46 protein-coding genes and 1 tRNA gene (2 of these 47 cut by a window edge) are annotated in these 57,671 nt (G+C 66.3%); 30 read left to right on the top strand and 17 right to left on the bottom strand.

Features of this window, described 5'->3' with window-relative positions; translation table 11 throughout:
- A protein-coding gene (locus IFT67_RS10605) for a DUF4167 domain-containing protein (protein ID WP_192238288.1) crosses the window boundary here: on the top strand, window positions 1–1,023 show its 3' portion. Its footprint begins 210 nt before the window's first position; only the last 1,023 of its 1,233 coding nucleotides appear in the window; its start codon lies beyond the left edge, outside the window; it ends in the stop codon at window positions 1,021–1,023.
- Between the two features lie 187 nt (window positions 1,024–1,210).
- Here IFT67_RS10605 and IFT67_RS10600 read toward each other — a convergent pair whose 3' ends face one another.
- Window positions 1,211–1,555 carry a hypothetical protein gene (locus IFT67_RS10600; protein ID WP_244647318.1) on the bottom strand — a complete coding sequence of 115 codons (345 nt, stop codon included), beginning with the start codon at window positions 1,553–1,555 and terminating at the stop codon, window positions 1,211–1,213.
- Window positions 1,556–1,602: 47 nt separating this feature from the next.
- On the opposite strand from IFT67_RS10600, the gene IFT67_RS10595 reads away from it, so the two are divergent.
- Window positions 1,603–2,028 (top strand): CBS domain-containing protein, encoded by a 426-nt coding sequence (locus IFT67_RS10595; RefSeq protein WP_192238287.1) that lies wholly within the window; start codon window positions 1,603–1,605, stop codon window positions 2,026–2,028.
- A 113-nt stretch (window positions 2,029–2,141) separates the two neighbouring features.
- Here IFT67_RS10595 and IFT67_RS10590 read toward each other — a convergent pair whose 3' ends face one another.
- The 4 genes from IFT67_RS10590 to xseA all read right to left on the bottom strand — a co-directional run bounded on the left by IFT67_RS10590 (window position 2,142) and on the right by xseA (window position 4,968).
- Window positions 2,142–2,357 (bottom strand): hypothetical protein, encoded by a 216-nt coding sequence (locus tag IFT67_RS10590; protein WP_192238286.1) that lies wholly within the window; start codon window positions 2,355–2,357, stop codon window positions 2,142–2,144.
- Window positions 2,358–2,494: 137 nt separating this feature from the next.
- Window positions 2,495–3,334 carry a M23 family metallopeptidase gene (locus IFT67_RS10585; protein WP_192238285.1) on the bottom strand — a complete coding sequence of 280 codons (840 nt, stop codon included), beginning with the start codon at window positions 3,332–3,334 and terminating at the stop codon, window positions 2,495–2,497.
- A complete protein-coding gene (locus tag IFT67_RS10580; RefSeq protein WP_136188720.1) occupies window positions 3,331–3,531 on the bottom strand; it encodes a DUF2093 domain-containing protein in 201 nt (66 codons plus the stop codon). Before IFT67_RS10580 ends, IFT67_RS10585 begins: the two co-directional genes overlap by 4 nt.
- Window positions 3,532–3,543: 12 nt before the next feature.
- A complete protein-coding gene (xseA, locus tag IFT67_RS10575) occupies window positions 3,544–4,968 on the bottom strand; it encodes an exodeoxyribonuclease VII large subunit (RefSeq protein WP_192238284.1) in 1,425 nt (474 codons plus the stop codon).
- Between xseA and purD the strand changes: the two genes are divergently transcribed.
- From purD to IFT67_RS10560, 3 genes are all read left to right on the top strand, one after another.
- Window positions 4,967–6,229 (top strand): phosphoribosylamine--glycine ligase, encoded by a 1,263-nt coding sequence (purD, locus tag IFT67_RS10570; RefSeq protein ID WP_192238283.1) that lies wholly within the window; start codon window positions 4,967–4,969, stop codon window positions 6,227–6,229. The genes xseA and purD overlap by 2 nt on opposite strands.
- A gap of 193 nt (window positions 6,230–6,422) precedes the next feature.
- Window positions 6,423–7,193 carry a helix-hairpin-helix domain-containing protein gene (locus IFT67_RS10565; protein WP_192238282.1) on the top strand — a complete coding sequence of 257 codons (771 nt, stop codon included), beginning with the start codon at window positions 6,423–6,425 and terminating at the stop codon, window positions 7,191–7,193.
- Window positions 7,194–7,362: 169 nt separating this feature from the next.
- Window positions 7,363–8,466 (top strand): MlaA family lipoprotein, encoded by a 1,104-nt coding sequence (locus tag IFT67_RS10560; protein ID WP_244647317.1) that lies wholly within the window; start codon window positions 7,363–7,365, stop codon window positions 8,464–8,466.
- Between the two features lie 397 nt (window positions 8,467–8,863).
- On the opposite strand, the gene IFT67_RS10555 is transcribed toward IFT67_RS10560, so the two are convergent.
- Window positions 8,864–10,165, bottom strand: a complete 1,302-nt coding sequence (locus tag IFT67_RS10555) for a hemolysin family protein (RefSeq protein WP_192238281.1) — start codon at window positions 10,163–10,165, stop codon at window positions 8,864–8,866.
- Window positions 10,166–10,360: 195 nt separating this feature from the next.
- Between IFT67_RS10555 and IFT67_RS10550 the strand changes: the two genes are divergently transcribed.
- Window positions 10,361–11,035, top strand: a complete 675-nt coding sequence (locus IFT67_RS10550) for a YiaD family glycine zipper/OmpA-like lipoprotein (protein ID WP_120300741.1) — start codon at window positions 10,361–10,363, stop codon at window positions 11,033–11,035.
- 155 nt (window positions 11,036–11,190) lie between these two features.
- Here the strand turns inward: IFT67_RS10550 and IFT67_RS10545 are convergent, their stop codons facing one another.
- The 7 genes from IFT67_RS10545 to IFT67_RS10515 form a co-directional block, all read right to left on the bottom strand.
- Window positions 11,191–11,538 carry a tRNA-binding protein gene (locus IFT67_RS10545; RefSeq protein ID WP_192238280.1) on the bottom strand — a complete coding sequence of 116 codons (348 nt, stop codon included), beginning with the start codon at window positions 11,536–11,538 and terminating at the stop codon, window positions 11,191–11,193.
- Complete coding sequence (locus tag IFT67_RS10540; RefSeq protein ID WP_056054264.1) at window positions 11,525–12,199, bottom strand: glutathione S-transferase family protein; 675 nt, start codon at window positions 12,197–12,199, stop codon at window positions 11,525–11,527. The genes IFT67_RS10545 and IFT67_RS10540 overlap by 14 nt, the downstream gene beginning before the upstream one ends.
- Before the next feature lie 239 nt (window positions 12,200–12,438).
- Window positions 12,439–16,953 carry a glutamate synthase large subunit gene (gene gltB, locus IFT67_RS10535; protein WP_192238279.1) on the bottom strand — a complete coding sequence of 1,505 codons (4,515 nt, stop codon included), beginning with the start codon at window positions 16,951–16,953 and terminating at the stop codon, window positions 12,439–12,441.
- Between the two features lie 2 nt (window positions 16,954–16,955).
- Complete coding sequence (locus IFT67_RS10530) at window positions 16,956–17,576, bottom strand: DUF2059 domain-containing protein (RefSeq protein WP_192238278.1); 621 nt, start codon at window positions 17,574–17,576, stop codon at window positions 16,956–16,958.
- Entirely contained in the window at window positions 17,534–18,976 is a 1,443-nt protein-coding gene (locus IFT67_RS10525; RefSeq protein ID WP_192238277.1) for an NAD(P)-dependent oxidoreductase, read from the bottom strand. The genes IFT67_RS10530 and IFT67_RS10525 overlap by 43 nt, the downstream gene beginning before the upstream one ends.
- Window positions 18,977–19,127: 151 nt before the next feature.
- On the bottom strand, window positions 19,128–19,937 hold the full coding sequence (locus tag IFT67_RS10520; protein WP_192238276.1) for an undecaprenyl-diphosphate phosphatase: 810 nt from the start codon (window positions 19,935–19,937) through the stop codon (window positions 19,128–19,130).
- A 68-nt stretch (window positions 19,938–20,005) separates the two neighbouring features.
- Complete coding sequence (locus IFT67_RS10515; RefSeq protein ID WP_192238275.1) at window positions 20,006–20,959, bottom strand: complex I NDUFA9 subunit family protein; 954 nt, start codon at window positions 20,957–20,959, stop codon at window positions 20,006–20,008.
- Window positions 20,960–21,071: 112 nt separating this feature from the next.
- Here IFT67_RS10515 and IFT67_RS10510 point away from each other — a divergent pair.
- From IFT67_RS10510 to IFT67_RS10495, 4 genes are all read left to right on the top strand, one after another.
- Window positions 21,072–21,158, top strand: a tRNA-Leu gene (locus IFT67_RS10510).
- Window positions 21,159–21,619: 461 nt separating this feature from the next.
- The gene (locus IFT67_RS10505; RefSeq protein ID WP_192238274.1) at window positions 21,620–22,381 is read left to right on the top strand and encodes a hypothetical protein; all 762 of its coding nucleotides are present in this window, start codon (window positions 21,620–21,622) and stop codon (window positions 22,379–22,381) included.
- A complete protein-coding gene (locus IFT67_RS10500; protein ID WP_192238273.1) occupies window positions 22,378–22,689 on the top strand; it encodes a hypothetical protein in 312 nt (103 codons plus the stop codon). The genes IFT67_RS10505 and IFT67_RS10500 overlap by 4 nt, the downstream gene beginning before the upstream one ends.
- A gap of 952 nt (window positions 22,690–23,641) precedes the next feature.
- Window positions 23,642–26,608 carry a TonB-dependent receptor plug domain-containing protein gene (locus tag IFT67_RS10495; RefSeq protein ID WP_197983027.1) on the top strand — a complete coding sequence of 989 codons (2,967 nt, stop codon included), beginning with the start codon at window positions 23,642–23,644 and terminating at the stop codon, window positions 26,606–26,608.
- A gap of 58 nt (window positions 26,609–26,666) precedes the next feature.
- Here IFT67_RS10495 and clpB read toward each other — a convergent pair whose 3' ends face one another.
- On the bottom strand, window positions 26,667–29,246 hold the full coding sequence (gene clpB, locus IFT67_RS10490; protein ID WP_192238272.1) for an ATP-dependent chaperone ClpB: 2,580 nt from the start codon (window positions 29,244–29,246) through the stop codon (window positions 26,667–26,669).
- Window positions 29,247–29,427: 181 nt separating this feature from the next.
- Between clpB and IFT67_RS10485 the strand changes: the two genes are divergently transcribed.
- Window positions 29,428–29,841 (top strand): acyl-CoA thioesterase, encoded by a 414-nt coding sequence (locus IFT67_RS10485; RefSeq protein WP_056064733.1) that lies wholly within the window; start codon window positions 29,428–29,430, stop codon window positions 29,839–29,841.
- 21 nt (window positions 29,842–29,862) lie between these two features.
- Here the strand turns inward: IFT67_RS10485 and IFT67_RS10480 are convergent, their stop codons facing one another.
- The gene (locus IFT67_RS10480; protein WP_107963485.1) at window positions 29,863–30,021 is read right to left on the bottom strand and encodes a DUF1674 domain-containing protein; all 159 of its coding nucleotides are present in this window, start codon (window positions 30,019–30,021) and stop codon (window positions 29,863–29,865) included.
- A gap of 105 nt (window positions 30,022–30,126) precedes the next feature.
- On the opposite strand from IFT67_RS10480, the gene IFT67_RS10475 reads away from it, so the two are divergent.
- From IFT67_RS10475 to IFT67_RS10450, 6 genes are all read left to right on the top strand, one after another.
- Window positions 30,127–31,404 carry an RsmB/NOP family class I SAM-dependent RNA methyltransferase gene (locus tag IFT67_RS10475; RefSeq protein WP_192238271.1) on the top strand — a complete coding sequence of 426 codons (1,278 nt, stop codon included), beginning with the start codon at window positions 30,127–30,129 and terminating at the stop codon, window positions 31,402–31,404.
- Between the two features lie 170 nt (window positions 31,405–31,574).
- A complete protein-coding gene (rpe, locus tag IFT67_RS10470; protein WP_192238270.1) occupies window positions 31,575–32,231 on the top strand; it encodes a ribulose-phosphate 3-epimerase in 657 nt (218 codons plus the stop codon).
- 17 nt (window positions 32,232–32,248) lie between these two features.
- Complete coding sequence (locus tag IFT67_RS10465; RefSeq protein ID WP_342450604.1) at window positions 32,249–33,964, top strand: heparinase II/III family protein; 1,716 nt, start codon at window positions 32,249–32,251, stop codon at window positions 33,962–33,964.
- Between the two features lie 251 nt (window positions 33,965–34,215).
- Window positions 34,216–35,778 carry a bifunctional phosphoribosylaminoimidazolecarboxamide formyltransferase/IMP cyclohydrolase gene (gene purH, locus IFT67_RS10460; RefSeq protein WP_192238269.1) on the top strand — a complete coding sequence of 521 codons (1,563 nt, stop codon included), beginning with the start codon at window positions 34,216–34,218 and terminating at the stop codon, window positions 35,776–35,778.
- 273 nt (window positions 35,779–36,051) lie between these two features.
- Window positions 36,052–36,390 carry a P-II family nitrogen regulator gene (locus IFT67_RS10455; protein WP_056053652.1) on the top strand — a complete coding sequence of 113 codons (339 nt, stop codon included), beginning with the start codon at window positions 36,052–36,054 and terminating at the stop codon, window positions 36,388–36,390.
- Window positions 36,391–36,401: 11 nt separating this feature from the next.
- Window positions 36,402–37,766 carry an ammonium transporter gene (locus IFT67_RS10450; protein WP_192238268.1) on the top strand — a complete coding sequence of 455 codons (1,365 nt, stop codon included), beginning with the start codon at window positions 36,402–36,404 and terminating at the stop codon, window positions 37,764–37,766.
- 129 nt (window positions 37,767–37,895) lie between these two features.
- On the opposite strand, the gene IFT67_RS10445 is transcribed toward IFT67_RS10450, so the two are convergent.
- Window positions 37,896–39,290, bottom strand: a complete 1,395-nt coding sequence (locus tag IFT67_RS10445) for a helix-turn-helix domain-containing protein (RefSeq protein WP_192238267.1) — start codon at window positions 39,288–39,290, stop codon at window positions 37,896–37,898.
- Window positions 39,291–39,390: 100 nt separating this feature from the next.
- Here IFT67_RS10445 and IFT67_RS10440 point away from each other — a divergent pair, with 100 nt between their 5' ends.
- The 10 genes from IFT67_RS10440 to IFT67_RS10395 all read left to right on the top strand — a co-directional run bounded on the left by IFT67_RS10440 (window position 39,391) and on the right by IFT67_RS10395 (window position 51,868).
- The gene (locus IFT67_RS10440) at window positions 39,391–40,917 is read left to right on the top strand and encodes an acyl-CoA carboxylase subunit beta (RefSeq protein WP_133020235.1); all 1,527 of its coding nucleotides are present in this window, start codon (window positions 39,391–39,393) and stop codon (window positions 40,915–40,917) included.
- Window positions 40,918–40,974: 57 nt separating this feature from the next.
- The gene (locus IFT67_RS10435) at window positions 40,975–41,277 is read left to right on the top strand and encodes a hypothetical protein (protein WP_192238266.1); all 303 of its coding nucleotides are present in this window, start codon (window positions 40,975–40,977) and stop codon (window positions 41,275–41,277) included.
- Between the two features lie 2 nt (window positions 41,278–41,279).
- Window positions 41,280–41,486, top strand: coding sequence for a hypothetical protein (locus tag IFT67_RS10430; RefSeq protein ID WP_107963493.1), 207 nt, complete (start codon window positions 41,280–41,282; stop codon window positions 41,484–41,486).
- Window positions 41,483–41,986 carry a hypothetical protein gene (locus tag IFT67_RS10425; protein WP_192238265.1) on the top strand — a complete coding sequence of 168 codons (504 nt, stop codon included), beginning with the start codon at window positions 41,483–41,485 and terminating at the stop codon, window positions 41,984–41,986. The genes IFT67_RS10430 and IFT67_RS10425 overlap by 4 nt, the downstream gene beginning before the upstream one ends.
- Window positions 41,983–42,408: a methylmalonyl-CoA epimerase gene (gene mce / locus IFT67_RS10420; protein ID WP_192238264.1), complete on the top strand. Its 426-nt coding sequence runs from the start codon at window positions 41,983–41,985 to the stop codon at window positions 42,406–42,408. The genes IFT67_RS10425 and mce overlap by 4 nt, the downstream gene beginning before the upstream one ends.
- Window positions 42,409–42,418: 10 nt before the next feature.
- Window positions 42,419–43,204: an enoyl-CoA hydratase-related protein gene (locus IFT67_RS10415; RefSeq protein ID WP_192238263.1), complete on the top strand. Its 786-nt coding sequence runs from the start codon at window positions 42,419–42,421 to the stop codon at window positions 43,202–43,204.
- 150 nt (window positions 43,205–43,354) lie between these two features.
- Window positions 43,355–45,631: a methylmalonyl-CoA mutase gene (scpA, locus tag IFT67_RS10410; protein ID WP_192238262.1), complete on the top strand. Its 2,277-nt coding sequence runs from the start codon at window positions 43,355–43,357 to the stop codon at window positions 45,629–45,631.
- Window positions 45,628–46,683, top strand: a complete 1,056-nt coding sequence (gene bioB / locus IFT67_RS10405; protein WP_192238261.1) for a biotin synthase BioB — start codon at window positions 45,628–45,630, stop codon at window positions 46,681–46,683. Before scpA ends, bioB begins: the two co-directional genes overlap by 4 nt.
- 113 nt (window positions 46,684–46,796) lie before the next feature.
- Window positions 46,797–48,941: an acetyl-CoA carboxylase biotin carboxylase subunit gene (locus IFT67_RS10400; RefSeq protein WP_192238260.1), complete on the top strand. Its 2,145-nt coding sequence runs from the start codon at window positions 46,797–46,799 to the stop codon at window positions 48,939–48,941.
- Window positions 48,942–49,462: 521 nt separating this feature from the next.
- Window positions 49,463–51,868: a DUF3772 domain-containing protein gene (locus tag IFT67_RS10395; protein WP_192238259.1), complete on the top strand. Its 2,406-nt coding sequence runs from the start codon at window positions 49,463–49,465 to the stop codon at window positions 51,866–51,868.
- On the opposite strand, the gene IFT67_RS10390 is transcribed toward IFT67_RS10395, so the two are convergent.
- Complete coding sequence (locus IFT67_RS10390; RefSeq protein ID WP_192238258.1) at window positions 51,853–52,881, bottom strand: spore coat protein U domain-containing protein; 1,029 nt, start codon at window positions 52,879–52,881, stop codon at window positions 51,853–51,855. The genes IFT67_RS10395 and IFT67_RS10390 overlap by 16 nt on opposite strands.
- A gap of 167 nt (window positions 52,882–53,048) precedes the next feature.
- Here IFT67_RS10390 and IFT67_RS10385 point away from each other — a divergent pair, with 167 nt between their 5' ends.
- The 3 genes from IFT67_RS10385 to IFT67_RS10375 all read left to right on the top strand — a co-directional run.
- Window positions 53,049–54,383 carry a sugar porter family MFS transporter gene (locus IFT67_RS10385; protein WP_192238257.1) on the top strand — a complete coding sequence of 445 codons (1,335 nt, stop codon included), beginning with the start codon at window positions 53,049–53,051 and terminating at the stop codon, window positions 54,381–54,383.
- Window positions 54,384–54,485: 102 nt separating this feature from the next.
- Window positions 54,486–57,083, top strand: coding sequence for a porin family protein (locus IFT67_RS10380; protein WP_192238256.1), 2,598 nt, complete (start codon window positions 54,486–54,488; stop codon window positions 57,081–57,083).
- 115 nt (window positions 57,084–57,198) lie between these two features.
- Window positions 57,199–57,671: the 5' end (the start) of a M16 family metallopeptidase gene (locus IFT67_RS10375; protein ID WP_446740813.1), read on the top strand. It continues 2,347 nt past the right edge of the window; only the first 473 of its 2,820 coding nucleotides appear in the window; it begins with the start codon at window positions 57,199–57,201; its stop codon lies off the right edge, out of view.

Below are 57,671 nucleotides of genomic sequence, written 5' to 3'. Positions count from 1 at the left end.
GACCGCGTCAACATCGAATATTACCTCCAGTTCGCGGACCATTATTTCCGCGTCCTGAGCGAAACCCGCGCCCGCTTCGAAGAGAGCCAGCCGCAGGCGCAGCAGCAGCCACGCCGCCAGCAGCCGTTCGATCTCGACGGCGACGACGATTACGGCGACGAGGGCGAACCGATCCGCTCCGGCGAGCAGCAGGGTACGCCCGAGCAGGCTCGTGGTGAGCAGAATGGCGGCCAGCAGAACGGCCAGTACCAGAACGCGCCCCGTCAGAGCCGTGAGAACCAGGCTCGCGACAACCAGAACCGCGAGGACCGCCCTCAGCGTGAAGATCGACCGCAGCGCGAAGAGCGTCCGCGGTACGAGAACAATCGTTATGAAGGCCAGCGTAACGAGGCGCAGCCGCGCAATGAGGGCCAGCGCGAAGACCGCGTCCGTGGCGACAACCCGCGCAACCAGCGCAACGCCCCGCGTGATGCTCAGCCGCGCGACGACCGCAACGGCGAGGAGCAGGGCCAGACTCGCGAAGCGCAGGCTCGCGAGAATCAGGCTCGTGAGAACCAGCCCCGCGACGAGCAGGTCCGCGAACCCCGCAGCGATTACCGCGATGCGCCGCAGCGTGAGACGATCCGCCGCACGCCCCGCGTGAGCGCACCGGTCGCCAACGCCAACCAGGATTCGGAAGCCGATGCGGTCCGTTCGGTAACCGACACCACCGAGCAGGCCACTCAGCCAGCCGAAGCCGTCGAGACGACGATGCCCGTCGCCGCTACCGAGGAGCAGCCCCGCCGCCGCGGTCGCCCGCGTCGCGATCGCAGCCTCGACGCACCGGTTGCGCAGGACGAAGGCGCGCCGACGGCGTTCGACGCGGATCGCCTGCCGCCATCGCTCGGCATTTCGGCAACCGTCGCGCCGACGCCAGCGCCAACCCCGGCCACCGAAGCGGCTCCGGCCGCCGACGTCGCCGTCGAGGAAAAGCCCCGCCGCCGCCGTGTTCGCGCGGTGCCGGACGAAGTCCAGGCAGGCTGATTCCATCGCCCCGGATCACTCCGGGATGTCGAAGGCTTGAGAAAGGTCGGTACTGCGTCGAGCGGTACCGACCTTTTTTATGTTCGGATCAGGCGAGAGGCAGGTACCGGTCCCGGCCAGAGCAGGGGTACGGGCAGGAGCAGGGGCAGGGGGCCAGTATCAGGTCATGCGATCGCTCGCCGTCCGCTCACTCGATCCGCGCGACATCCTCGTCATGCCCGCTTCCCGAACTCAGGAACGCGAGCCCCATCAGCAGTCCGGCCATCATCACCGATCCGCCGACTCCGCCGATCACCGTCAACATCGTCACCAGATGCAGCGGCCCCTGGAGGTGCGCCATCGCCACGATCACCGCCGCGACGCAGATCGCCGCGGCCAGCACCATCCACGCCATGATCCCGCGAAACCGTGCCCAGGCGAACGCGGCATACTGTGGATCGTCGAGGCCGACTGGTAAGCGGTCCGACGGTTCTGGCGGCGGTCCGGGCGTAGGCGCGCGATCGGTCATCGCTTCCCATTGCCGCGCAAACATGGTTTCCTCAACCCACGCGCACCAGACGCAAGTGAGGAGAGGCGAAGATGACGATCGCGGCGATCCTGAAGGACAAGGGCGACATACAGTCGCTGGCACCGGACTCTACGGTGGCCGAGGCGGTGGCGCTGCTTGCGGAGAAGCGGATCGGCGCAGCGCCGGTGCTCGATGGCGGCCGCGTCGTCGGTATCTTCTCGGAGCGCGATGTCATCCATTGCTTGCAGTCCGATGGTGCAGCGGCGCTGGAACGGCGGATCGGTGACGTGATGACCACCGCAGTGAAGTCGATCGGCCCCAACGAGTCGGCGATCGGCGCGTTGTCACTGATGACTCAGCGGCGGATCCGGCACCTTCCGGTGATCGAGGGCGACGTGCTGGTCGGGTTCGTGTCGATCGGCGACCTCGTCAAATACCGCATCGACCGGATCGAAGCCGACGCCGCGGCGATGCGCGAATACATCCAGTCCGCGTGACCGGAGGAATTGGTCCCGGGCTTGTTCGCCGCGCAGCGGGTCTTTCTGGGCACGCCGGCGGCATGACGGAAGTGGTAAGCAGTCGCATCCGATGAAGTCGGCATCGGAGAACATCACGCGGCATAACGACCGTTACCGAGTCGTCGCGCCTCGCCAAGGCCGGCCGGCACGTCGAGTACGGGGCGGAGATAGCGTATCAGGCCGCGCCGGCCACTGTGCCGCAGGATCGAGGCTCGACGGATCAATTCCGATCGCCAACCGTCACTTGGACCGACGACGTCGCCGAGCGTCAGGCGACGCGAGCAGCGATGGCGGATGGCATCGAGCACACGACGCGCTCGAGGGCGGTGAACTTGGCTCGTGGTAAAGCATCGCGCAGAATCGAAACGAGCTGGTTGCGTATTACTGCGCGCGTGAGGCGCGTTGCGCACGCTGGATACGCTCGCCGGGTAGAACCAGCCGCGCGTTATCGCATCGGTTCTGCGACCAGCATCGGATCGAGCTTGGCGTCGCTCCAGCGGAGCGCCCAGTGAAGATGGGGACCAGTCGCGCGGCCGGTCATGCCGACTGCACCGATCGGCTGACCTTTTGTCACATGATCGCCGAGCTTCACGTCGATCCGCGAGAGGTGCAGGAATGCGCTATTCAGGCCCATGCCATGGTCGAGCATCAGGAGGTTGCCCTCCAGCGTGAAGGGGTGATCGGCGGCGAGGATGACGACGCCGTCGGCCGGGGCGGTGACGATCGCACCGGTGGGTTTCGCTATGTCGGTGCCCGAATGATAGCTGCCGGGTTCGCCCTTGTAGATGCGCTGCGATCCGAACAACCCGGAGATGCGACCGGTGGCGGGCCATGCGAAAACTTGGCGCCAGCCCTGGGCGTCAGTGGTGCGCGCGCGCGCGGCGACGATCTGGGCGAGTTCGGGGGGGCGAAGTTTCGCGAAGACCGGGTCGGGCGCGGGAAATTTGGGGAGCGTGTCGAGGCGCTCGATCCGCCACGCCCGCGGCGCGATCGTCAAAGGCTGGGATATGGTGCGGCCGTCGGCAAGCGTGGCCGTCAGTGTCGCTTGCGACCCCGCATCGCGGTCGAAGCCGGCGATGAAGCGGCCGTCGGGGGAGAGCGCGATCGGCTTGCCGTTGAGCGCGAGCGTGCGCGTACCGGCGGGAGCGGTGCCGAGGATCAGTCCGCCTTGGCTGAGCGTGCCGGTCCAACGGAAGGCGGACTGGAGCGCGGTATTCGAGGGCGGTGCTTGCTGGGCGGCGGCTCTGGATGCAGCCAGCAGGACGAGCACCGCCGTGCGGATCATCGTGGGGCCATCGCTTCGCTGGCAGCCGTCGCGGTGGAATAGGCTTCCTGGCGCGCGACGCTCCAGTAGCGCAAGTCTTCGAGCGCGATGCGGTGGCCGGTGGCGGCGCAGGCGACGTGGTCGCCTGGGCTGAGCACGCGGAAACCGTTGGCCATATAGTGCAGGCGCGCGGCGCGGTCGGAGTTGGACATCAGCATGGCAGGTCTTCTCTACAGCAGGGTCGGCTGGCGCGGCGCCGGATCAGGCGCGGGCTTGGCCTTGGGGGCAGCATAGGTTTTGGCGGCGGGGCGCTCAAGGCCAGTGTCCGTCACCGCGTCCACCACGCCGTCGCGGAAGTGGAGCGTCAGCGTCCTTGCATCGCGCGCCGACGTCGCCGACGCGAGCGTCTCGCCGCCGGGCCGCGCGGTGACGCGCGCATAGCCGCGGTCGAGGATCGCGTCGGGGTTGAGCGACTGGACGAGGCGCCACGTCGCATCGAGCTGCGCACGTTTCGCTTCGAGCTTGCGCTCCAGCGTGGCAGGTCGGAGTGCGGCACCCGAGCGGTCCAGGCTACCGCGCGCGAGGGTAAGCCTACGCTCGAGCCCGCGATCCAACCGCTGGCTAAAGTCGTCGGCACGCTGGCGTTGCGGCCCGAGCAACTGGTCGCGCTTAGGCAGCAACCGCGCGAGCGCATCGAGCCGCTCACGCCCACGCTCGACATGACGCCGCGCACACCGCTCGGTCCGGTTGCGGTGGCTGTCGATCGTCAGCCGCAGGTCGGCGAGTACCGGCACCGCGATCTCGGCGGCGGCTGTCGGCGTCGGTGCGCGCAGGTCGGCGGCGAAATCGCACAAGGTGGTGTCGGTCTCATGCCCGACTGCGGAGATGATCGGGATCGTGCAGCCGGCGACGGCGCGGACCACGACCTCCTCGTTGAACGACCAGAGATCCTCGACCGAGCCACCGCCGCGCGCGACGATCACCAGGTCGGGGCGCGGCACCGGGCCGCCGGGGACGATCGCGTCGAACCCGCGCACCGCGGCGGCGATCTCGGCGGCGGAACCCTCGCCCTGCACCTTGACCGGCCAGACGATGACGTGCGTCGGGCAGCGATCCTCGAGGCGGTGGAGAATATCGCGGATCACCGCGCCGGTGCCCGATGTGACGACGCCGATCACCTTCGGCATGAACGGCAGGCGCTTTTTCCGCGTGCCGTCGAAGAGCCCCTCGCCCGCCAGCTTAGCCTTCAGTTTCTCCAGCAGCGCCATCAGCGCGCCGGCGCCCGCCAGTTCCATCCGCTCGATGACGATCTGGTATTTCGAGCGGCCGGGATAGGTGGTGAGCTTGCCGGTCGCGATCACCTCGATGCCGTCCTGCGGCACGAAGGCGAGGCTCGACGCATTGCCCTTCCAGATCACACCGTCGATCACCGCCTGATCGTCCTTGAGCGACATGTAGCAATGCCCGGAGGCGACGCGCTTCCAGCCCGAAATCTCGCCGCGCAGCCGGACATGACCGAATTCGCCCTCGACCATCCGCTTCAGCTTTAACGCGAGTTCGCCGACCGACATGGCGAGTGCGTTGTCGCCGGCGACCGGCTCGGCTACCAGCCGCCCCATGTCGCTGGACACATCATCGGAAAAGGGATCGGGCATGAACGTCCTGCTGCTGGGCTCGGGGGGGCGCGAACATGCGCTCGCGTGGAAGCTGGTGCAATCTCGCGGCCTCGATACGCTGTATGCCGCGCCGGGCAACCCCGGGATTGCGCGTGTTGCGACGCTCGTGCCGCTCGATGCGACGGATCATCGCGCGGTGGTCGCGTTCGTGCGCGAGCATGAGGTCGGACTGGTCGTCATCGGGCCCGAGGCGCCGCTGGTCGACGGACTGGCGGACTCGCTGCGCGCTGCGGACGTTCCGGTGTTGGGGCCTTCGAAGGCGGCGGCGCAACTTGAGGGGTCGAAGGGCTTCACCAAGGACCTGTGCCTTCGCGCCGGCATTCCGACCGCGGGCTATGTCCGTGTGAAGAGCCGCGAAGAGGCGGATATCGCGCTCGCCCGCACCTTCTCGCTGCCGGTCGTCATCAAGGCGGACGGCTTGGCTGCGGGGAAGGGCGTGGTCATCGCGTTCAGCACGGCCGAAGCCGATGCCGCGCTCGACGCGCTGTTTGCGGACGGCGAAGCCGAGGCGGTGATCGAGGAGTTCCTCGAGGGCGAGGAGGCGAGTCTCTTCGCACTGACCGACGGCGTTTCGCTGATGCCGTTCGGCTCGGCGCAGGATCACAAGCGCGTCGGCGAGGGCGATACCGGGCCGAACACCGGCGGGATGGGCGCGTACAGCCCTGCGCTCGTGCTGACGCCCGCGCTGGAGAAGCGCGCGATCGACGAGATCGTCGCGCCGACGGTCGCGACGATGGCGGCGGAGGGCATGCCGTTCTCGGGCGTGCTGTACGCAGGGCTGATGCTGACGCCGCAGGGGCCCAAGCTGATCGAGTATAACGCGCGGTTCGGGGATCCCGAGACGCAGGTGCTGATGATGCGCTTCGAGGGCGACCTGCTCGCGACGATGCTGGCCACAGCGGAAGGACGGCTTGGCGATATGCCCGCGGCGCAGTTCAGCGACGAGACCGCGCTGACGGTGGTGATGGCGGCAGAGGGGTATCCGGGGACTCACAAGGCCGGCGGATCGATCGTCGGGCTGGATTCCGCGCGGGCTGCGGGCGGTACGGTGTTCCACGCAGGCACGCGGCTTGAGGACGGTGGGCTGGTCGCATCGGGCGGGCGCGTACTGGCAGTGACGGCGACCGGCGACGACGTCGCGACGGCGCAGGCCAACGCCTACCGCGCGGTCGAGGCGATCGATTTCGCGGAAGGCTTCTACCGCCGCGACATCGGCTGGCGCGAGATCGCGCGCGGATGATTCGTCTCGATCCTCCCCCGCAGGGGGAGGTGGCTGGCGCTTGCCAGACGGAGGGGGAAGTAAGCAAAACCCCTGTTCCGTTTCCTCCCCCTCCGTCACCTTCGGCGACACCTCCCCCTTGCGGGGGAGGATCGTCATACGAGCCAGCCGATTAGGTCTCGCCGCCCTTCGCGCGTGACGCTACGGTATGGCAATGAACGAAACTTCCGCGACCTCCGCCTCGGGCCTGAGCCTGCTGCCCGACGGCATCGCCACGCTGACGGCGATTCACTTCACGATCATCGCCGTCGTCGCGATCCTCGTCGTGATCGGGCTGATCTGGGGCATCCGGGCCAAGCGCAGCCGCACCAAGGCCGCGCACGACGTGATCGCCAATGCCGAGGAGGCCGGCGTTCCGCCCGAGCCGGTCTCGGCAAAACCACCCGAGCCGATTGCGGCGAAACCAGAGATCGAGCCACGCAAGGCCGAGCAATCCCAGGTGCAGACGCAGGCGCCGATCGCGCTGGTTGCGCCGCCCCCGTCTGCACCCGTGCGCAGTGCGCCCGAACCTACGCCGGTCTTGCGCGACGACGATGCGCCGCAAACGCACGATCGTCTGGCTGACGAACCGACCGCCGCCGCGTCGCCCTCGGTGGCAACCCCGGCAATTGAAACTGCCGCACCCGCACCCGTAGCGCCACCCAAACAGGCGCCGATCGCACCCGCAGCACCGGCGCAGTCCTATGCGGACGGCCCCGTCACGCAATTGAAGGGGCTCGGGCCGAAGGTTGCGGCACAGCTTGGCGCGCTCGGCGTCGCGACCGTCGGCGAGATGGCGGCGCTGTCGGACAGCGAGGCGCAGCGCATCGACGCGCAGCTCGGCAACTTCACCGGCCGGATGGGCCGCGACCGCTGGATCGAGCAGGCGCGGTTGCTGGCGGCTGGCGACAAGGCCGGCTTCGAAGCGGTGTTCGGCAAGCTCTGAGCGAGGCCTTCGCGCGAGACGACCCACGCCGGGATCGCGCGCGATCGGTTAACTGCGATCCGCACGCGCGGATGACGATTGGCTCTATGCTCCACGCGCGCCGACGGGCATGTCAGGCGCGTCGCATCTCGATGTAGGAGAGCGGCCGATAACAGGGCGATGAGTGCACATGCTGGTAACGATGAGCGCAATGCTGTTGACGGCTGCCCCCGTTTACGTGGCAGCCGTACCAATCGCGTTGCCCGGCGACGCCGCGCGCGTGGTGCTGCCCGGCGCGGTGCTGTCGCTATTTTCCAACGACTTCCCGGACGCCGCGTCGATGGCGGTGTCGCCGCTTGCCCTCACCGCGTCGCTTCCGGCGATCGAGATTTTCGCCCAAGGGCTGCCGACGCAGGATATTCCGCCGGTCGGCCCCACCCCGTTGGGGACGCCGCCTGCCGACCGGGCGCATAACGACATCGTCGTTACCGGCCGCAAGGAGAGCGCGGGCGATCCGCTGCGCGCGGTCAACGCCGAGTCGTTCGCGGTGACGCAGAAGGTCGACGACGCGGTGATCGGTCCGGTCGCGCGGACCTACAAGAAGACCGTGCCGAGCCCCATTCGGCGCGGCATCCACAATTTCCTCTACAATCTGCGCGAGCCGATCGTCTTCCTCAACTTCCTGCTCCAGTTCAAGCCCGGCAAGGCAGCCGAGACGGTCGGGCGGTTCGCGATCAACACGACGATCGGCGTGGCCGGCGTGCTCGACATGGCCAAGAAGAAGCCGTTCCACCTGCCGCGACGGTCGAACGGGTTCGCCAACACGCTTGGCTATTACGGGGTCAAGAACGGCCCGTTCCTGTTCCTGCCGCTGGTTGGACCGACGACGATCCGCGACCTGCTGGGCGGTGCGGTCGATCGCCTGATCCTGCCTGTCGCCATCGGCAAGCCGTTCACCAGCACGGCGTACGCGATCCCCGCGGGTATCCTGGGCGCGCTCGATCATCGGTCGGAATTCGACCAAACGCTGAAGGACCTGCACGACAACTCGCCCGATCCGTATGCAGCGACGCGCGCCTTCTATCTCAACCGGCGACAGGCGGAGATCGACCATCTCCACGGGCGGGTCGAGGGCGATCCGGCGGGGATGTCAGGGCCGCCGCCGAGCGTGGTACCGTTCGTGCCGAGTGACCTGGAGCCTGGGGCGAGGCCGGTTTCGGAGGTGCCTGAAAAGACTCCGGTGGTCGAGACGCCGGCGGTTGATGCGAAGCCGGCGGCCGAAACCGGTCAGTAAAGGGGACGGAGCCGAACGCTCCCGTCGTCCTCTCCCGTTCGTGCTGAGTAGAGACCGAGTAGCTCCGTCAGGAGCGTATCGAGGGCTCGTATCGAAGCATGGGTTCCGCGTGCCAACCTGTCCTTCGATACGCCGCTTCGACAAGCTCAGCGGCTACTCAGGACGAACGGATTGTGGGGTCAGCGGGTCCTCGGCGCGTGTGGCACGAGTACCTGAGTGAAGAGCGACTACCCACCCTACCCTATCACCACCCCGAAGGCCGGGGCCCAGTTGGGGGTTGTTGAAAACTAGCGACTGCGCTCCGTTACCGCGACCTTGCCAACCGGGCCCCGGCCTCCGCCGGGGTGGTGCAGAACGGAGGCGCCGTGTTCTAACTTACCCGCGCCGCGCTAGACCCTCAGACTTCGCTCACCAACAACTTGTCGATGCGGCGGCCGTCGAGGTCGACGATCTCGAACTTCCAGCCCTGTTCGACGAAGCTTTCGCCCTCGCCCGGCAGATGGCGGAACACCGACAGCGCGAGGCCCGCGACGGTCGCGTAGTCGCGGTCCTCGGGTAGGTCGATACCAAGCCGGTCGGCGAGCGAGTCCGCCGCCATCGTGCCTGCCACCAGCAACGAGCCGTCGTCGCGCACCACGACCGAAGGCGCATCGTCCGGATCGGAGTCCGACTTGAACTCACCGGCGATCGCCGCGAGCAGATCGGCCGGCGTGACGATGCCTTCGAAATGGCCGTATTCGTCGTGGATCAGCGCCATCGGCACTTCGGCTTCGCGCAGCGCCAGCAGCGCGTCCATCGCGTCGATCTGGTCGATCACCACCGGGGCTTTGCGCATCAGCGCGCGCAGGTCGATCGGCTCGCCGCGGAACAGCGCGGCGGCGATGTCGCGCGCCTGGACGACGCCCTTGACCGTATCGATCGAGCCTTCGCCGACCGGCAGGCGGGTGTGCTGCGAAGCGAGCAGCGTCTCGCGGATCTCGTCGGGGCCCCAGTCGCAGTCGAGCCAGTCGATCTCCGTGCGCGGCGTCATCACTTCGCGCACCGGGCGGTCGGCGAGGCGGACGACGCCGGAGATGATCGACCGCTCATGCTCCTCGATGATCCCCGACTTCGACGCCTCGGCGACGATCATGTGGAGTTCTTCGGCGGTGACGTGCTCTTCCGATTCGCGGTTCAGGCGGAGCGCGCGGAAGATCAGCGCGCTGGTCGAATCGAGTACCCAGACGATCGGCGCGGTGCCGATCGCGAGCCAGCGCATGACGGGCGCCATGAACGAGGCGATCGCCTCGGGCGCGCGCAGTGCGAACTGCTTGGGAACGAGCTCGCCGATGATCAGCGACGCATAGGTGGTGAGGCCGATGACGATCGCGAACCCGGCGGTCTGTGCGGTCGAGGCGGACAGGCCCCACGCCTGCAACCGCGCGGCGGTCGGCATGCCGAGGCTGGAGCCCGAATACGCACCTGCGAGGATGCCGATCAGCGTGATGCCGATCTGGACGGTCGAGAGGAACTTGCCGGGGTCGGCGGCGAGCACGAGCGCGGCGCGCGCGCCCTTCTTGCCCGAGCGCGCCATAGCCTCGAGCCGCGCTTTCCGCGCGGAGACGATCGCGAGTTCGCTCATCGCGAACACGCCGTTCAACGCGACGAGCGCGAGGATGATCGCGACGTCGATCCAGGGGAAGGGGGGAAGCGGTGCCATTGGCTCACTCGCTCTTTGCAGGACAACGGTCCGTCGCACAACCGTCCTTACGTACTGGCTTGCGCATACTCGACATCGGAACGCGAAGATGGTCAGGCTCGGTTCAGTGCGCAGGCGGAACAATCGTCGCGACACCGGGTTATCGGGCGTATCGGGCACGAAGCCGTCATTCGTCATGTCTCAGGGAGATTATCTATGAAAACCAAGATGTTCGCAGGCGCTGCAATCGCGGCATTGATCGCCACCAGCGGTTGCACCACCGATCCGGAGACCGGTCGCCAGACGATTTCCAAGACCGCGCTGGGCGGCATCGGCGGCGCGCTGGGCGGCTATCTGCTCGGCGACGTGGTCGGTGGACGGCACGACCGGACCGAGAAGCTGCTCGGCGCGGGCATCGGCGGTCTCGCGGGTGCGGGCATCGGCGCATATATGGACAAGCAGGAGCGCGACCTGCGCGCGCGCACTGCCGGCACCGACGTGCAGGTGATCCGCCAAGGTGACGACCTGGTGCTGAACATCCCGTCGGGCATCACCTTCGCGTATGACAGCGCCAACGTGCAGCCGCAGTTCCAGCGCACCCTCGACCAGGTCGCGGATACGTTGTCGCAGTACAACCAGACCTATATCGACGTGTACGGGCATACCGATTCGACCGGTAGCGACGCGTACAACCAGACGCTGTCGGAGCGCCGCGCGCGGTCGGTCGCGGATTATCTGGCGGGTCACGGCGTGCAGACTGCGCGTATCGGCACGCGCGGCTACGGCGAAACGCAGCCGATCGCGTCGAACGACACCGATGCCGGGCGCGCCGCAAACCGTCGCGTCGAGGTGAAGATCGTGCCGATCACGCAGAACGACCTGCGTCAGTAAGCGGGCTTGGGGGGCTGCGGGCGCTGTTGGTCCGTCGCCCCGCCCCAACCATCGTCATCCCCGCGTAGGCGGGGATCCATATTTTCGGCGGTCAGCGGTTCTAGCCGACAGGCTAGCCAGTATGGGTCCCCGCCTCCGCGGGGATGACGGGATGGTTAGAACAGTCGCCCGCCGTTCGGGACCGGTCCGGTCGGCGAGATCAGCACGACCTTCCCGTCCGCATCGGGGAAGCCGAGCGTCAGGACTTCGGACATCATCGGGCCGATCTGACGCGGCGGGAAGTTGACCACCGCGGCGACCTGGCGGCCGACCAGCGTCTCCGGCGTATAATGCTCGGTGATCTGCGCGGACGAGCGCTTCACGCCGATCTCGTCGCCGAAATCGATCCGCAGCTTGATCGCGGGCTTGCGCGCTTCGGGGAATTGTTCGGCCTCGACGATCGTGCCGACGCGGATGTCGACCTTCTCGAAGTCCGGATACGCGATGACGTCAGAAATCGACATTGTCGTAGTGCGCCGGGGGTGAGATCAGCTCCATCCGTTCGGACAGCAGCGGGCGGAAGCTCGGGCGGCTCTTGAAGCCGCGATACCACCGCGCGGTCTGGTCGTGGCCCTTCCAGTCGATCCCGCCGAGATAATCGGTGACGGATATCTGCGCGGCCGCCGCCAGATCGGCGAGGCTCATTGTCGCGCCGCCGAGCCAATTCCGGTGGTCGAGCAGGTAGTCCATATAATCGAGATGCCCGACCGCGGCCTTCATCGCCTCGCGCAAGCCCTTCGCGTCGGGCGCGGTGCGGTGCGCGAGGCGCTTGACCATGCGTTCGTGGAGCAGCGGCCCGGTGACGTCGCGGTAGAAATGCGTGTCGAACCAGGTGACCAGCCGGCGGATCTCGGCGCGGTTGGTCGCGGTGCCGTTGATCATCGCCGCCTTCTCGACGGTTTCCTCGAAGAATTCGCAGATCGCCATCGAATCGATCAGCGGCGCGACACCGCGCGACGCGTCGACCATCACCGGGGTCTGGCCGGCGGGGTTCATGTCCATGAACTCATCACGGCGGTCCCAGGGCGATTCGCGCACCAGTTCGTAGCCGACCCCCTTCTCGCCCAGCAGCAGGCGCACCTTTCGCGAGAAGGGACACAGGGGAAATTGATAAAGCTGCCACATGCCATCCGTTTAGGCGGTGGGGGGCGGGTGTGTCACTAGCGCGGGTTGGCGTCGCGTAAGAAGATTTGGTTCACGCGGAGACGCGGAGACGCGGAGGTGTTGCGTTCGCAGCGAGCGAAGCGCCTTCACCACCGATCACAATAGGAGAGATGCAGAGGGAATTTAGCTCCGCGTCTCCGCGTGAACCCCTCTAACTTACACCACCCCAGCGGGCGCCGGGGTGGTGGGAGGGCTTGGGCTTATTCCGCCGCAACCAGTTCCGCGCTGTCGTCCAGTGGGTGCGACAAGCGCGTCAGCATTTCCTTCGGCACGATCTGCCAGAAATGTGGAGCCACGCGGTCCCAGTCCTCCAGCAGGCCCTTCGACCATTTGCTGTCCGTATGGTCCGCATGATCCCGGACCAAGTCGAGTAGCACGTCGGCCCAGTGGAGCGACTTCACGCGATCCCAGGTGATGTTCTCCGGGTTGGCGCGCTTCGCGAAGACGCCGTCGGGGTCGTAGACGAACGCCATCCCGCCGGTCATCCCGGCGCCGAAGTTCGCGCCGACCGCGCCGAGCACTACGGCGATGCCGTTGGTCATGTACTCGCACCCGTTCGCGCCGCAGCCTTCGACGACCACGATCGCGCCCGAGTTGCGGACCGCGAAGCGCTCGCCCGCCTGCCCCGCCGCGAACAGCCGGCCGGAGGTCGCGCCGTAGAGCACGGTGTTACCGATGATCGTGTTGTCCTGCGACGCCAAGGGCGAACTCACCGCCGGGCGAACGATGATCGTGCCGCCCGAAAGCCCCTTGCCGACGTAATCGTTCGAATCGCCGAACACCTCGAGCGTGATGCCCTTGCACAGGAACGCACCGAGCGACTGGCCTGCCGACCCACGCAGACGGATCGTCACGTGGTTGTCCGCCAGTGTCGACATCCCGAACTTCCGCGTGATCTCCGACGACAGCCGCGTGCCGACCGCGCGGTGCGTGTTGCGCACCGAATAGGTCAGCTGCATCTTCTCGCCGCGCGAGAACACCGCGGACGCGTCCTTGATGATCTGCGCGTCGAGGCTGTCGGGCACTTCATTGCGGAAGGTCGAGAGCGAGAACCGGCGCTGCGAATCGTCGGCATCGACCTTCGCCAGGATTGGGTTGAGATCGAGATCGTCGAGATGCTCCGCCCCGCGGCTGACCTGCCGCAGCAATTCGGTGCGGCCGATCACGTCATCGAGGCTTTTCACGCCGAGCCGCGCGAGGATGTCGCGGACTTCCTCGGCGATGAAGGTCATCAGGTTGATCACCTTCTCGGGCGTGCCGACGAACTTCTGCCGAAGCGCGTCGTTCTGCGTGCAGATGCCGACCGGGCACGTGTTCGAGTGGCATTGCCGCACCATGATGCAGCCCATCGCGACCAGCGACAGCGTGCCGATCCCGAACTCCTCCGCGCCAAGGATCGCGGCGATCACGATGTCGCGACCGGTCTTCAGCCCGCCATCGGTCCGCAGCCGCACGCGACCGCGCAAGCCGTTGAGCGTCAGCACCTGGTTGACCTCCGACAGGCCCATCTCCCACGGCGTGCCGGCATATTTGATCGAGGTCTGGGGCGACGCGCCGGTGCCGCCGACATGGCCGGCGATCAGGATCACGTCGGCATGCGCCTTCGCCACACCCGCCGCGACCGTGCCGATACCCGCCGACGAGACGAGTTTCACGCAGACGCGAGCACGCGGGTTGATCTGCTTGAGATCGTAGATGAGCTGGGCGAGATCCTCGATCGAGTAGATGTCGTGATGCGGCGGCGGCGAAATTAGCGTCACGCCGGGCGTCGCATGGCGCAGCTTGGCGATGAACTCGGTGACCTTGAAGCCGGGCAGCTGGCCGCCTTCGCCGGGCTTGGCGCCCTGCGCGACCTTGACCTCGATCTCCTCGCACGCGTTCAGATATTCCGCCGTCACGCCGAACCGGCCGGACGCGACCTGCTTGATCGACGAGTTGGCGTTGTCGCCGTTCGCGTACGGCACGAAGCGCGACTTGTCCTCCCCGCCCTCGCCCGACACGGCCTTAGCGCCGATCCGGTTCATCGCGATCGCCAACGTCTCGTGCGCCTCCGGTGACAGCGCGCCGAGCGACATGCCGGGCGTCACGAAACGCTTGCGGATTTCGGTGATCGCCTCGACCTGGTCGACCGGCACGCCCTCCGCGGGGAAGTTGAACTGAAGCAGATCGCGCAGATACACCGGCGGCAGGTCGGACACGCCGCGCGAAAACTGCAGATAGCTCGTATAGCTGTCGGTCGCGACCGCGGTCTGCAGCAGGTGCATCAGCTGGGCAGAATAGGCGTGCGTCTCACCGGTGTGGCGTTGGCGATAGAAGCCGCCGATCGGCAGCGTGGCGACCGCCGGATCGAATGCCGCTTCGTGGCGATCGGTCGCGTTGACGTGGAGCGAGGCATAGCCCTCGCCGCTGATCTTGGCGGGCATGCCGGGGAACAGGTCGTTCACCAGGCTGCGCGAGAGGCCGACCGCCTCGAAATTATAGCCGCCGCGGTAGGACGAGATGACCGCGATGCCCATCTTCGACATGATCTTGAGCAGCCCCTCCTCGACCGCGACGCGGTGGCGGCGGAGGCATTCGGCGAGGTCGAGATCGCCGAACAGCCCGCGCGACTGGCGATCGACGATCGCGGCTTCGGCGAGATACGCGTTCACGGTGGTCGCGCCGACGCCGATCAGCACGGCATAATAATGCGTGTCGAGGCATTCGGCCGAGCGGACGTTGATCGACGCGTAGGACCGAAGCCCGCGACGAACGAGGTGCGTGTGCACCGCGGCGACCGCGAGCACGCCGGCGATACCGACGCGGTCTTCGCTGATCGCCTCGTCGGTGAGGAAGATCTCGCTCTTGCCCTGGCGGACGGCTTGTTCGGCCTCATTGCGGATCCGCTGGATCGCCGCGCGGAGCTTTTCGGGGCCACCACCGACGTCGAACGTGCAGTCGATCTCGGCAACCGCGTTACCGAAATGTGCCTTCAACCGCGACCAATGCTCGCCCGTCAGCACGGGGGAATCGAGCACCAGCACGCGCTCGCGCTGGTCGCGCACGTCGAGGATGTTGGCGAGATTGCCGAACCGCGTTTTGAGCGACATCACGTGGCGTTCGCGCAACGGATCGATCGGCGGATTCGTCACCTGCGAGAAGTTCTGGCGGAAGAACTGGCTGATCAGTCGCGGCTTGTCGGAGATGACCGCGAGCGGCGTATCGTCGCCCATCGAGCCGATCGCTTCCTTCGCGGATTCGACCATCGGCGACAGGATCAACTCCATGTCCTCCATCGTCTGGCCCGCCGCGACCTGACGACGGGCTAGTTCGGCGCGGTCGTAGCGCACCACGGCGTCCTCGACCGAGGGCAGGTCGGCGAGCGTGTGGAACTCACCGATCATCGCGGCGTAATCCGCCTCACCCGAGATGCGATCCTTCACTTCGCGATCCTGGAGCAGGCGCCCTTCGTCAAGGTCGACCGCGATCATCTCGCCCGGCCCGAGGCGGCCCTTGGCGACGATCGTCGATTCGGGAACGACGACCATGCCGCTCTCGGAGCCGACGATCAGCAGGCCGTCGGAGGTCAGCGTGTAGCGGAGCGGACGCAGCGCGTTGCGGTCCATGCCCGCGACCGCCCAGCGGCCATCGGTCATCGCCAGCGCGGCCGGGCCGTCCCACGGCTCCATCACCGACGCGAGATACTGATACATCGCGGTATGTTCGGGCGGCATGTCCGGGCTGGCGGCCTCGGGGACCAGCATCAGCTTGGCGGTCGGCGCATCGCGGCCCGAGCGGCAGATCGCCTCGAACACGGCATCCAGCGCGGCGGTGTCGGACGCGCCCGCCGGGATCACCGGCTTGATGTCCTCCGAATTGTCGCCGAACGCGAGGCTCGCCATGCGGATCTCGTGGCTGAGCATCCAGTTCTTGTTGCCGCGGATCGTGTTGATCTCGCCGTTATGCGCGAGACAGCGGAACGGTTGCGCCAGCCACCATTGCGGGAAGGTGTTGGTCGAATAGCGCTGATGGAAGATCGCGACGCGGCTCTCGAAGCGCTGGTCGCACAGGTCCGGATAGAAGACGGACAGTGATTCGGCGAGGAACAGCCCCTTGTAGATGATCGAACGGCACGACAGCGAGCAGATGTAGAAGCCCTGGATCTGCGCCGCGATCACGCGCTTCTCGATCCGGCGGCGGACGAGATACAGCGTCTTCTCGAACTCGGCGGCGTCCTGTTCCTCGGGCAAGGGCCCGGCGATCATGATCTGCTCGATCTCGGGACGCGTTGCCTGCGCCTTCTGGCCGATCACCGACACGTCGACCGGCACCTGGCGCCAGCCATAGATGGTGTAGCCCGCCTCGATGATCGCGCTCTCGACGATCGTCCGGCAATCCTCCTGCGCGCCGAGATCGGTGCGCGGGAGGAAGATCATGCCGACCGCGAGACGGTTCGGGCGAACCTTGTGCCCCGAGGCAGCAACCGCATCATCGAAGAAACGCAACGGCAGGTCGATGTGGAGGCCCGCGCCATCACCGGTCTTGCCGTCCGCATCGACCGCACCGCGGTGCCACACGGCTTTGAGCGCATCGACCGCAGACTGCACGACGCGCCGCGACGCACGGCCATCGGTAGCGGCGACGAGGCCTACGCCACACGCATCGCCCTCGAATTCGGGGCGGTACATACCGTGCTCGGCGAGACGGGCGCGTTGATCGGTGATGAAATCGGTCATCGTCACTTCTTCTTCTCTTCGGGCGTGGCAGCCTGCTTGGCGAACTCGGCGACATCGGCCTGCATGTGCGCCATCGAGGATTGCATCATCGACCGCTGCCAGGCGGCGACGTCTGGGTCGGCCATGATCGTCAGCGATTGCTGCATGTACGCACGGCCGCTCGGCGTCGCGAAGAACGCCTTAATGTCGCGGCATTGGGCGACATCGAAGCGGCGCGCATAGGCGCGCGCCATCGCCTCGACCATTCCCGGCAATCCGTCGCGCATCAGCGTCATCGTGCGCGCCTGCTGCCGTTCCATAAAGGTGGCAAATCGCGTCTGCATCTCCGGATGGTCCGCCATCGCACTGCTGAACATCGGGCTCTGCGCCATGCCCTGCTGCAGGTTGCCGAGCATCGGCGCGATCATGCTTTCGATCATCCGTTCACGCGATTCGGGCGGCATCAGCACGTTAATCAGCTCGCGCGCTGCCGCGAGGCGGGCCGGATCGGGCGCCGTGACGGCGACAGGCGATGCTTGCGCATGCGCCGCCGAAGGCAACATTGCGCCCGCCAGTAACACGGCGCTGAGAAACCCGTGCCTCATGCCGCAACCTTCGCGCTCGCCGCCTTGGTCTTCAGCCATTTGTGCATCGTTGCCGCGACATCACGGCCGTCGCGGATCGCCCAGACGACGAGGCTAGCACCGCGGACGATGTCGCCGGCCGCGAACACGCCGTCGAGCGACGTCATCAGCGTCTTGCCGTCGACCAGCACGGTGCCCCAGCGGCTCACGCCCAGTTCCGGCGTTGCGAACAGCGTTGGCAGGTCCTCGGCATCGAAGCCGAGTGCCTTGATGACGAGGTCGGCGTCGACGGAATAGTCGCCGGCGGGATCGGGTTCGGGTGCGCGGCGGCCGCTTGCGTCGGGCGCGCCCAAGCGCATTTTCCGGACCTTGACGCTCGACACGGTGTCGCCGCCGTCGAAGCTCTGCGGGCCGGACAGCCAGACGAACTCGACGCCTTCCTCCTCGGCATTGGCGACTTCGCGCTGCGATCCCGGCATGTTGGCGCGGTCGCGACGGTAGAGGCATTTCACAGACTTGGCACCTTGGCGGATCGCGGTGCGGACGCAGTCCATCGCGGTGTCGCCGCCGCCGATCACGACGACGTCCTTGCCCTCCGCATTGAGGCTGCCGTCGTCGAATGCAGGGACGGCATCGCCGAAGCCCTTGCGGTTCGAGGCGACGAGGAAGTCGAGTGCCGGCACCACACCGTTCGATCCGCCACCCGGCAGGTCCATCGCGCGTGCCTTGTAGACGCCGGTCGCGATCAGGATCGCGTCGTGGCGCTGGCGGAGATCGTCGAGGCTCGCATCGTCGCCGACCGCGAAGCCTTCGTGGAAGACGATGCCGGCAGCCTTGAGGCGCTCGACGCGGCGCATGACGATGGGCTTTTCGAGCTTGAAGCCGGGGATGCCGTAGGTGAGCAACCCGCCCGCGCGGTCGTAGCGATCATAGACGTGGACGTCATAGCCGTGCCCGCGCAGATATTCCGCCGCGGTCAGGCCCGCCGGTCCCGCACCGATCACGCCGACCGACTGGCCGCGCGACTTGCCGGGCACCAGCGGTTCGACCCAGCCATTCTCCCAGGCGGTGTCGGTGATGAACTTCTCGACCGAACCAATCGTGACCGCGCCGTGCCCGGTGAATTCGATGACGCAATTGCCTTCGCATAGCCGGTCCTGCGGACAGATCCGGCCGCAGATCTCGGGCATGGTCGAGGTCGCGTTGCTCAGCTCATACGCTTCGCGCAACCGACCTTCCGCGGTCAGCCGGAGCCAGTCGGGGATATGGTTGTGCAGCGGGCAATGGACCGAGCAATAGGGCACCCCGCACTGCGAGCAGCGTCCGGCCTGTTCCTCGGCGGGCTCAACCGCGTATCGCTGAGCGATCTCGCGGAAATCCTCCTGCCGCTCATCCGCGGTGCGCTTTGCCGGATAGGATTGCTCCCGCCCGACAAACTTTAGCATCGAATCGTTCGCCATACATGCCTCCGACAGCCGCGTTATTGCGCCATCGGAAGCTTGTCACCGTGAAATCGACCAGTATATCAGCATAACTGTCCTATTAATCGATAAAATCAGTAAATTTATCTAAGAACAATTCTCAACAAGCCTTGTTGATACCGAACCGGACCTACTTGCTCAGCAGCCAGACCAACGCGGCCGAGCCGGCAGCTACCCGGTACCAAGCAAAAGGCACGAACCCGTGCTTGGTGACGATCCCGACGAACCACTTCACCACCAGCAGCGCCACGACGAACGACACCGCAGCGCCGATCGCGATCGCGCCAAGCCCGACACCGCTGCCGCTCGCGATCGCATCGCGGTTCTTCAGCAGTTCGAGCGCGCTTGCCCCCAGCATCGTCGGGATCGCGAGAAAGAAGCTGAACTCTGCCGCCGTGCGCCGCTCGACACCCAGAGCCAACGCACCAAGGATCGTCGCGCCAGAGCGGCTGACGCCGGGGACCATCGCAAGGCACTGAAGGAAACCGATACCGATCACCGTCTTCAGCGGGATGTCCGCAACGCCGCTGATGTCGCTGCGTGGGGCGAACCGCTCGACCGCGAGGATCGCGAAGCCACCGACGATCAGCGCGATCGCAACGACCTCCGCATTCCCGAGCAGCGCCTCGATATACTTGTGCAGCGCGAGGCCGATGACGGCTGCCGGGATGAACGCGACCACCAGGTTGCGCAGGAACAGCCAGGATTTCGGCTCACGCTTCAACAGCCCCATGCCGACCGCCCAGAACGTCCGCCAATAGAGGACGACGATCGCGAGGATCGCGCCGAGCTGGATCACGACGTTGAAAACCTCCCAACGCCCCGCGTCATAGCCGAGCAGCCGTGTCGCGAGAATGAGATGCCCGGTCGACGAGACGGGAAGGAATTCGGTGATCCCTTCGACGATGCCGAGGAGGATGACGGTGAGAAGTTCGGTCAAGCAGGCGCTCCGGCGTCGCGGGTTTCAAAAAAGGCGCGGGTGTCAGGGCAGGCTTAGCACGTGCAGTATCAGCCTGCGTGAACTTCCGCACGCGTTTCGGCGCGCCGGCCGAACCGTCCAGCCTTGCGAAAGCGTACCAGCCAGCCCGGCGCGACCGTCGACAGCGGCGTCGCCTCGATCCCGAACGCGGCGAGGCCATCGGTTCCGGTGACGATATTGTCGCTCTGCAGCATCGTCCACTGATCCTTGGTGATCGGCGCACCCGGCAGGAAGCCGCCCTTGGCGATCAGCGCGCCGGCAAAGTCCGGCAGCTCGACGATCGAAGGATTGCGGCCGATCGTCTTGGCGATCCAGCGGATGAGGTTGCCCATCGTGATGATGTCGGGCCCGCCGAGCTCCAGCGTCCGGCCGCCGAACGTCTCGGGATCGGACGCCGCTGCGACCACCGCATCCGCCACGTTGCCGACGAATACGGGCTGGAACTTCGCGCCCGCGCGCAGCACCGGCACGACCGGCACCTTGGCGATCATCCCGGCAAAGCGGTTCACGAACTGGTCTTCCTGGCCGAACACGATCGACGGCCGCAGGATGGTCGCGTTCGGGAACGCCTCGAGCACCGCTGCCTCGCCCTGTCCCTTGGACTTGCCGTAGGCCGAAGCGGAGGCGGGATCGGCGCCGATAGCCGAGACGTGCACGAGCGCACCGACGCCGGCCTTCGCCGCAGCTTGCGCCACCGTCTGCGCGCCGAGTGCCTGGACGCGCTGGAAATCGCCCGCGAGCACGCCGACCAGGTTCACCACCACGTCAGAGCCTTGCACCGCATGCGCGACCGTCTCGGGCTTGGTGACGTCGGCACCGATGAACTGCGTCTGGCCGAGCCCGCCGAGCGGCTTCAGGAAGAACGCCTGCCGCGGATCGCGCTGTGCGATACGGACGCGTGCGCCCGTCGCCAGCAGCGCCTGTGCGACATAGCGGCCGACGAAACCGCCACCCCCGATCAGCGTCACCAGTTTGTCGTTCATCGCGCGTCCGTCCACTTTGTTTTGCCTGCCAATCACGAATAACCCCTTGCCCCAGCAAGAGGCGTGTTGACAAGCATCGGGACCCTCCACTAGAGGCGCCCTCCTACCCAGTGCCCGGATGGCGGAATTGGTAGACGCACCAGCTTCAGGTGCTGGCGATCGCAAGGTCGTGGAGGTTCGAGTCCTCTTCCGGGCACCATACTACAGGAGCGCGTTCGGACGAGGCGGATCTCAAGATCCGCTCGCGTCGTGCTTGACTTGTAGGATAATGTTGCTCAGATGTTCTCACCGCAGCAATAGGCGGGGGATGGCATGGTCCAGACATCAGGCACCAGTAAGCGGACCGCATTTTCACGGTGGCTGCGGACGGGCACGGTGCCATCGGCGCTAGGTCCCGACGGTATCGAACTCAAATTTAATCCGTGGCATGATCCGGCGGACGGCCGGTTTACATTTGCAGGCGCGGGGCGCCATGATGGATCGACCCAAACCGATACGACTAGCGCCCGAAACGATCGTGCGCGTTCTCGGAGCGGTCGCGCTCCAAGCCTCGGGGATGGTCATACGTCGCGGACCGCAACACCGTCAAAGGCTGAAACGCCGCGCGCCCGACCGCTCACGGGCGCCGACCCGAAATCGGTAGAGCGCAGGTCGGCCAAGGTGCAGTCCACGCGCATCCCGGGATCGCGGCCCGGTGATCAGCCGAACTCCGTCGCCGAATTCGTCGGTGGCGTCGGTCAGGGACTTTATGATGTTGGGGAAGGAGCCGTGGCGGGAGTCCATGCTGCGCTGACAACAAATCCGGTAACGACCGTGCGCAACGCCGGCCGTGGCGTCGCGGCCGTGATCGACACCGCAATCGCTGCTGAGGATACCCCGGCCCATATCCAGGTCTCCCGTGCGGCAAGCGCCGTCGCCAACGCCTCGGCGCGGGACATCGGTCGCGCCACAGGAAAGGTTGCTGGGAACGTTGCACTGGCGGTAGCGCCGGGGGCGGCGCTCTCCAAGGCTGCCGCATTGCGCCGACTCCCTATCGCGAGGCCGCGTATAACCTTTGACCCGCCGCAAATCGGCTGGGTCAAGGAAACGACAAAGTCAAAAAAGCCCTGGAAGTCCTATAACGATTCGGCGCCCGGCGCGCGCGCCGGTCAGGCGCCAACGTTGATGCGGACGATGGCCGACGGTTCGAAGCGGCCGGTGAAGTTTGACGGCATTCAGGGCGATTATATGATCGACCGAAAATGGTCTGTCGTAAACAGGCCTCGCTCGCGGGCCCAGATTTTGCGGCAGTCGGAGGTATTGGCACAACACCGTCTGATCGGGGCGTGGGAGGTTCCCACGCCTGTCGAGAAAACCAAGGCACTGAAACTGCTCAAGCAGATGAGCATCACCAACATCCACGTAAAGGTTGTGAAGCCATGATCGCTATGCAGGTTGCAGAAATCATCGCGGAGTATGCCGTGTTCCTCGAGCTAACCGGCGACGAGGAACTTAACCCTGACACCGCCGTGAAGATGATGGAAGCCTTGGCTAGTCATCTTCAAGAGATGGACAAGGGGTTTCTCCGTGAACTCGTGAACGCGTTCCCGATCATAGCGAAAGGATATAGTGGCGAGGCACAAGAGGTGGTGTGCAACATATCTTATGGCTACTATCTTGAAGAGGCTCTTGCAGTTGACGACCCGGTCAAGCTGGCGGCATTGGAAGCTTTGCGCGATGCAAGGGGCTGAACGGCGGTACTTGGACTCGAGGGCATCTCAAGGCCGCATAACCCAGCGTCTATGCTTACATCGCTGACGACTGACCGAAATTATCCAATGATCTGAGTGCTCAGCTTTGTCCGTTGGGGGCACCATTACTGATCGAAGGCGGGCAGTGTACCGTTTTTGACGGAACGTCCTGCAGCGACACCGTTTTCAAGGCATGAGGCCGGACCGGAGAGCATGGTCTCCCGCTTCGACGCACTTGCTGAATCGATCAACATTTTGAAGTAGGCGGACCGGAGAGCGCTGCTGTCGCCCCGCATCTTTGACGCAGCATATCGCTGAAACGATCGATCGCTTGCTCGTCAGATCTAGCTCGATAAGTTCAGCGTGCGGAGCAGTTTTACCTTCGCGCCGGCCAAGCCGCGTCCTGCCCGATTTTTCCCCGGACCAGCGGCACGACGATGCCGTCGCGGTTGGATGGCGGCGTATAGCTTTAATGAAGCCGTCCTCGCGCAGCGTCTCGTTGAGGGCGACGACGAGGTCCGAACGGCGTTTGGTAATTCTGGCGAGCGCGTTGAGGTCGGTGAGCGCCGCACCAGCCGGCCTCCGTCCATACGGCGGCGCGGGTCCACAGGACCGCATCGAATAGACTCTATTCAGACGGAAATAGCATGATTACCGATGGCAGCGGGCAGGTGACTACGACGACGCATAACAGTCGTACAATCGACCAAATCTAACAGATATGTCATATTGTGTGTCCTTTTCGGCACAAGGTTTCCGAAAGTTACAATTTCAAGTCACGGCGTCTTTACTCGAAATCGGGAGGCTCGCATGCCTCTGTCATTGCCTTGCATCACCGTACGTTTCGGCAGGTAGGGGTAGGCCATGACCGATACGGATCGTCAAAACGACCGTGTCGGGTCTATTTGGGGAATTGTTCGTGATCACAACATCTTGCTTTAAGTCCAGGGCAATGCTTCTCGCCGCTGCAACGCCGCTGGCGTTCATCATGTCGACGACTTCGGGGTTCGCTCAGGACGCGACGACAACTCCTGACGCAACGGCTGCCACGACCGCGCCGCTTCCGGTACAAACCGCTGACAAGGCCTCTGCCGATTCGCCAGCTCAGGACATCGTCGTCACCGGTTCGCGGTTTCGTCGTACCGATACCGAGACGCCGTCGCCCGTCACCGTGCTGACGACCGAGAACCTCACGCGGGCAGGCATCACCAACATCAACGACGCGGTGCGGTCGATCTCGGCCGATGGCGCCGGGTCGATCTCGACCGGGTTCCAGAACGGCTTCTCGGCCGGTGGTGCGGCGGTGTCGCTGCGCGGTCTGGGCGTGTCGTCGACGCTGGTGTTGATCGATGGCCTGCGTTCGACCAACTTCCCGCTCAACGACGATGGCCACAACGCCTATGTCGATCTCAATTCGATCCCGTTCAGCGCGGTCGAGCGGATCGAAGTGCTGAAGGATGGCGCATCGGCAACCTATGGCGCCGACGCGATCGGTGGCGTGGTCAACGTCATCATGAAGAAGCAATTCGTCGGCGTTGCCGGCACGGCCGAAGGCGGCGTGAGCGAGCATGGCGACGGCAGCCGCTACCGTGCCAACCTGACCGCCGGCTTTGGCGACTACGCCTCGACCGGTTGGAACTTCTACGTCAACGGCGAATATCAGCGCGATTCGGCGATCGCCGCGAAGGATCGCGCGTTTCCGTTCAACACGCTCGATCTGAGCTCGATCGGAGGGCTCGACGGCAACGCCGCCGATAGTTCGCTGACGACCGCGACCGTCAACGCCGTCGTCCGCCGCACGACCCAGACGGATCCGAACAACCCGTTCGCTGGTGGCACGGTCGCAACCGGACAGTATCAGACGCTGAACCTGTCCAATTGCGCCGGGGGCACCTACACGGTCGCAGGCGCGGCGGGCGGCACGGGTTGCCGTCACGACAACACGTATGAATTCGCCCAGATCCAGCCGAAGCAAGAGCGGTACAACGTCTCGGGTCGTCTCAGCGTCCGCTTGAGCGACAACATCGAAGGCTATGTCACCGGCAGCTATTCCAACAGCCGCGTGGATATCGCACGGGCGCCGGCATCGATCCGCCAGACCCAACCCTATGGTGCCGCACCGTCGCTTGCGTCGAGCAACCCGGGCATCGTCCTGCCGGTCTATGTCTGCTCGTCGGGGCTGAATTGCGCCACTGCGACGGATCGTCGCGTGAACCCGAACAACCCGTTTGCAATGGCGGGTGAACTCACCAGCGCTGCCCGCATCTATTATCTGTTCGGCGACATCCCCGTCGGGACGAGCCGCACCAACGAAGTCATCCGCGGTGCCGCCGGCCTGCATGGCGATTTCGGCGACGGCTGGAACTGGCAGGTCGACGCGGTCGGCGCGAAGGACAACCTCAACATCACGTCGTTCGGTGTGATCAACATCGCCGGCCTGAAGCAGGCGATCAACACCGGCGCGTACAACTTCATGGATCCAAGCCAGAACAGCGCCGCAACACGCGCGCTGGTCTCGCCGACCTACACGGTAGGGTCGCACACCTCGATGGTGTCGCTCGACGGGTCGATCAGCAAGGCATTGTTCCAGCTTCCGGGTGGTCCGCTCCAGCTCGCCGTCGGTGGGCAGGTGCGTCACGAGGTCGAAGAGAATAACAGCCTGAACGCCAACCTCGATCGTTACGCCAACACCTCGGCAGCATTCGGCAAGCACACCGTTTCGGCGGCGTATTTCGAAATCAGCGCACCGGTGCTGACGCAGCTCGAGATCAACGCGTCGGGCCGTTACGATCACTATTCGGAAGGGTTCGGACGCTTCTCGCCGAAGGTCGGCGCGAAGTTCACGCCGATCAAGGAACTCGCGATCCGCGGTACCTATTCGCAGGGCTTCCGTGCACCGACGTTCGCCGAGAACAACCCGCTCAGCAGCTTTGCCGGTTTCGTCACCTACACGCCGCCGACCAGCTTCCAGCTTGCGCATGGCGGTTTGATCAACCCTCCTGCGAACTCGGGTCTCACGCCGAACACGAACCCGTATGCGCAGTCCTACAGCCTCGGCTCGGGCTTTAGCGGCAACCCCGATCTGAAGCCTGAGAAGTCGCGCAGCTTCACCGCGGGTACGGTCGTCCAGCCGCTGCCGTGGCTGAGCTTCACGGTCGATTACTACAACATCAAGAAGAGCGACGTGATCGTGACCGGCCCGAACGCCGGCGCCGCTCGTGCTGCCTATTACGCCGGGCAGCCGCTGCCGACCGGCTATACGGTGTCGGCGGTCGACGCGATCGATCCGCTGTTTCCGACTGCGATCCCCCGCGTGCTGATCATCAATGCGCCCTATGTGAACGCGGCGAGCGTCAAGACAGAGGGGCTCGATTTCGGCCTGAACGCCAACATTCCGCTGACCGACGACATCCGCTTCGTCAGCCGGGCCGACGTGACCCGCGTCCTGAAGTACAACCAGGACAATGGCGACGGCGTGATCCAGAAGTTCGCCGGTACGCTCGGACCATACGAGCTGTCGTCGGGCGCGGGTACGCCGAAGTGGCGCGGCAACTGGCAGAACACGCTGGAGTTCGGAGCACTGTCGATCAGCGCGACGACCTATTATGTGTCGAAGATCAAGGCAGTGGCTGCCGACGAGGGTACGCCGCTGACCTGCTCGGATGATCCCGACCTCGACGGCAACCTCTACGCCACCGGTACGAAGTTCTGTAACGTCAAGCGCTTCATCTACGCCGATCTGAACGTCGCCGTTGCCGTGAACGACAAGTTCTCGTTCAACTTCAATGTCGGCAACTTCACCAACGAGAAGGCGCCGATCGCACCGGCTTCGTATTCCGGCACGAACTATTTGCCGACCTGGCATTATGCCGGCGTCATCGGCCGTACCTTCCGCGCCGGTGCGAACTTCACGTTCTAACGCACATCGCTAAATCGTAAAAAGGGCGGCTTCCTCGCGGAAGTCGCCCTTTTTGCGTTCAGGCGACCTGGAGCACCAGCTTCCCGTCGCCCTCGTCGACCTTGACGGTCGACCCGTCCTTCACCTCGCCGCGCAGGATCATGTCGGCGAGCGGGTCCTGCAGATAGCGCTGGACCGCACGCTTCAGCGGACGAGCGCCGTACACTGGATCATAGCCTACCCGGCCAAGCCACGCTCTCGCAGCATCGGTCAGGTCGAGGACGATCTTGCGGTCGGCGAGCAGCTTGTCGACGCGCGACACCTGGATGTCGACGATCGGTGCCATATGCGACTGGCCGAGGCGGTGGAACAGGATCACTTCGTCGAGCCGGTTGAGGAACTCCGGCCGGAAGTGCGAGCGGACGATCTCCATCACCTGCGGCTCGACCGACGAGACGTCGTCGCCCTCCGCCATGTTGGCTAGATACTGGCTGCCAAGGTTGCTCGTCAGGATGATCAGCGTGTTGCTGAAATCCACCGTGCGCCCCTGGCCGTCGGTCAGCCGCCCGTCGTCGAGCACCTGCAGCAGCACGTTGAACACGTCGCCGTGTGCCTTCTCGACCTCGTCGAACAGGATGACCTGGTACGGCCGCCTGCGCACCGCCTCGGTCAGCACGCCGCCCTCCTCATAGCCGACATAGCCCGGAGGCGCGCCGATCAGCCGCGCGACCGCGTGCTTCTCCATGAACTCGCTCATGTCGATGCGGACCATTGCGCTCGGATCGTCGAACAGGAACTCCGCGAGCGCCTTGGTCAGCTCGGTCTTGCCGACGCCGGTCGGCCCGAGGAATAGGAACGACCCCAAAGGCCGGTTCGGATCCTGCAACCCCGCGCGCGCACGCCGCACCGCGGTCGAGACCGCCTTCACCGCATGCGCCTGGCCGATCACGCGTTTGCCGATCGTCGCCTCCATCGCGAGCAGCTTGTCGCGCTCGCCCTGCAGCATCCGCTCGACCGGAATGCCGGTCCAGCGACTAACGACGCCCGCGATGTCGTCCGCGGTCACTTCCTCGCGCAGCATCGCGCCCTCGGTCGCCCCCGCCGCCTCGTCGAGCTGGCGCTGCAACCCCGGAATCGTGCCGTAGGAAAGCTCGCCCGCCTTGGCGAGATCGCCCGAGCGCTGCGCCTGCTCCAGCTCCAGCCGCGCGGCATCGAGCTGTTCCTTCAGCCGGGCCTCGGCATTGATCTTGTCCTTCTCGCCCTTCCAGCGCGTCGTCAGCTCGGCGGATTGCTCCTCCAGGTTGACGAGTTCGCCCTCCAGCGTGTCGAGCCGGTCGACCGATGCGTCGTCGGTCTCGCGCTTCAACGCCTCGCGTTCGATCTTGAGCTGGATGATCCGCCGGTCGAGATTCTCGATCGCCTCGGGCTTCGACTCCACCTCCATGCGGATGCGGCTCGCGGCTTCGTCCATCAGGTCGATCGCCTTGTCGGGCAGGAATCGATCGGTGATGTAGCGGTTCGACAGCGTCGACGCGGCGACGATTGCGCCGTCGGTGATCCGCACGCCGTGATGCAGCTCGTACTTCTCCTTCAGCCCGCGCAGGATAGAGATCGTGTCCTCGACGGTCGGTTCGCCGACCATGACGGGCTGGAACCGCCGCTGCAACGCGGGGTCCTTCTCGACGTACTTGCGATATTCGTCGAGCGTGGTCGCGCCGACGCAGTGCAGCTCGCCACGCGCGAGGGCGGGCTTGAGCAGATTGCCCGCGTCCATCGCGCCTTCGGATTTGCCCGCGCCGATCAGCTGATGCATCTCGTCGATGAACAGGATGATGTCGCCCTCGGCGGCCTTCACCTCGTCTAGCACGCCTTTCAGCCGCTCCTCGAACTCGCCGCGGTATTTCGCGCCGGCGATCAGCGAGCCGAGATCGAGCGACATCAGCCGCCGGTCCTTGAGCGTATCGGGCACGTCGCCATTGGCGATCCGCAGGGCTAGCCCTTCCACGATCGCGGTCTTGCCGACGCCGGGTTCGCCGATCAGCGCGGGGTTGTTCTTGGTCCGGCGCGCGAGGATCTGGATCGTGCGACGGATTTCCTCGTCGCGACCGATGACGGGATCGAGCTTGCCGTCACGTGCCGCCTGGGTGAGATCGCGCGCGAACTTCTTCAGTGCGTCATAGCGGTCCTCGGCGCCCGCGGTGTCGGCGGTGCGGCCCTGGCGCAGGCCGTTGATCGCGGTGTTCAGCCCCTCGGGCGTCACGCCGCCGGCCTTCAACGCCTTGCCCGCCGCAGTGTTGAGCGACAGCGCGAGCGCGACCAGCAGCCGCTCGACGGTGACGAAGCTGTCGCCCGCCTTGGTCGCGATCTGCTCGGCCTGGTCGAGCACGCGCACCGCGTCGTTGTCGATCCCCGGCGTGGTCTGTGCGCCCGAGCCCGACACGACCGGAATCTTCGCGAGCGCGAGATCGGTCTCGGAGGTCGCACGCTTGGCGTCGCCGCCCGCCGCCTTGATCAGCCCGGCGGCCATGCCCTGCTCGTCTTCCAGCAGCGCCTTCAACAGATGCTCGGGGGCGATGCGCTGGTGGTTCATGCGGATGGCGACGGTCTGCGCGGATTGCAGGAAGCCCTTCGTGCGGTCGGTGAATTTGTCGATGTTCATGACGAATTCCTGTGGGATTGGTTCGGTGTTGGCCGAAAGATGGTGTTGTATTTGGGCAACACAAGAGGCGGACGCAGGTCGGATGCTAGGGCGAGCGCGAGGCATCTGGAATAGCGTTTATTGTCGGTATCGAAGCGCCGCCGTCATCGCTATGTTCAGGTTCGCATGCTATATGGATGGCGTGTCCACAGCGCTCCCCCATACCTACGCCATCGGCATCGAGCCGGCCGACATCGACTTCATGGGTCACGTCAACAACGCGAACTATCTGAAGTGGGTACAGGCCGCGGTGATCGATCATTGGCAGCGTCTCGCGCCTGCCGAAGCGGTGGCCGGGCACCTCTGGGTCGCGCTGAAACACGAGATCACGTATCGGAAACCGGCGTTCCTCGACGACGACGTCATCGCGACGGTCCTGCTCGAGAAGGTCCAGGGTGCGCGGGCATTCTACGAGACGATCATCAAGCGCGGCGAGGATGTGCTCGCCGAGGTGAAGTCGAGCTGGTGCTGCCTCGATGCCGAGACGCTCCGCCCGTCGCGGCTGGCGAACAGCGTCGTCGAGCATTTCTTCCCGAAAACCGACCCTAAAGACTGACGTCTCTCGGGCGATCGACCCTCAGAAATCGATCGCCATGCCCTTCAACTCCCAATCGCCATAGCGCGTAGGATCGCGCGGCTCGGGGTCCTTGTCCGGCACGATCGCCTCGGGTTTCGGGACCGGCGTATTCTTCGCGAGATATTCTGGTGGCTTAACGTGATCGGGGCGCTGGCCCATCGCGGCTCTCCGGATTGCGTGTTGGCGTCGTAACCGCCACATGGGCCCTGTCGCGCCGCTTTGCCACAACAGCCGCGCGGCAAACCGAACGCGAAGGACCTTCAAATGCCCGACTATACCCACGCCCCCGAGCCGCTCGGCGTCCCCACCCGCCGTGCAGCACTCCGCCTGCTAGACGCCGTGCTGCGCCGCGGCGAGTCGCTCGAATCCGCACTGCCGGCCGCTACACGCGCGATCCACGGCCCCGATCGCGGCCTCGCGCATGCGATCGCCGCCGAGACGCTGCGCCGCCTCCCCGATCTCGACGCGATGATCGATTCGGTCACCAAGACCAACCTGCCCGACGATGCGAAGGCGCGGATGGCGTTGCGGATCGCGCTCGTCCAGGTGTTGATCCTCGGCACGCCCTCGCACGCCGCGATCTCGACCGTGCTGCCGCTGGTCGACGGCGGTCCGCGCAAACTCGTCCACGGCGTGTTCGGCACGCTGTTCCGCGCCAACATGCTCCTCCCCGAGGTGCCGACGCTGCCAGCACCCGTCGAACTGCGCTGGGAAGCCGCGTGGGGCGAGGAGATGGTCGACGCCGCCGGCCGCGCGATCGCGCAGGTGCCGCCGCTCGACCTGACGATCGCCGACCCGTCCGAGACCGAAGGCTGGCGCGAGAAACTCGGTGGCGAGAGTTTCATGCCCGGCCATCTCCGCTTGGGCGACCACGACTCCGTCCCCGACATGGCCGGCTTCGGCGACGGCGCCTGGTGGGTGCAGGACATCGCCGCCTCGCTCCCCGCGCGCCTGCTGGGGAAAGGGGAGGGCCATGTCCTCGATCTCTGCGCGGCCCCCGGCGGCAAGACTCTGCAACTCGCGAGCGCAGGCTGGACCGTCACCTCGGTCGACAATTCGCAAAGCCGGATCAAGCGCCTCCGCGAGAACCTCTACCGCACGCATCTGAAGGCAGAGGTCGTCAACGCCGACATCCTCGAATGGGCGCCGACCGAGCCCGCCGACGCGATCCTGATCGACGCGCCGTGCAGTGCGACGGGCATCTTCCGCCGCCACCCCGACGTCCTCCATCGCGTCCGCCCCTCGATCATCGCCGAAACCGCTGCGTTGCAGGCGCGGATCTTCGCAAGGGCGGCGGACTGGGTGAAGCCCGGCGGCACGTTGGTGTACGCCACCTGCTCGCTGGAGCCATCAGAAGGCGAGGCGCAACTCGACGCGTTCCTCGCCGCCCGCAGCGACTATTCGATCGCCCCGGTCGACCAGTCCGAACTCCCCGCCGGCATCACGCCAACGGAAACCGGCACGATCCGTACGCTTCCCGGCATGCTCGCCGACCAAGGCGGCTGCGACGGCTTCTTCATTGCGAGACTGAAGCGCGCCTAATAAATCCTTGCCTGCCAGGGGGAGGTGGCTGGCACTTGCCAGACGGAGGGGGAGGAAAGGGTAACCGACGTTTCGTGTCCTCCCCCTCCGTCACCTTCGGCGACACCTCCCCCTTGCGGGGGAGGATTGAAAGACTTCGCACCACCGCAATCCCGCGCTAGGACATATTTATGCAACCCGTCCGCATCGCCCCCTCGATCCTCTCCGCCGACTTCTCGAAACTCGGCGAGGAAGTCCGCGCCATCGACGCGGCCGGCGCCGACTGGATCCACATCGACGTGATGGACGGGCATTTCGTTCCCAACATCTCGTTCGGCCCCGCGGTCATGAAGTCGGTCCGCGGCATCACCACCAAACCGTTCGACGTCCACCTGATGATCTCCCCCGTCGACGCATATCTCGACGCGTTCGCGGAGGCCGGCGCCGACTGCATCACCGTGCATTACGAAGCCGGCCCGCACATCCACCGCTCGCTCCAGCACATCAAGGGCCTCGGCAAGCGCGCCGGCGTGGTGATCTGCCCCGGCACGCCGGCAAAGATGCTCGACTACCTCATGGACATGGTCGACCTCGTGCTGGTGATGAGCGTCAACCCCGGCTTTGGCGGCCAGAGCTTCATCCCGAGCCAGCTCAAGAAGATCTCGGCGATCCGAACGATGATCGAAAAGAGCGGCCGCGCGATCGATCTCGAAGTCGATGGCGGCGTCGACGCGGAATGGGCGAAACGCTGCATTGAGGCAGGCGCCGACGCACTGGTCGCCGGCACCTCGGTATTCCGCGGCGGACCATCGCAATACGCCGCCAACATTGCCGCGTTGCGGGGGTGAACGAACCGCGTGATCCCGTGACCGATCCCGCCCCCGACGGGATCGACGAAGGCCGCCGCCTCATCCGTCTCGGCGGCGACAAGGGGTTGTCGCTTGCCGATCGGCTGGCCGAGCGCTTCCACCGCCTGACGTGGCGCACCCCGCTCCACACGCTGCGCCTCAAGGGCCGCTACCCGCTGAAGCTGATTGCGGTCCCCGACGATCCCATCCTCGGCGACATTGCGCGCGGCACGATGCTGCTCGAAGGCGTCCTCTCGTTCCGCGGTGAAGCGCGCGATATCGAGACGCTCGACCTTTCGAAGCCGCTCCCCAAGTCGTTCGCAGAATACCTCCACAGTTTCGCGTGGCTACGCGACCTCTCGACCGTCGCGACCCGCGCGCGGGGCGCACCGATCGCCGAATACCTCGTGGGGCTCTGGCTGACCGCGCACGCCGACACGCAAGGCGGGATCGCGTGGCGCCCGGACATGTGGGGCCGCCGGATCCTCGCCTGGACCGCACACGCGCCGCTGATCCTGTCGTCGTCCGACCAGATCTACCGCTCGAAGGTGCTCAACGCGCTCGCCAAGGGCGCACTCCACCTCGATCGCAATGCCGACAAGGCGCCGGCGGGGGCGCCGCGCATCGCCGCGTGGTGCGGAGTCGTCGCGGCCGGACTCCTCATCCCCGGCGGCGAGCCCCGCCAGGCCTTCGGTGAAGCCGGCCTCCTCCGCGCGCTCGGCACCGGCCTGTTCGACGACGGCGGCTCGGTCTCGCGCAGCCCGGCGATGCTGCTCGATTCGATCCAGCTGCTCACGCTCCTCCAGGAAAGCTACGCCGCCCGCAGCGCCGAACTCCCCGAGACGGTCGCGGTCACGCTCACCCGGATGGTCGCGGCCCTGCTCGGTGTCGCGCACGCTGATCGCGGCCTGTCGAGCTGGCAGGGCGGTGGGCCGGCCAGCGAAACGCAGGTCGCCGCGGTCATCGAAGCCAGCGGTGTCCGCACGCGTCCGCTCCGCCAGGCGCGCGACTGGGGCTATCAGCGCCTCGCCGCCGGCACCGCAGTGCTGATCGTCGATGCCGCCCCGCCGCCGATCGCCCGCCTCGTTGAAGGCGGCTGCGCCTCGACGCTCGCGTTCGAGTTCTCCGATGGCCCGGCGCGGATCGTCGTCAACTGCGGCGGCGCCCGCGCGGGCATCGCGCAACTGCCGCCCGCGATGGTCGAGGGTTTGCGCTCGACTGCCGCCCATTCCACGCTGACGATCGCCGACAGCAACTCGACCGCGATCCTCGCCGACGGCACGCTCGGCCGCGGCGTGGGTGAAGTCGAGCTCAGCCGCCAGGAATCGGACGCCGCCAGCCGGATCGAGGCGAGCCACGACGGCTATGTCCGCCGCTGGGGCTTCCTCCACCGCCGCCAGCTGATGCTGACCGGCGACGGCCGCGAACTCCGCGGCGAGGACGCGCTGTTGCCGCAGGGCCGCAAACGCCGGGCGGGGTTGTCGCTGTTCGCGATCCGCTTCCACCTCGGCGAAGGCGTCCAGGTTTCCCCCACAGCCGACGGCTTGGGCGCGATCCTCCGCCTCCCGGGCGGTCCCTTTTGGCAATTCCGCTGCCGCGGCGGCGCCCTGGTGGTCGAGAACAGCGTCTGGATCGACGCCGACGGCCGCCCGGTCGCGACGCAACAACTAATGATCACGGGTGAAGCGGCGGCCGGCGGCGCGAGTGTGAGCTGGGCACTGAAAAAGGCCTGACAGCCACACCACCTGGATTAACGCACCACCCCGGCGGAGGCCGGGGCCCAGTTGGAAAGGTGGCAATAACGGAGCGCCGTCACCGGTTAGCAACGTCCCCCAACTGGACCCCGGCCTTCGCCGGGGAGGTGCCATTGTTCGGAATGGCGCGGGATGGCGGCATTCGTGCGTGACCTGCCCCCCTGTTCCCGGGCGTCAACCAACGCTAAGGCACCGCCGCACGGCGACCACCCGGACCACGAAAGACCCTCATGACCAGCATCCCGATCAAGCGCGCGCTCCTGTCCGTCTCCGACAAGGCCGGGATCGTCGATCTCGGTAAGGCGCTGGCCAGCCACGGCGTAGAACTCGTCTCCACCGGCGGCACCGCCACCGCGCTCCGCGCCGCTGGCCTCACGGTGCGCGACGTCAGCGAACTCACCGGCTTCCCCGAAATGATGGACGGCCGGGTCAAGACGCTCCACCCGATGGTCCACGGCGGCCTGCTCGCGGTCCGCGACGACGCCCGCCACGCCGCCTCGATGGCCGAGCACAAGATCGGCGCGATCGACCTCGTCATCGTCAACCTCTACCCGTTCGAGGCGACCGTCGCGAAGGGCGCCGACCGCGACACCGTGATCGAGAACATCGACATCGGCGGCCCCAGCATGGTGCGCTCGGCCGCCAAGAACCACGCCTATGTCGCGATCGTCACCGACCCCGCCGACTATGCGCTCGTCTCGGGCGGCACGACGACGCTCGAAGACCGTAAGAAACTCGCAGCAAAGGCCTTCGCCACCACCGCCGCCTATGATTCGGCGATCGCGACCTGGTTCGGCACCGTCGATCAGGCCGAGGAATTCCCCGCCACGCTACCGATCACGCTCAAGCGCGGCGACACGCTCCGCTACGGCGAGAACCCGCACCAGTCCGCCGCCTTCTACACCGCAACCGGCAACGTCAGCGGCATCGGCCAGGCCCGCCAGCTCCAGGGCAAGGCGCTCAGCTACAACAACCTCAACGACGCCGACGCGGCGCTCGAACTGATCGCTGAGTTCCGCGACGCCGCGCCCTCGGTCGTGATCGTCAAGCACGCCAACCCCTGCGGCGTCGCCACCGGCGCCACGCTCGCCGACGCTTATGCCGCGGCGTTCGCCTGTGACACGGTGTCGGCATTCGGCGGCATCATCGCCGTCAACCGCACGCTCGACGCCGAGACCGCGCGCGCGATCACCGGCATTTTCACCGAAGTCGTCGTCGCCCCCGATGCCGACGAGGAGGCGATCGCGCTGTTCGCCGCCAAGAAGAACCTCCGCCTGCTGCTTACCGGCGAGCTTCCCGATCCGGCGCGCGCGGGCATCACCGCCAAGTCGATCGCCGGCGGCTGGCTCGTCCAGGGCCGCGACAACGGCACGCCCGGCGAGCTGACCGTTGTCACCAAGCGCCAGCCGACCGAGCAGGAACTCCTCGACTGCCGCTTCGCCTGGACCGTCGCCAAGCACACCAAGTCCAACGCAATCGTCTATGCCAAGGACGGCAGCACCGCCGGGATCGGCGCGGGCCAGATGAACCGCCTCGAATCCGCGCGCATCGCCGCGTGGAAGGCGAAGGACGCGGCGGAAAAGGCCGGCTGGTCGACCCCGCGCACGATCGGCTCGGCGGTCGCGTCGGATGCGTTCTTCCCGTTCGCAGATGGGTTGCTCGCGGCGGTAGAGGCCGGCGCGACCGCGGTGATCCAGCCCGGCGGCTCGATCCGCGATGCGGACGTCATCGCAGCGGCGGACGAAGCCGGCCTCGCGATGGTCTTCACCGGCATGCGCCACTTCCGCCACTGAGTTCGACACACTCGGATCGCTTACGCTAACCGTTCCCCCGCGAAAGCGGGGGCCCAGGACCACAAACGGCACCGTTCGTAACCCTGGGCTCCCGCCTTTGCGGGAGAACAGCGTGCGCGGCGAGGTTGCCCATAAAACAGGCACCCGCACCGCACTGCACAAGTTTTAACCCCAAAACCCCCGCAGCTCCCCCCGCGAGCACACACCACCCCTCCACACCGCAACTGGCACGCACATTGCGAGGCGCCCCCGGTAACAAGGGGAAGGGGCGCGATGAAACTCGTCATTGCCATCATCAAGCCGTTCAAGCTCGACGAGGTGCGCGAAGCGCTCACCACGATCGGCGTGGCGGGTATGACGGTCACCGAGGTCAAGGGGTTCGGCCGTCAGAAGGGCCAGACCGAGATCTATCGGGGGGCCGAATACAGCACCAACATGGTGCCGAAGATCAAGATCGAGGTGGTCTGCGCCGCCAGCCTGTCCGACCGCGTGGTCGAGGCGATCCAGGCATCGGCGAACACCGGCGCGATCGGCGACGGCAAGATCTTCGTGCTCGACGTCGGCCAGGCGGTACGCATCCGCACCGGTGAAACCGACGATTCAGCGCTCTGAGGGGGGACGAGATGAAGCATGATTTGAAGAAGGCCGCCGTCGCGGCTCTAGGGTTCGGCGCGACGATGATCGCCGCCGCACCCGTCTGGGCACAGGCCGCATCCGCACCGGTGGTCGCGCCCGTCGTCGCGACCGTGAACAAGGGCGACACCGCCTGGATGATGACCTCGACGGTCCTCGTCCTGATGATGATCCTGCCCGGCCTCGCGCTGTTCTATGGCGGCCTCACGCGGTCGAAGAACATGCTGTCGACCATGACTCAGATCGGTGCCGTCGCGGCGCTCGCGATGCTGATCTGGGTGATGTGGGGCTACACGCTGGCGTTCGGTCCGGACGTGACCAACCCGCTGCTCAGCAACTTCATCGGCAGCTTCGACAAGGCGTTCCTGAAGGGCGTCACGCCGGCCTCGCAGGCAGCGACCTTCACGGCCGGCGTCGAGATCCCCGAATATGTCTTCATCTGTTTCCAGATGACCTTCGCGGCGATCACCATCGCGCTGGTCCTGGGTTCGGTCGTCGAGCGCATGAAGTTCTCGGCGGTGATGGTGTTCGGCTTGGTCTGGCTCACCATCGTCTACTTCCCGATCGCGCACATGGTGTGGGCATCGAGCGGGTATTTCTTCAAGGCAGGCGCACTCGATTTCGCCGGCGGTACCGTGGTCCATATCAACGCCGGCGTCTCGGCGCTGGTAGCGGCCCTCATCCTCGGCAAGCGTATCGGCTATCCGAAGGAGCCGATGGCACCGCATTCGCTGGTGATGACCGGCATCGGCACCGGGCTGCTCTGGGTCGGCTGGTTCGGCTTCAACGCCGGGTCGGCACTCGAAGCGAACGGCTCTGCCGCACTCGCGATGCTCAACACCTTCGTCGCCACGGCTTCGGCTGCCTTGTTCTGGATGCTTGCCGAGAAGCTCTCGGGTCACAAGGGTTCGGCTTTGGGCTTCTGCTCGGGTATCGTAGCAGGCCTCGTGGCGGTCACGCCTGCTGCGGGCAACTCCGGCCCGTTCGGTGCCATCGTCCTCGGCGCGATCGCCTCGCTCGTCTGCTTCATGGCAGTGTCGAAGCTCAAGCCGATGCTCGGGTACGACGACTCGCTCGACGCCTTCGGGATCCACGGCATCGGCGGCATGATCGGCGCGATCGGCACCGCGGTGGTCTACGCGCCGTCGCTCGGCGGCCCTGGTGCTGCGGACTATGCGATGGGCGCCAAGCTCTTCGTGCAGCTCCAGGCGGTGATCGTGACGATCATCTGGGCCACGATCGGCACCACGATCGCGATCTACGTCGCCAAGGCCGTCACCGGCCTGCGGGTCTCGCCGGAAGTCGAGCACGAGGGTCTCGACATCGGCGAGCACGGCGAACGCGCTTACAACTGATCGGTAGCGGGCCAGTCGAGCCCGCACCCACGACGTTCCTCCTGCGGACAACCTTAGCCCGGTGTGGAAACACACCGGGCCTTTTTTATGTCGATCGAAGTGGTACTTCGATCGAGTTTAGAGGGGTGGCTAAATCACCTCGTACGGCACGGCGCCGCGGCGGTCGGGATCGACCCGGATCTCGCTGGCGGCCGGCGGAAACGCGCGCTGGTCGCAGTCGGTGCGCAGGCAGATGCGGCATGACGACCCGATAGGCGTAGCGATGCCTCCGGTCCCCAGCGCATCGGCATAGATGAACTCCGACGCGTTCGCCTCCTCGCACCCCAGCGCCACCGCATAGCGCCGCGCCGGCCGCGTGTACGTCTCGGACGGCTTCACCAGCCCCTTTGCCATCGAGACGTAGCGGATGCCGTCGGTCGTCTCGATCAGCTGTGTCAGGATCCGGTCGGGGATCGCCACCGCCTCGTGGACGATCCACAACGGGCACGCTCCCCCGAACCGCGCGAACTGCAACCGCGTGGCGGAGTGCCGCTTGGTGATGTTCCCCGCCATGTCGACGCGGCAGAAGAAGAACGGGATGCCCAGAGCGCCCGGCCGCTGCAACGTCGACAGTCGATGACACGTCTGCTCGAAGCTCGTCCCGAAGATCCGCCGCAGCCGGTCGATGTCGTGGCGGACACTCCGCGCCTCCGTTCGGAAGCGGGTGTAGGGCATGACGATCGCCCCGGCCGCGTAGTTGGTCAGCCCCGCCGTCAGCAACGCGCGCGCCGTCTCCGACGCCATCTCCGACGCCGCGACGATCCCGCCGATGACGTCGCCGAACTCGTGTCGAGCGATCTGGTGCGCAAGTGAGAAGAGGGTCGTCTCGCCCGGCTGCGACCCGTCGAGCCGCAACGTTGCGCCGTCATAGTCGCGCAGCGGTGCGGCCAGCGCGCCCGAAATCGCGACCGATACGCCGCGCGCCGCCAGCCGAGCCTCCAGCACCGCGATCCGGTCCGCCCCCAAAGTCTCGCCGATCTCCTCCGCCCGCCGATCGAGCGCATCGACATAATTGCCCGCCGCGTGAAACCAGTCGCGCACGTCCTCCCACGGCAGCAGTCTCGGCGCCCCCGATCCCGCCACCAGCCGATCGTCGAGCGCCCGCAACTGCTCCTGCGCCCGCCGGTACGCGTCGTGCATCGCGACGAGCCGCTGCGCCAACAATGGCTGGTGCTTCACCGCTCGCCGCACCGCAGTTTCATCGAGCGCGGGCGCCTCCACACTCGTATCCGACACCGCCTCCAGCGTCGCGATCAGTAGCGCGGTGTCGTCCGCCGCATCGATGCTCCCCCAATCCGCCGGAAACTCGCGCGCGAGCGTGATCAGCACGCCTTCCGTAACCGGCCGGTCGCCATTCTCGATCTGCGAGAGGTAGCTCACCGACAGCCCGATCCGCGCGGCCATCGCCGCCTGGCTGATCCCGAGCACGCGGCGCAGGTCGCGCAGGCGGTGTCCGACGAAGAGGCGACGCGCGGGCAGGGTCATCCCTCCGCCTAGTTTGCAAACATCTGCTGCACAAGTTTGCAACATTGCATTTGCGCATCGCATCCCGCTCTGTGAAGGCAATCAGCAGGACGGAGAGACGATGTCATCGACGATCGAAGAGCTTGAACGCCGCCGCGAAGCCGCCAGAGTCGGCGGGGGCCTCAAGCGGATCGCAGCGCAGCACGCCAAGGGAAAGCTCACCGCGAGGGAGCGCCTTGACGTGCTGCTGGACGAGGGATCGTTCGAGGAGCTCGACATGTATGTCGAGCATAACTGCGTCGATTTCGGCATGCAGGACCAGGTGATCCCCGGCGACGGCGTGGTCACTGGCTCGGGCACGATCAACGGCCGCCTCGTCTTCGTCTTCAGCCAGGACTTCACCGTGTTCGGCGGGTCGCTCAGCGAACGTCATGCGCAGAAGATCTGCAAGGTGATGGACAGCGCGATGAAGGTCGGCGCACCGATCATCGGCCTCAACGACAGCGGCGGCGCGCGCATCCAGGAGGGCGTCGCGAGCCTCGGCGGCTATGCGGAAGTGTTCCAGCGCAACGCGCTCGCGTCAGGCGTCGTGCCGCAGCTCTCGCTGATCATGGGCCCGTGCGCAGGCGGCGCGGTCTACAGTCCCGCGATGACCGACTTCATCTTCATGGTGAAGGATTCGAGCTACATGTTCGTCACCGGTCCCGACGTGGTCAAGACGGTGACTAACGAGGTCGTGACGCAGGAGGCGCTCGGCGGCGCGGTGACGCACACGACCAAGACGTCGGTCGCCGACAACGCGTTCGAGAACGACATCGAGGCCTTGTTGGCCGCGCGCGATTTCTTCGATTTCCTGCCCGCCTCCAACCGTGAAGGCGTCCCCGAGCGCCCGACCGCGGACGAATGGGACCGGATCGAGGAGAGCCTCGACACGCTGATCCCGGCGTCGGCGAACCAGCCCTACGACATGCACGAGCTGATCCGGAAGACCGTCGACGAAGGCGATTTCTTCGAAACGCAGCCGGCGCACGCAGCCAACATCATCACTGGCTTTGGCCGCATCGAGGGCCGCACGGTCGGTTTCGTCGCGAACCAGCCGATGGTACTTGCCGGTGTTCTCGACATCAACAGCTCGAAGAAGGCGGCGCGGTTCGTGCGGTTCTGCGATGCGTTCGAGATCCCGATCGTGACCTTCGTCGACGTCCCCGGCTTCCTGCCCGGCACCGCGCAGGAGCATAACGGCATCATCAAACACGGCGCGAAACTGCTGTTCGCCTACGCCGAGGCAACCGTGCCGAAGATCACCGTCATCACGCGCAAGGCGTATGGTGGCGCGTACGACGTGATGGCGTCGAAGCACCTGCGCGGTGACCTCAACTATGCTTGGCCGACAGCCGAGATCGCGGTGATGGGAGCCAAGGGCGCGGTCGAGATCATCTTCCGCGGCAAGACTCCGGAAGAGATCGCCGAGCGCACCGCGGAGTACGAGGCGCGCTTCGCCAACCCGTTCGTGGCGGCCTCGAAGGGCTTCATCGACGAAGTGATCCAGCCCCACTCGACCCGCCGCCGCATCGCGCTCGGCCTACGGAAACTCCGCGGCAAGGCGCTGGAGAATCCGTGGAAGAAGCATGACAACATCCCGTTGTGAGCCATGCTTGTTCGGTGATGATAAGCACATTATCATGTCATGCGAAGGAGTCGTGACATGCAGACCGAACGCGTGACGTTTCTGACTACCCCCGATCACAAGGCAGCGCTCGACGCGTTTGCTGCGAGCAACGGCATGTCCGTCGGCCATGTCGTTCGCGAGGCGACGACGCGTTATGTCATCGAGGGCGACATGAGCGAGGACGATCGCTTCAAGCTGCTGATCCACGAACTCGACGAGGCGCTGCCGGCAATGCACGCTGCGCTCGACCAAGCGATCGAGGGGCAGCAGCGCTTGCGGGCCGACATCGATACCGTGCTGCGGGACGCCGGCTTGTCCGAAGTCGAGTGTATCGCATGAGCATGATCGGCGACGCGATGCGGACGATCGAGTCCGTTATCCTGCTCCGCAGCAAGGTCGAGCGATTGAACGAAGAACTGGCCGCGACGAATGCACAGGTGCGACGCGTGGTCGATTCGGTCATCCAGATCAACGGACGCCTGATCCGCCTGGAAGCGTTTGAAGAAGTGCGATCAGGGGTAAGGCCTTTGCCAAGGATCGAGCGGTGATCGCGATGCTGCTCGCACAGGCTGCGATTCCCGACGCCGCCCCGGCCTGGAAACTCGCCGATCGTACCAATGCTGCGGGTGTACGCAGCATCTCGGCGTCGGTTACCGGCAATGACGGGCTCTCGCGGTTCGTCGTGAAGTGCGACGTCGCGGCCGAGCCGATCGTGTCGATCCAGTTCATCCAGCCGCAGCCGCTCGGGCAGGGGCCGGACAAGCCGGTCGCGGTGCGCTTCGATGGCGGGCCGGCGTTCAATTACAACTGGCAGTTTCCCGGCACCGGCACGTACATCACCGATTCCGAGGCGATCACGAGGCTGACGACGTTCCTGGTGAAGTCGAAGACGGTCCGCGTCGAGACCACAAACGGCGCGAATTTCGCGGTGCAGGCCAACTTCGTCGCGCCGACAAGCGATGTGATGATCCGGCAGGTGCTGGGCGTGTGCGGATACACGCTTGGCGTGGTTCCAACACCACCGCCACCGCCGAAGGCGGCACAATGACGCTGGGCCGCCTCAACCATGTCGGGGTCGCGACGCCGTCGATCGCGAAGTCGGTCGAGACGTACCGTCTGCTGCTCGGCGCGACCGCGATCGGCGAGCCGTTCGACTTGCCCGCGCAAGGCGTCAAAGTGTGCTTCATCGATGCGCCGAATACGCAGATCGAACTTATCGAGCCGTATGACGAGAGTTCGCCGATCGCCGGCTTCTTGCGGAAAAATCCGGCCGGTGGGCAGCATCATGTCTGCTTCGAGGTGGCCGATATTCATGCCGCCGTCGCCGACCTGAAGGCGAAGGGTGCGACCGTGCTGGGCGAGCCGCGGATCGGCGCGCACGGCACGCCGATCGTGTTCGTGCACCCGAAGGATTTCGGCGGCATGCTGGTCGAGTTGATGGAGACGCCGGGCGATACCGGCGCGCACTAGGAGAGATCTGATGGCCGCGTACGAGCATATCCTGAGCGAGCGGCGCGGCGACGTGCTGGTGCTCACGCTGAACCGGCCCGACCGGCTGAACGCCGCGCCGCCAGCGTTGTTCGAGGAGTTGCGCGCGGCGCTTGGTGATCTGGATGGCGCGCGGGCGGTTCTGATCGCGGGTGCGGGACGCGCATTCTGCTCGGGCGCGGATGTCGGGAGCGGGGCGCTTGGTTCGGACAATCCGGGCGAGGCGACGTTCGCGGCGCTGACCGGCAGCTATAACCCGACGATGGCGGCGATCGCCGATCTGTCGGTGCCGGTGGTGAGTGCGGTGCGCGGGCCGGCGGCGGGGATCGGCTGCAGCCTCGCGCTCGCCGCCGATTTCTGTGTGGCGAGCGAGACGGCGTATTTCCTCCAGGCGTTCGTCAACATCGGCTTGGTGCCGGACGGCGGCGCGTCGTGGATGCTGCCGCGGCTGATCGGCAAGGCTCGCGCGGCGGAAATGATGATGCTCGGCGAGCGTGTGCTGGCGGCGAAGGCGCTCGACTGGGGGATGGTCCACAAGGTCGTTGCCGACGACGCGCTCGATGCCGAGGCGTTCGCGCTGGCCGAGCGGCTGGCGGCGATGCCGACCGTGGCGCTCGGGCTGATGCGCCGGGCGATCACTGCGGCGTACGAAACGGATTACGCCACCGCGATGCAGGCCGAGGCGGCGAACCAGCGTGACGCGCGCGGGTCGGCGGATTCGATGGAAGGCGGTCGCGCGTTCCTGGAGAAGCGCAAGCCGGTGTTCACGGGCAAGTGACCTCCGCCACCAATATCACCCCTGCGTTTATAACCACCACCCCGGCGAAGGCCGGGGCCCAGTTGGGCAACGGTCGATTGGCTGGTGTTGCGCTGCGTTACCTCGACCTTTCCAACTGGGCCCCGGCCTCGGCCGGGGTGATGCAAACTCATGACTGACAAACCCGAATCCGCTCCAACCCTTTCCGACTGGCAGGCGCTCGCCGCCAAGGAAGTAAAGGGCGCCGACCTCACCTGGCCGACCCCGGAAGGCATCGACGTCAAGCCGCTCTACACCGCGGAAGACGTCACCGCCGACCCCGGCCTCCCAGGTTTCGCCCCCTTCACCCGCGGCGTCCGCGCCTCGATGTACGCGGGCCGCCCCTGGACGATCCGCCAATACGCCGGCTTCTCCACCGCCGAAGCCTCGAACGCGTTCTACCGCCGCAACCTCGCCGCCGGCCAGAAGGGCCTGTCGGTCGCGTTCGATCTCGCCACGCACCGAGGCTACGACAGCGACCACCCCCGCGTCACCGGCGACGTCGGCAAGGCAGGCGTCGCGATCGACTCGGTCGAGGACATGAAGATCCTCTTCGACGGCATCCCGCTCGACAAGATGTCGGTCAGCATGACGATGAACGGTGCGGTAATCCCGATCCTCGCCTTCTTCATCGTCGCGGGCGAGGAGCAGGGCGTCGACCGGAAACTGCTCGACGGGACCATCCAGAACGACATCCTCAAGGAGTTCATGGTCCGCAACACCTATATCTACCCGCCCGAGCCGAGCATGCGGATCATCTCGGACATCTTCGGCTACACCAGCCGCGAGATGCCCAAGTTCAACAGCATCTCGATCAGCGGCTATCACATGCAGGAGGCAGGAGCGACGCAGCTCCACGAGCTCGCCTTCACGATCGCCGACGGCATGGAATATGTGAAATACGGCGTCGCGTCCGGGCTCGACATCGACAAGTTCGCCGGGCGTCTAAGCTTCTTTTTCGCGATCGGCATGAACTTCTTCATGGAGATCGCCAAGCTCCGCGCCGCCCGCGTCCTCTGGCACCGCGCGATGACGCAGCTCGGCGCGCAGGACGAGCGCTCGAAGATGTTGCGCACGCATTGCCAGACGTCGGGCGTCTCGCTCACCGAGCAGGATCCGTACAACAACGTCATGCGGACGACGATCGAGGCGATGGCGGCGATGCTCGGCGGCACGCAGTCGCTCCACACCAACGCGCTCGACGAGGCGATCGCGCTGCCGACCGACTTTTCCGCACGCATCGCGCGCAACACGCAGATCGTGATCCAGGAAGAGACGGGGATGACCAAGGTCGTCGATCCGCTCGGCGGCAGCTATTATATCGAGAGTCTGACGCAGTCGCTGGTCGACGGCGCGTGGAGCCTGATCGAGCGGATCCAGTCCGAAGGCGGCATGGCGAAGGCAGTCGCGGCAGGCTGGCCCAAGGCGATGATCGAGGAAGCCGCCGCCGGTCGGCAGGCGCGCGTCGATCGCGGCGAGGACGTCATCGTCGGCGTCAACAAGTACAAGCTAGCCGAACAGGACGCGATCGAGATCCTCGACGTGGACAATGTCGCGGTGCGGGCGGGCCAGATCGAGCGCATCGAGCGAGTGAAGGAGACGCGCGACGAGGCGGCGTGCCAAGCCGCTCTGAACGCCCTCCGCGAAGGCGCGCGCATTCCTCCCCGGAACGGGGAGGGGGACCAGCCAACGGCTGGTGGAGGGGGTGTTCCACAAACGGATACGCCCGAGGAGGCCCCCCTCCGTCGACCTTCGGCCGACACCTCCCCGAATCGGGGAGGATTTGAGAACAACCTCCTCGCGCTCGCCGTCGAATGCGCCCGAGCCCGCGCCACGCTCGGCGAAATCTCGTCGGCGATGGAGGACGTGTTTGGCCGCTACGGCACGCAACCGACCCCCGTCTCCGGTATCTACGGCGGCGCGTACGAGGACGACGCGCGCTGGACTCGTCTGACCGACGGCGTCGAGGCGACCGAGCGCCGGATGGGGCGCAAACCCCGCATGCTCGTCGCCAAGATGGGTCAGGACGGCCATGATCGCGGCGCCAACCTCGTCTCGTCGATGTTCGGCGACCTGGGCTTCGAGATCGTCCCCGGCCCACTCTTCCAGACCTCCGCCGAAGCTGCCGCGCTCGCGTTGGAGAAGGACGTCGACATCGTTGGTGCATCAAGCCTCGCCGCCGGCCACAAGACGCTGATCCCGGAGTTGATCGGCTACCTCCGCGAGGCGGGCCGCGCCGATATCAAGGTGATCGCGGGTGGCGTTATCCCCGCACAGGACTATCAGGCGCTGCGCGATGCCGGGGTCCAGGCGATCTTTGGACCCGGCACCAACCTGATCCAGGCCGCCGAGGACGTATTGAAACTCCTCGGCCACAACATGGCCCCGCAAGAGGAAGCCGCCGAATGACCGATACCCTACTCCGTACTCTCGCACATGCAGTGGCCCCGAGCCTGGTGCGCGATGCTCCCGTTTCCCGCACCGACTGGACGCGTCCGGAAATCGCCGCGCTCTTCGACCTCCCGTTCGACGAACTCATGTTTCGCGCGCAGACCGTCCACCGCGCGCATCACGCTATCGGCGAAGTCCAGCTCTGCACGTTGTTGTCGATCAAGACCGGCGGCTGCCCCGAGGATTGCGGCTATTGCTCGCAGTCCGCGTCGTCCGACTCCGGCCTGAAGGCGGAAAAGCTGATGGACGTCGACGCGGTCCTCGCCGACGCCGCGCAGGCCAAGGCCGCCGGCTCGCAGCGTTTCTGCATGGGCGCCGCGTGGCGCAACCCGAAGCCGCGCGACATGCCGAAGGTCGTCGCGATGGTCGAAGGCGTCCGCGCAATGGGGCTCGAGACGTGCATGACGCTCGGCATGCTCGACGCGGACCAAGCCAAGCAGCTCGCCGACGCCGGCCTGGATTACTACAACCACAACATCGACACCTCGCCGGAGAATTACGGCAACGTCATCACCACGCGCACCTTCGGCGATCGGCTGGAGACGCTGGCGAACGTGCGTGACGCGGGGATTTCGGTCTGCTGCGGCGGGATCGTCGGGATGGGCGAGACGCGCAGCGACCGCGTCGGCTTCGTCCACGCGCTGGCGACCTTGCCACGCCACCCGGAGAGCGTCCCCGTCAACGCGCTGGTCCCGGTCAAGGGTACGCCGCTCGGCGACATGCTCGCCGGCACGCCGATGGCGCAGATCGACGACATCGAGTTCGTCCGGACGGTCGCGGTCGCGCGGATCACGATGCCGCTCAGCATGGTGCGGCTGTCGGCCGGGCGCGAGAGCATGTCCGAGGCTACCCAGGCGCTCTGCTTCATGGCGGGCGCGAACTCGATCTTCACCGGCGACAAGCTGCTGACCACCGGCAACGCCGGCGATAGCGCCGACGCGACGCTGCTGGCGAAGCTGGGGATGAAGCCGATGGTCGGCCCCGAGCCGATGCGGGCCGCGGCGGAGTAGTTCCCCTCCCGCTTGGGGGAGGGGTTAGGGGAGGGCCTGTCCTCCCGCACCATAATATCCGCGCGTGGACAGGCCCTCCCCCGGCCCCTCCCGCAGGCGGGAGGGGAGCGAGAATGTTCAAGAAAATCCTGGTCGCCAATCGGGGCGAGATCGCGTGCCGTGTCATGCGGACCGCCAAGGCGATGGGCATCAAGACCGTCGCGGTCTATTCCGACGCCGACGCGCGTGCGCCGCACGTGCTGATGGCCGACGAGTCCGTCCGGCTCGGGCCGGCATCCGCCGCCGAAAGCTATCTCAAGGCCGAGCTGATATTGCTCGCCGCCAAGGAAACCGGCGCCGACTGCATCCACCCCGGCTACGGCTTCCTCTCCGAACGCGAGAGTTTCGCGCTGGCGTGCGCCGAGGCCGGGATCGCCTTCGTCGGACCGCCGGCCAACGCGATCGCCGCGATGGGCGACAAGATCGAATCGAAGAAGCTCGCCAAGGCCGCGGGCGTCAACGTCGTGCCGGGCTATCTCGGCGAGATCGACAGCACCGATCACGCGGTCGAGATCGCCGGCGGCATCGGCTATCCGGTGATGATGAAGGCGTCCGCCGGCGGCGGCGGCAAGGGGATGCGGCTCGCCTATAGCGAGCAGGACGTCCGTGAAGGCTTCGAGGCGACCAAGCGCGAGGGGCTGGCGAGCTTCGGCGACGACCGCGTGTTCATCGAGAAGTTCATCGAAAGCCCGCGCCATATCGAGATCCAGCTGATCGGCGACCAGCACGGCAACATCGTCTATCTCAACGAGCGCGAATGCTCGATCCAGCGCCGCCACCAGAAGGTCGTCGAGGAGGCGCCGTCGCCGTTCGTGACGCCTGCCATGCGCAAGGCGATGGGGGAGCAGGCGGTCGCTCTCGCGCAGGCGGTTGGGTATTATTCGGCGGGTACGGTCGAGCTGATCGTCTCGGGTGCGGATACGACGGGGGAGGGGTTCTACTTCCTCGAGATGAACACGCGGCTCCAGGTCGAGCATCCTGTGACGGAGGAGATTACCGGGCTGGATCTGGTCGAGCTGATGATCCGGGTTGCTGCCGGGGAGCCGCTCGGGTTCTCTCAGGACGAGGTGAAGCTCAACGGCTGGTCGATCGAGAACCGGGTGTATGCCGAGGATCCGTATCGCGGGTTCCTGCCGTCGATAGGGCGGCTGGTGCGCTACAACCCGCCCGAAACTTTCCCCCTCCAAACCCCGTCACCCCAGCGAAAGCTGGGGTATCCCGGTAATGGAGCAGGCGACCCGAACGGGGAGACCCCAGCTTTCGCTGGGGTGACGGGCGGGGTTGGTGCGAACGGAGTAAGTTTGGACGGACACGGCACCTCCGCGGAACCCCGCGTCCGTGTCGACGACGGCGTCCGCGAGGGCGGCGAGGTCAGCATGTTCTACGACCCGATGATCGCCAAGCTCATCACTTGGGCACCCACCCGCGACGGCGCCATCGCCGCGCAGATCGCCGCGCTCGACGCGTTCGAATTGGAGGGGCCGGGCAACAACATCGATTTCCTCTCGGCGATCATGCAGCACCCGCGCTTCCAGTCTGGCGCGCTCACCACGGGCTTCATCGCCGAGGAATATCCCGACGGTTTCCACGGCGCCCCCGCCGACGCCGAACTGCTGAAGACGCTCGCCGCCGTCGCCGCCTTTGCCGCGACCGCAGAAGCCGACCGCGCCCGCCGCATCGATGGCCAACTCGGCAAGCGCCTTCGTCCGCCCGCCGATTGGTCGGTGACGATCGACAAGACCGACCACGCGGTGACGGTCTCGACCGACGGCATCACAGTTGACGGCGAAGAGCTCGACCTAGCGCTTGAATACACGCCAGGCGACCAGATGGTGGTAGCCGACGGCCACGGCGCGGACGGCGACGAACACCTCACGATCCGCATCGCCAAGGCCCGCGCCGGCTTCAAGCTGACCACGCGCGGTGCGAGCCATGTCGCCCGCGTGCTTGCCGCCCGCGTCGCGCCCTACACCGCGCACCTGATCGAGAAGGTCGCACCCGATCTGTCGAAGTTCCTGATCTGCCCGATGCCGGGTCTGCTGGTGCGGCTCGACGTCGCGGCGGGCGACAGGGTCGAGGCGGGGCAGCCGCTCGCGGTGGTCGAGGCGATGAAGATGGAGAACATCCTGCGCGCCGAGAAGACGGGGACGGTGAAGTCGGTTGCTGCGAAGACCGGGGATAGCCTCGCAGTGGATCAGGTGATCCTCGAGCTGCACTGACGACGCGCGGTCCAGTTCTGGCCCAGCCAACGCCCATCCCGCCCCGTCATGCGGGACTAGTTCCGGCATCCACCGTCCCGCACACCCGATAGAACTGAGTGTGCGGGACGGTGGGCCCCGGCCTCCGCCGGGGTGACGGGGAAGGGGAGTATCTTGCTCCCAGCGCCGGTGGGGCGAGCGATCCGCATCTTTGTTTCCCCGCGAAGGCGGGGACCCAGTCTGGGCTCCCGCCTTCGCGGGAGAACAAGGGGAAGCAGGCTGGCGGCTGTGTTTGCAGGACCGCGTCCCCCCTAACCCCACCCCGGCGAAGGCCGGGGCCCAGTTGGGAGCGGCTGGTGATTTAGGCCAGCGCTCCGTTACAGCGACCTTGCCAACTGGGCCCCGGCTTTCGCCGGGGTGGGATGTGTGATGGGCAAGCGCTCATCCTGAGGCTTTGCCGAAAACAGCGGCAGCGGTGCCGGGACCCAAGCCCAACGCCACCCCCCTCCCGTTTCCGACCCCATCGCTGTACAGCACCCCGGATGACCCTCCTCCGTTACCTCGCCGCGCTCCTCCTCCTAGCCACCGCGCTCCCCGCGATCGCGCAGGACGAGCCCAAGGTCGCGACCGTCGCCGCCAGCCTCACCCAAGCCTCGGCCGAGCTCCAGGCGATCGACGACGCCACGCCCGCTGCGCGCGACGACAAGGCGCGGCAAGCCCTCCGTACCCGCGCGCAAACCGTGCAGACCACCGCCGCCGACGCCGTCCGCACGCTCACCCCCGAGATGGCCCTCGTCCAGGCGCGTGTCGCGGAACTGGGTGCCGCCACCCCCGGCGTGGTCGAAGCGCCCGAGATCCGCCAGCAACGCAAGCTCCTCGCGCAGAGCCAGTCCGCGATCGACTCCGCAATCAAGCGCGCGCGCCTCATCGGGATCGAGGCCAAGCAGCAGATCGACGACATTGGTGCAGCCGAAGCGGAGGAACTCGGTCAGCAACTGTCCGAAAACACCGGCTCGCCGCTGTCGCCAACGCTGTGGGCAGCAATCGTCGATCACCTGCCGCGCGACACTGCCCGGCTAATGCGGTTCGCCAATGTCGAGATCCGCCAGTTCGGCGCACGGTTCGACATGCGCGCCGGCACCGGCCTGCTGATCGGGATTCTCACCGCGCTCGTGCTCATCGTGCCGCTACGACGCTGGCTGCACGGCGTCGGCCGCCGATACGCGACCAACCACGCGCCCGGCGGTCGCCTGCGACGCTCGGCATACGCGCTATGGCTGGTCGTGATCGGCACCGCGCTGCCGGGCCTAGCCGCCTGGGCGATCGTCGCGTCGCTGCGCTGGGCCGGGCTCGTGTCGCCCGCCTGGAGCCGGTTCGGCGCGCTCTTCGTCGGGATCACATGGTTCTGCGCGTTCGTGTCGTCGCTCGGCGGCGCGCTCCTGCTGCGCGGCCAGTCCACATGGCGGCTGCTGCCGATCGGCGACCCGGCCGCGCAGGCGCTGCGCCCGTACACCTGGATGGCCGCCGGGCTGATCTTCTTCGGCCAGCTGCTGATCGCGACCAACACGCTGATCGGCATCAGCGCGACCGCATCGAGCGCCGCCAGCGCAATCGTCGCGTTGCTCCACATCGTCCTGCTCGGCGCGATCCTAGTGACGCTGGGCCGGTTGCGCGCCGCCGCGCTGCCCGACCCGACCAAGCCCGCGCGCAACACGCTGCTGGCGATCGTCGCGACGCTCGTCTGGCTGGTCCTGCTCGTGACGCTGATCGCCGGCCTGATCGGCTATGTGAACTTCGCGTTCAAGGTCGCGACGTGGCTGCTGTGGGGCGCGATCGTCGGCGCGACCTTGTACCTGATGATGACCTTCACCGACGACGCGTGCCGGACGCTGCTGTCGAGCGGCAACCGGCTCGGTCGTTCGGCGAACAGCGGCTTCGGGGTCGACAACAAGACCGTCGACCAGATCGGCGTGCTGCTGTCGGCGGTGCTCCGGCTGCTGCTGATCCTGCTCGCGGTCGGTGCGGTGATGGCGCCGTTCGGGGCGGGCGTCGGCTCGGCGTTCGAGCTGTTCGGGACGGTCGCGAACGGCGTGACGATCGGCCAGGTCACGATCTCGCCGGGCGCGGTGCTGCGCTCGATCGCGGTGCTGTTCGTCGCGCTGGCGATCATGCGCGGGCTGCAGCACTGGCTGGTGAACAGCTATCTGCCGACCACCGCGATGGATGCCGGCGCGCAGAATTCGGTGATGATGGTCGCGCGCTATGCCGGGATCATCGCCGCGGTGCTGTGGGCGCTCGGCGCGCTCGGGATCGGCATGGAGAAGCTCGCCGTGGTGCTCGGCGCGCTGTCGGTCGGGATCGGTTTCGGCCTGCAGGCGATCACGCAGAACTTCGTCTCGGGCCTGATCCTCCTCGCCGAGCGCCCGGTGAAGATCGGCGACCTCGTCCGGATCGGCAACATGGAGGGCGACGTGAAGCGGATCAACGTGCGCTCGACCGAGATCCAGGTGGCGGATCGCTCGACGCTGATCGTGCCGAATTCGGAGCTGATCACCAAGACGATCCAGAACATGACGCTGGCAGCACCCATTGGCCGGATTCAGCTGCAATTCTCGGTGCCGCTCGAGGAGGATCTCGACGCGGTGCGGACGATGCTGTTCGCGGCGTTCGCGGAGAAGCACGAGGTGCTCGACGATCCCGAGCCCAAGGTGTTCATCGACTCGATCGACGCCGGCCGTGCCAAGTTCAACTGTTTCGCGTACGTGGCGAGCCCGCGCGATGCCTATCCGATGCGCAGCGAATTGCTGTTCACATTGCTCCGCCAGTTCCGCGAGGCGGGCATCGAAGTCGGCTCGACCGCGACCAAGATGGAGCTGGTCGGATCGTTGCCGACCCCGCCCATTTCAGAACAGACCGGCGATCAGAACTCCGATCAGAACAGGACGTAGGGCAACGACACGCTGAAGCTCGATCCGGCCGCCATCGTCCCGCGCGGGCGGATGCGGACGGTGGTGACGGACTTGGGCGCGGACGTCGGATCATATGTCCAGCTGGTACCGCCGTTCGCTGAAAAATCGACGTCGTCGGTGGTGCTGGCGGGCGCGGTATAGGTCACCGCGAGTGACGATGCGGGCGAGCCCTCCGCCGTCGTCACGAACGCAGTCGAGGCACTCCCGTCACCGTCGAGCGCGACCGAGCCGCGGTTCGGCGTCGGCAGCACGACGTTGAGCGAATCCGCATCGATAGCGACGATGTCGGTATTCGTGAGCGTGATCGTGCTGCGTTGCTTGCTGCCGGGAATCGCGCGCGGATTGCCGGCCGAGACCGGATCATAAGTGGTCCGGGTAGTGATGACGACGCCGACCGGCCTTGGCGCGACGATCATCGTCACCGCGACGTTCGCAGTTACCGGGGCCGTGCTTTGCGTCGTGTTCACGCAGACGACCGTGACGACCACCGAGCAAAGCTTCCATTCCCAGGCGAGCTGGAAGGATCCGGTGTATGTGCCGGGCGGGATCGTCGTGGTCGGCGAAGGTGCGGTGGGCTTCACATAGACCTGCACGTTGCGCGTGCTGCCGCCAAGCAATCCGAGCAGGTTGATGAGGCCTCCGTTCATGTAGACGAACTTGGCGTTCGGCGGGATCGGCGTTGTGCCGGCGCTGTCGGCCGCGAGCACATAGTTCACCGTGTCCGCGCTGGTTGTAGACTTCAGCGTGAACCCTTGCGTGCTGGTCGGTGTGACGCTGAGATTGTTCGCGCTGAGGACGGATAGCAGCGCATCGGCGCAGTCGAACCCACCGGGCACCTGGCCATAAGGTACCGCGCTCTTCTGCAGGGCGGCCGATGAGTATGTGCCGAGTGTGGTCGGCCCGGTATTGCTGACGGTACAGGCCGCCCAGGCCGATGACGGCATCGCCAGCGCCGCGATGGCGACCAGCGCTTTCTTCAGTCCAGTCGTCAACGCTTGGTCCCTTCGCGCCGTGCTCGTGCGACCGGGGCTAGTCGGCGATTCGTTAAGGCACTTTCAAAGACCTGAAATGGGTGTTTTCGTCGAACCGGTTCATCGTGATGGTGTCGGCGACCTTGCGGCGCTTGCGGCGGCCGTCAAACTGTTGAAACGTGGCGGGCATGACGATCGCTCCCACCGCATCTCGCCCCTCGGCCCAGCCCAGCACTGTCCTGATCGCGAGCGTCGCCACCGCCGCGCTGGCGGGCCTCCTGTTCGGCTTCGACACCGCGGTGATCGCCGGCGTCACCGGCGCACTCAAGGCCAAGTTCGCGCTCAGCGAGGCGTGGCTAGGCTTCACCGTCTCGTCCGCGCTCTGGGGCACGTTGATCGGTGCGTTGTTCATCGGCACGCTCGGCGATCGCTACGGCAGTCGCAACGTGCTGCGTATCCTCGCCTTTCTCTACGTCGTCACCGCGCTTGGCTGCGCGCTGGCGTGGAACTGGCACAGCTTCCTCAGCTTCCGCTTCATCAACGGCATCGCGATCGGCGGCTCGTCGGTACTCGCGCCCGCCTATATCGCTGAACTCGCGCCACCCGCCCAGCGTGGCAAGATGGTCGGCGGCTTCCAGTTCGCGGTCATCCTCGGCATCCTGCTCGCCTATGTCTCGAACGCAGTCATCGGTTCGCTCGATCTCGGCGATGTCGAGTGGCGGTGGAAGCTCGGGATCGTCGCGGCGCCCTCGCTGGTCTTCTTCGGCCTCCTGTTCCGTATCCCCAATTCACCGCGCTGGCTGCTCGCCAAGGGCCGCGATGCCGAAGCGAAGGACGTGCTGGCGCTGGTCGGCATGAGCCCCGACATCGCCCGGCAAGAGCTCGACACGCCGAAGGGCGATGCCAAGCTCTCCTGGACGCGCCATCGCAAGCCGATCACGCTGGCCTTCCTGGTCGCGATGTTCAACCAGTTCAGCGGCATCAACGCGTTCCTCTATTACCTCAACGACATCTTCAAGGCGTCGGGCGGCAGCCTGTCGCCCGATCTCCAGGCGGTGATGATCGGGGTCGCCAACATGGTCTTCACGCTGCTCGGCATGCTGCTGATCGACCGGATCGGCCGCCGCACGCTGCTGTTGTGGGGCTCGGCGGGCATGACCGCGGCGCTCACCGTCGGCGGGCTGGCGCTGCTCGGCGTGCTGGCAAGCTGGCTGCTGCTGCCGTCGCTGATCGTCTTCATCATGTTCTTCGCGCCGGGCTCGGGCGCGGTGATCTGGGTCTATATCTCGGAGGTCTTCCCGCAGAACGTCCGTGCACGCGGATCGAGCATCGGGTCGTCGAGCCATTGGGGCTGGAACGCGGTGATCGCGCAGGTCTTCCCGATCGCCGCGGCATGGTCGGCGGGCGTGCCGTTCCTCTTCTTCGCCGCGATGATGGCGGTGCAGTTCGTCACCGTGTTCCTCTACTTCCCCGAGACCAAGGGCGTGCCGCTCGAGGAGATGGACGCACACATGTCGCGGTAACCGGCGGTCGCGACGATTCACTGCCGAACCGGCACAATCCTGCGACAATTGGGCACTAGTTCAAACCCCTGATCGACGGTCGATCATAGGGGTGGAACGGGTATGCGCAGTTTGGGTCTGGTTCTGGCGGTGAGCATGCCTGCGATGGCCGCCGCGCAACAGGCGCCGTCGCAGCCCGCCGCCGCGGCGGCCGCGCAGACGCCGGAACAGGACGAGGCGGCCGACGCGGAGGAGATCGTCGTCACCGGTTCGCGTAAGCTGCCGGGCTCGGTGATCGGCGACATCCCGCCCGACCAGACGCTGGGCCAGGCCGAGATCCGTTCGTACGGCGTCAGCTCGATCTCCGACCTGCTGAGCGAACTCAGCCCGCAGACCACCAGCGGTCGCGGCAGCGGCGGCGCGCCGGTCGTGCTGCTCAACGGCCGCCGTATCTCCAGCTTCTCCGAGATCCGCGACATCCCGACCGAGGCGATCCAGCGCGTCGAGATCCTGCCCGAGGAGGTGGCGCTCAAATACGGCTACCGCGCCGACCAGAAGGTCGTGAACTTCGTCCTGCGCCGCCGCTTCCGCGCGGTCACTGCGGAGGCGACCGACCGGATGCCGACCGAGGGGGGCAGCAACACGCCGCTGGGCGAGGTCGACCTGCTCACCATCGCGCGCGACCGCCGGCTCAACCTCCACGTCGAATACACCTCGACCTCGGCGCTGACCGAGGCCGAACGCGACATAACCCCGCTCGCCAGCACCGCCGTCGGCGCGAGCGGCGCGATCATCGATCCCACGCCGCTTCGCACGCTCGAGCCCGCGAACAGCACGTTCACCGCGAACGGCGTCTATGCGCGCAACATCTTCGGCAACATCGGCGCGACGATCAACGGACGCATCGAATCGACCGACAGCCGCAGCCTCAACGGCCTGCCCGTCGCCGCGCTGACGCTCGCGGACGGCACCACCGTCGTCAACCGTGCGCTCGACGACGACGGCTTCCTCCCGCTCGCGCAGCGCACCTCGTCGATCGCCGCGCATCTCGGCACCACGCTCAACGGCGATCTCGGCACATGGCGCTGGAACGTGACGGGCAATTACGACCGCAGCGATACGCAGACCTTCACCGAGACGGGCGTCGACGCGACCGCCTTCAATGCAAGGCTCGCGGCGGGGGATCCGACCGCCAATCCGTTCGGCCGTCTTACCGCGGGCGACATCGGTGCGGCGCCCGGCAACCGCGCCTATGCCTCGCAAAGCACCGGCGGCGTCGACGCGGTCATCAACGGCAACCTGTTCAACCTGCCGGCGGGTGCGATCTCAACGACGATCAAGCTCGGTGCGGAGACCGCCGATTTCAGCAGCCGCTCCTTCCGTGCGTTAAGCGAACAGACCGGCCAGGTCTCGCGCGATACCGTCAACGGCCAGGTCAATGTCGACCTGCCGCTTACCAGCCGGTCGAAGGGCGTCCTGCCGTTCCTCGGCACGCTGTCGGCGAACTTCAACGTCGCCGAGGATCACCTGTCGGACTTCGGCACGCTGACCACGCTCGGTTACGGCGCGAACTGGTCGCCGATCGAGGGCGTGCGCGTCATCGCCTCGGTCACCGACACCGACGAGGCACCGACCGCACAGCAGCTCGGCAATCCGTCGATCGCCACGTCCAACGTCCGCATCTTCGACTACGTGACCGGCACCACTGCGACCGTCACGACGATCAGCGGCGGCAATCCGGGGCTGGTCGCCGACAACAACCACGTCAAGAAAGTCGGCCTGACACTGAAGCCTTGGACCGCCAAGGACCTGTCGATCACCGCGAACTATGTCGAGAGCCGGGTCGACGATCCGATCGCCGCCTTCCCCTCGGCGACTGCGGCGATCGAGGCGGCGTTCCCCAGCCGTTTCACGCGCGATGCCGGTGGCAACCTGTTGCAGGTCGACCGCCGCCCGATCAATTTCGCGCGTAGCGAGCGCTCCGAACTGCGCTGGGGGATCAACTTCTCCGCGCCGCTCAAATCGAAGATCCAGAAGGAGCTTGAGGCCTATCGCGCGGGCACCGGCCCCAACCCGTTCGAAGGGCTCCAGCCTCCCGGCGGTTTCCGTCGACCCGAAGGCGCGAGTGGCGACGGTCCGCGCGGGCAGGGCGGTCCCGGTGGTGGCGGGCCTGGCGGTGGCGGACCCGGCGGCGGTGGCGGGCGCGGCTTCCGCGGTCGCGGCGGACAGGCCGGCGGGCGCATCCAGTTCGCGGTCTACCACACCTGGCACTTCACCGATCGCGTGCTCGTCGCCGATGGCGGCCCACGCCTGAACCTGCTCGACGGCGATGCGATCGGCAACAGCGGCGGCCAGGCGCGTCACGAACTGGAGGCGCAGGCGGGCTATACCAACAATGGCCTCGGCGCGCGCATCTCCGCCAATTACGCGACCGGCACGACGGTCAATGGCGGCACTGCGGCTGCGCCCTCGACGCTCAACTTCGGCGGCCTCGCGACCGCCAACGTCCGTCTGTTCGCCGATCTCGGCCAGCGCCTCGAATGGGTGAAGGCGCATCCGTGGCTGCGCGGCATGCGCGTCAGCCTGTCGGTCGACAACGTCCTCAATACCCGCCAGCGCGTCACCGATGCGACCGGCGCGACGCCGAACAACTACCAGCCGGACTATCTCGACCCGTTCGGCCGCGCGGTCCGGATCAGCGTCCGTAAGCTGTTCTTCTGAGCGCCATTTTGCCGCGAAACTCGATGCATCTATCCTGTTGCCCGACGACGAAGCGCGCCTATGATGCGACGAGATCGTTCGAAACCTAGGATAGTGTTCGCATATGGCTTTGAAAATGACCGCGCTTGCGGGTGTCGCTGCAATCGCCCTCGTCTCGCCCGCCATGGGCCAGACGCAGCGGCCCGCTACGCCCACGGCAAAGCCGGCGCCGGTCGCAGAGCTCGTGAAGTCGGTCGATATCCCCTACCAGCAGTTCACGCTGAAGAACGGCCTGCGCGTCGTCGTGCACACCGATCGCAAGGCGCCCGTCGTGGCAGTGTCGGTCTGGTACAACGTCGGCTCGAAGTTCGAGCCCAAGGGCAAGACCGGCTTCGCGCATCTGTTCGAACATCTGATGTTCAACGGCTCCGAGAACGCACCGGGTGATTTCTTCGAACCGCTGAAGCAGGTCGGCGCGACCGACTACAACGGCACGACCTATTATGATCGTACCAATTACTTCGAGACGGTGCCGACCGCTGCGCTCGACCGCGCGATGTTCCTCGAATCCGACCGCATGGGCTATCTCACCGGTGCGATCACGCAGGG

The sequence above is a fragment of the Sphingomonas sp. CFBP 13728 genome (assembly GCF_014841895.1).
Lineage (GTDB): Bacteria > Pseudomonadota > Alphaproteobacteria > Sphingomonadales > Sphingomonadaceae > Sphingomonas.
This window is presented reverse-complemented; position numbering and strand designations above follow the sequence as displayed.

Bases quoted from the DNA above. Each gene is read 5' to 3' on its own strand.
- IFT67_RS10540 (WP_056054264.1), bottom strand. From the start codon at position 12,199: ATGTGGCAGCTTTATCAATTTCCCCTGTGTCCCTTCTCGCGAAAGGTG.
- IFT67_RS10500 (WP_192238273.1), top strand. From the start codon at position 22,378: ATGATCGCTATGCAGGTTGCAGAAATCATCGCGGAGTATGCCGTGTTC.
- xseA (WP_192238284.1), bottom strand. From the start codon at position 4,968: ATGCCCGATCCCTTTTCCGATGATGTGTCCAGCGACATGGGGCGGCTG.
- IFT67_RS10595 (WP_192238287.1), top strand. From the start codon at position 1,603: ATGACGATCGCGGCGATCCTGAAGGACAAGGGCGACATACAGTCGCTG.
- purH (WP_192238269.1), top strand. From the start codon at position 34,216: ATGACCAGCATCCCGATCAAGCGCGCGCTCCTGTCCGTCTCCGACAAG.
- mce (WP_192238264.1), top strand. From the start codon at position 41,983: ATGACGCTGGGCCGCCTCAACCATGTCGGGGTCGCGACGCCGTCGATC.
- IFT67_RS10550 (WP_120300741.1), top strand. From the start codon at position 10,361: ATGAAAACCAAGATGTTCGCAGGCGCTGCAATCGCGGCATTGATCGCC.
- IFT67_RS10495 (WP_197983027.1), top strand. From the start codon at position 23,642: ATGCTTCTCGCCGCTGCAACGCCGCTGGCGTTCATCATGTCGACGACT.
- IFT67_RS10415 (WP_192238263.1), top strand. From the start codon at position 42,419: ATGGCCGCGTACGAGCATATCCTGAGCGAGCGGCGCGGCGACGTGCTG.
- IFT67_RS10525 (WP_192238277.1), bottom strand. From the start codon at position 18,976: ATGGCGAACGATTCGATGCTAAAGTTTGTCGGGCGGGAGCAATCCTAT.
- IFT67_RS10600 (WP_244647318.1), bottom strand. From the start codon at position 1,555: ATGTTTGCGCGGCAATGGGAAGCGATGACCGATCGCGCGCCTACGCCC.
- IFT67_RS10480 (WP_107963485.1), bottom strand. From the start codon at position 30,021: ATGGGCCAGCGCCCCGATCACGTTAAGCCACCAGAATATCTCGCGAAG.
- IFT67_RS10515 (WP_192238275.1), bottom strand. From the start codon at position 20,959: ATGAACGACAAACTGGTGACGCTGATCGGGGGTGGCGGTTTCGTCGGC.
- IFT67_RS10580 (WP_136188720.1), bottom strand. From the start codon at position 3,531: ATGCTGATGTCCAACTCCGACCGCGCCGCGCGCCTGCACTATATGGCC.
- IFT67_RS10560 (WP_244647317.1), top strand. From the start codon at position 7,363: ATGCTGGTAACGATGAGCGCAATGCTGTTGACGGCTGCCCCCGTTTAC.
- IFT67_RS10395 (WP_192238259.1), top strand. From the start codon at position 49,463: ATGACCCTCCTCCGTTACCTCGCCGCGCTCCTCCTCCTAGCCACCGCG.
- IFT67_RS10380 (WP_192238256.1), top strand. From the start codon at position 54,486: ATGCGCAGTTTGGGTCTGGTTCTGGCGGTGAGCATGCCTGCGATGGCC.
- bioB (WP_192238261.1), top strand. From the start codon at position 45,628: ATGACCGATACCCTACTCCGTACTCTCGCACATGCAGTGGCCCCGAGC.
- IFT67_RS10555 (WP_192238281.1), bottom strand. From the start codon at position 10,165: ATGGCACCGCTTCCCCCCTTCCCCTGGATCGACGTCGCGATCATCCTC.
- IFT67_RS10440 (WP_133020235.1), top strand. From the start codon at position 39,391: ATGTCATCGACGATCGAAGAGCTTGAACGCCGCCGCGAAGCCGCCAGA.
- IFT67_RS10530 (WP_192238278.1), bottom strand. From the start codon at position 17,576: ATGGCTGAAGACCAAGGCGGCGAGCGCGAAGGTTGCGGCATGAGGCAC.
- IFT67_RS10385 (WP_192238257.1), top strand. From the start codon at position 53,049: ATGACGATCGCTCCCACCGCATCTCGCCCCTCGGCCCAGCCCAGCACT.
- IFT67_RS10565 (WP_192238282.1), top strand. From the start codon at position 6,423: ATGAACGAAACTTCCGCGACCTCCGCCTCGGGCCTGAGCCTGCTGCCC.
- rpe (WP_192238270.1), top strand. From the start codon at position 31,575: ATGCAACCCGTCCGCATCGCCCCCTCGATCCTCTCCGCCGACTTCTCG.
- IFT67_RS10585 (WP_192238285.1), bottom strand. From the start codon at position 3,334: ATGATCCGCACGGCGGTGCTCGTCCTGCTGGCTGCATCCAGAGCCGCC.
- purD (WP_192238283.1), top strand. From the start codon at position 4,967: ATGAACGTCCTGCTGCTGGGCTCGGGGGGGCGCGAACATGCGCTCGCG.
- gltB (WP_192238279.1), bottom strand. From the start codon at position 16,953: ATGACCGATTTCATCACCGATCAACGCGCCCGTCTCGCCGAGCACGGT.
- IFT67_RS10435 (WP_192238266.1), top strand. From the start codon at position 40,975: ATGCAGACCGAACGCGTGACGTTTCTGACTACCCCCGATCACAAGGCA.
- IFT67_RS10475 (WP_192238271.1), top strand. From the start codon at position 30,127: ATGCCCGACTATACCCACGCCCCCGAGCCGCTCGGCGTCCCCACCCGC.
- IFT67_RS10450 (WP_192238268.1), top strand. From the start codon at position 36,402: ATGAAGCATGATTTGAAGAAGGCCGCCGTCGCGGCTCTAGGGTTCGGC.
- clpB (WP_192238272.1), bottom strand. From the start codon at position 29,246: ATGAACATCGACAAATTCACCGACCGCACGAAGGGCTTCCTGCAATCC.
- IFT67_RS10445 (WP_192238267.1), bottom strand. From the start codon at position 39,290: ATGACCCTGCCCGCGCGTCGCCTCTTCGTCGGACACCGCCTGCGCGAC.
- IFT67_RS10545 (WP_192238280.1), bottom strand. From the start codon at position 11,538: ATGTCGATTTCTGACGTCATCGCGTATCCGGACTTCGAGAAGGTCGAC.
- IFT67_RS10430 (WP_107963493.1), top strand. From the start codon at position 41,280: ATGATCGGCGACGCGATGCGGACGATCGAGTCCGTTATCCTGCTCCGC.
- scpA (WP_192238262.1), top strand. From the start codon at position 43,355: ATGACTGACAAACCCGAATCCGCTCCAACCCTTTCCGACTGGCAGGCG.
- IFT67_RS10400 (WP_192238260.1), top strand. From the start codon at position 46,797: ATGTTCAAGAAAATCCTGGTCGCCAATCGGGGCGAGATCGCGTGCCGT.
- IFT67_RS10455 (WP_056053652.1), top strand. From the start codon at position 36,052: ATGAAACTCGTCATTGCCATCATCAAGCCGTTCAAGCTCGACGAGGTG.